The sequence below is a fragment of the Scytonema hofmannii PCC 7110 genome (assembly GCF_000346485.2).
Taxonomy (GTDB): Bacteria; Cyanobacteriota; Cyanobacteriia; order Cyanobacteriales; family Nostocaceae; genus Scytonema; species Scytonema hofmannii.
Window position 1 is genome coordinate 5,356,818 of the sequence record NZ_KQ976354.1, and the last position, 57,671, is coordinate 5,414,488.

51 protein-coding genes (1 of these 51 only partly in view) are annotated in these 57,671 nt (G+C 40.1%); 18 read left to right on the forward strand and 33 right to left on the reverse strand.

The genetic code is table 11. From position 1 onward, the window contains the following. Nucleotides 1-1,037 carry the 3' end of a lanthionine synthetase LanC family protein gene (locus tag WA1_RS22220; protein ID WP_017744487.1) on the forward strand. 1,714 nt of this gene lie to the left of the window's left edge, so only the last 1,037 of its 2,751 coding nucleotides appear in the window; its start codon lies off the left edge, out of view; it ends in the stop codon at nt 1,035-1,037. Between the two features lie 170 nt (nt 1,038-1,207). Continuing rightward, nucleotides 1,208-6,400, forward strand: a complete 5,193-nt coding sequence (locus WA1_RS22225) for an nSTAND1 domain-containing NTPase (protein WP_017744486.1) — start codon at nt 1,208-1,210, stop codon at nt 6,398-6,400. Between the two features lies 1 nt (nt 6,401). Here the strand turns inward: WA1_RS22225 and WA1_RS22230 are convergent, their stop codons facing one another. From WA1_RS22230 to WA1_RS22245, 4 genes are all read right to left on the reverse strand, one after another. Continuing rightward, a complete protein-coding gene (locus WA1_RS22230; RefSeq protein ID WP_017744485.1) occupies nt 6,402-6,743 on the reverse strand; it encodes a hypothetical protein in 342 nt (113 codons plus the stop codon). Between the two features lie 438 nt (nt 6,744-7,181). Then, complete coding sequence (locus WA1_RS22235) at nt 7,182-7,574, reverse strand: Uma2 family endonuclease (protein WP_419183593.1); 393 nt, start codon at nt 7,572-7,574, stop codon at nt 7,182-7,184. Between the two features lie 120 nt (nt 7,575-7,694). Beyond that, the gene (locus tag WA1_RS60110) at nt 7,695-9,158 is read right to left on the reverse strand and encodes a GUN4 domain-containing protein (RefSeq protein ID WP_017744483.1); all 1,464 of its coding nucleotides are present in this window, start codon (nt 9,156-9,158) and stop codon (nt 7,695-7,697) included. A 70-nt stretch (nt 9,159-9,228) separates the two neighbouring features. Then, complete coding sequence (locus WA1_RS22245; protein ID WP_017744482.1) at nt 9,229-9,426, reverse strand: hypothetical protein; 198 nt, start codon at nt 9,424-9,426, stop codon at nt 9,229-9,231. 189 nt (nt 9,427-9,615) lie between these two features. Here WA1_RS22245 and WA1_RS57165 point away from each other — a divergent pair, with 189 nt between their 5' ends. The 3 genes from WA1_RS57165 (at nt 9,616) to WA1_RS22255 (ending at nt 15,602) form a co-directional block, all read left to right on the forward strand. After that, a complete protein-coding gene (locus tag WA1_RS57165) occupies nt 9,616-9,756 on the forward strand; it encodes a hypothetical protein (protein WP_017744481.1) in 141 nt (46 codons plus the stop codon). A 396-nt stretch (nt 9,757-10,152) separates the two neighbouring features. Then, nucleotides 10,153-14,436: a tetratricopeptide repeat protein gene (locus WA1_RS22250; RefSeq protein WP_017744480.1), complete on the forward strand. Its 4,284-nt coding sequence runs from the start codon at nt 10,153-10,155 to the stop codon at nt 14,434-14,436. Nucleotides 14,437-14,501: 65 nt separating this feature from the next. Beyond that, complete coding sequence (locus WA1_RS22255; protein WP_017744479.1) at nt 14,502-15,602, forward strand: ATP-binding protein; 1,101 nt, start codon at nt 14,502-14,504, stop codon at nt 15,600-15,602. 213 nt (nt 15,603-15,815) lie between these two features. On the opposite strand, the gene WA1_RS22260 is transcribed toward WA1_RS22255, so the two are convergent. The 3 genes from WA1_RS22260 to WA1_RS22270 are packed head-to-tail and all read right to left on the reverse strand — an operon-like array spanning nt 15,816 to nt 17,562. Next, on the reverse strand, nt 15,816-16,541 hold the full coding sequence (locus tag WA1_RS22260; protein ID WP_017744478.1) for a 5'-methylthioadenosine/S-adenosylhomocysteine nucleosidase family protein: 726 nt from the start codon (nt 16,539-16,541) through the stop codon (nt 15,816-15,818). 20 nt (nt 16,542-16,561) lie between these two features. Further along, on the reverse strand, nt 16,562-16,882 hold the full coding sequence (locus tag WA1_RS22265) for a DUF433 domain-containing protein (RefSeq protein WP_017744477.1): 321 nt from the start codon (nt 16,880-16,882) through the stop codon (nt 16,562-16,564). A 35-nt stretch (nt 16,883-16,917) separates the two neighbouring features. Continuing rightward, nucleotides 16,918-17,562, reverse strand: a complete 645-nt coding sequence (locus WA1_RS22270) for a Uma2 family endonuclease (protein WP_017744476.1) — start codon at nt 17,560-17,562, stop codon at nt 16,918-16,920. Nucleotides 17,563-17,694: 132 nt separating this feature from the next. Between WA1_RS22270 and hpnA the strand changes: the two genes are divergently transcribed. The 3 genes from hpnA to WA1_RS22285 all read left to right on the forward strand — a co-directional run bounded on the left by hpnA (nt 17,695) and on the right by WA1_RS22285 (nt 21,145). Beyond that, nucleotides 17,695-18,690 (forward strand): hopanoid-associated sugar epimerase, encoded by a 996-nt coding sequence (gene hpnA / locus WA1_RS22275; RefSeq protein WP_017744475.1) that lies wholly within the window; start codon nt 17,695-17,697, stop codon nt 18,688-18,690. Between the two features lie 131 nt (nt 18,691-18,821). Beyond that, entirely contained in the window at nt 18,822-19,844 is a 1,023-nt protein-coding gene (hpnH, locus tag WA1_RS22280) for an adenosyl-hopene transferase HpnH (RefSeq protein ID WP_017744474.1), read from the forward strand. A 155-nt stretch (nt 19,845-19,999) separates the two neighbouring features. Next, the gene (locus WA1_RS22285) at nt 20,000-21,145 is read left to right on the forward strand and encodes a glycosyltransferase (RefSeq protein ID WP_017744473.1); all 1,146 of its coding nucleotides are present in this window, start codon (nt 20,000-20,002) and stop codon (nt 21,143-21,145) included. A 95-nt stretch (nt 21,146-21,240) separates the two neighbouring features. Here the strand turns inward: WA1_RS22285 and WA1_RS22290 are convergent, their stop codons facing one another. From WA1_RS22290 to hpnJ, 5 genes are all read right to left on the reverse strand, one after another. Then, the gene (locus tag WA1_RS22290) at nt 21,241-22,212 is read right to left on the reverse strand and encodes a glycosyltransferase family 2 protein (RefSeq protein WP_017744472.1); all 972 of its coding nucleotides are present in this window, start codon (nt 22,210-22,212) and stop codon (nt 21,241-21,243) included. A gap of 412 nt (nt 22,213-22,624) precedes the next feature. Then, nucleotides 22,625-24,247 (reverse strand): B12-binding domain-containing radical SAM protein, encoded by a 1,623-nt coding sequence (locus WA1_RS22295; protein WP_033335511.1) that lies wholly within the window; start codon nt 24,245-24,247, stop codon nt 22,625-22,627. Nucleotides 24,248-24,315: 68 nt separating this feature from the next. Then, complete coding sequence (locus WA1_RS22300; RefSeq protein ID WP_017744470.1) at nt 24,316-26,079, reverse strand: ArnT family glycosyltransferase; 1,764 nt, start codon at nt 26,077-26,079, stop codon at nt 24,316-24,318. Nucleotides 26,080-26,110: 31 nt separating this feature from the next. Beyond that, nucleotides 26,111-27,280: a bacteriohopanetetrol glucosamine biosynthesis glycosyltransferase HpnI gene (gene hpnI / locus WA1_RS22305; protein WP_017744469.1), complete on the reverse strand. Its 1,170-nt coding sequence runs from the start codon at nt 27,278-27,280 to the stop codon at nt 26,111-26,113. A gap of 377 nt (nt 27,281-27,657) precedes the next feature. After that, the gene (gene hpnJ, locus WA1_RS22310) at nt 27,658-29,091 is read right to left on the reverse strand and encodes a hopanoid biosynthesis associated radical SAM protein HpnJ (protein ID WP_017744468.1); all 1,434 of its coding nucleotides are present in this window, start codon (nt 29,089-29,091) and stop codon (nt 27,658-27,660) included. 304 nt (nt 29,092-29,395) lie between these two features. Here hpnJ and WA1_RS22315 point away from each other — a divergent pair, with 304 nt between their 5' ends. Then, a complete protein-coding gene (locus WA1_RS22315; protein WP_017744467.1) occupies nt 29,396-31,012 on the forward strand; it encodes a cyclic peptide export ABC transporter in 1,617 nt (538 codons plus the stop codon). A 530-nt stretch (nt 31,013-31,542) separates the two neighbouring features. On the opposite strand, the gene WA1_RS22325 is transcribed toward WA1_RS22315, so the two are convergent. From WA1_RS22325 to WA1_RS57170, 3 genes are all read right to left on the reverse strand, one after another. Beyond that, nucleotides 31,543-32,364 (reverse strand): squalene/phytoene synthase family protein, encoded by an 822-nt coding sequence (locus tag WA1_RS22325; protein WP_026134772.1) that lies wholly within the window; start codon nt 32,362-32,364, stop codon nt 31,543-31,545. Between the two features lie 92 nt (nt 32,365-32,456). After that, nucleotides 32,457-32,609 (reverse strand): hypothetical protein, encoded by a 153-nt coding sequence (locus tag WA1_RS22330; protein ID WP_158516678.1) that lies wholly within the window; start codon nt 32,607-32,609, stop codon nt 32,457-32,459. Nucleotides 32,610-32,635: 26 nt separating this feature from the next. Further along, on the reverse strand, nt 32,636-32,917 hold the full coding sequence (locus WA1_RS57170; RefSeq protein WP_158516679.1) for a hypothetical protein: 282 nt from the start codon (nt 32,915-32,917) through the stop codon (nt 32,636-32,638). A 218-nt stretch (nt 32,918-33,135) separates the two neighbouring features. Between WA1_RS57170 and WA1_RS22335 the strand changes: the two genes are divergently transcribed. The 5 genes from WA1_RS22335 to WA1_RS57175 all read left to right on the forward strand — a co-directional run bounded on the left by WA1_RS22335 (nt 33,136) and on the right by WA1_RS57175 (nt 37,453). Further along, nucleotides 33,136-33,396 (forward strand): TIGR02450 family Trp-rich protein, encoded by a 261-nt coding sequence (locus tag WA1_RS22335; protein WP_017744462.1) that lies wholly within the window; start codon nt 33,136-33,138, stop codon nt 33,394-33,396. 567 nt (nt 33,397-33,963) lie between these two features. Further along, on the forward strand, nt 33,964-34,830 hold the full coding sequence (gene bchL, locus WA1_RS22340; RefSeq protein ID WP_017744461.1) for a ferredoxin:protochlorophyllide reductase (ATP-dependent) iron-sulfur ATP-binding protein: 867 nt from the start codon (nt 33,964-33,966) through the stop codon (nt 34,828-34,830). Nucleotides 34,831-34,858: 28 nt separating this feature from the next. Further along, a complete protein-coding gene (locus WA1_RS22345) occupies nt 34,859-35,593 on the forward strand; it encodes a DUF5331 domain-containing protein (protein WP_017744460.1) in 735 nt (244 codons plus the stop codon). 96 nt (nt 35,594-35,689) lie between these two features. Further along, nucleotides 35,690-37,090 (forward strand): ferredoxin:protochlorophyllide reductase (ATP-dependent) subunit N, encoded by a 1,401-nt coding sequence (locus tag WA1_RS22350; RefSeq protein ID WP_017744459.1) that lies wholly within the window; start codon nt 35,690-35,692, stop codon nt 37,088-37,090. A 195-nt stretch (nt 37,091-37,285) separates the two neighbouring features. Next, the gene (locus WA1_RS57175; RefSeq protein ID WP_017744458.1) at nt 37,286-37,453 is read left to right on the forward strand and encodes a DUF5678 domain-containing protein; all 168 of its coding nucleotides are present in this window, start codon (nt 37,286-37,288) and stop codon (nt 37,451-37,453) included. Nucleotides 37,454-37,619: 166 nt separating this feature from the next. Here WA1_RS57175 and WA1_RS22355 read toward each other — a convergent pair whose 3' ends face one another. After that, complete coding sequence (locus WA1_RS22355; protein ID WP_017744457.1) at nt 37,620-38,912, reverse strand: amino acid permease; 1,293 nt, start codon at nt 38,910-38,912, stop codon at nt 37,620-37,622. Between the two features lie 264 nt (nt 38,913-39,176). Between WA1_RS22355 and WA1_RS22360 the strand changes: the two genes are divergently transcribed. Continuing rightward, a complete protein-coding gene (locus WA1_RS22360; protein ID WP_017744456.1) occupies nt 39,177-39,383 on the forward strand; it encodes a hypothetical protein in 207 nt (68 codons plus the stop codon). Between the two features lie 22 nt (nt 39,384-39,405). Beyond that, nucleotides 39,406-39,930 carry a hypothetical protein gene (locus WA1_RS22365; protein ID WP_017744455.1) on the forward strand — a complete coding sequence of 175 codons (525 nt, stop codon included), beginning with the start codon at nt 39,406-39,408 and terminating at the stop codon, nt 39,928-39,930. A gap of 164 nt (nt 39,931-40,094) precedes the next feature. Here WA1_RS22365 and WA1_RS58745 read toward each other — a convergent pair whose 3' ends face one another. The 17 genes from WA1_RS58745 to WA1_RS22445 all read right to left on the reverse strand — a co-directional run bounded on the left by WA1_RS58745 (nt 40,095) and on the right by WA1_RS22445 (nt 55,795). Next, nucleotides 40,095-40,406: a hypothetical protein gene (locus WA1_RS58745; RefSeq protein WP_017744454.1), complete on the reverse strand. Its 312-nt coding sequence runs from the start codon at nt 40,404-40,406 to the stop codon at nt 40,095-40,097. A gap of 179 nt (nt 40,407-40,585) precedes the next feature. Then, nucleotides 40,586-40,858: a hypothetical protein gene (locus tag WA1_RS22375; protein WP_017744453.1), complete on the reverse strand. Its 273-nt coding sequence runs from the start codon at nt 40,856-40,858 to the stop codon at nt 40,586-40,588. A gap of 176 nt (nt 40,859-41,034) precedes the next feature. Beyond that, nucleotides 41,035-41,265 (reverse strand): DUF4351 domain-containing protein, encoded by a 231-nt coding sequence (locus tag WA1_RS22380; protein WP_017744452.1) that lies wholly within the window; start codon nt 41,263-41,265, stop codon nt 41,035-41,037. A gap of 223 nt (nt 41,266-41,488) precedes the next feature. Then, complete coding sequence (locus WA1_RS22385) at nt 41,489-42,313, reverse strand: DUF4351 domain-containing protein (protein WP_017744451.1); 825 nt, start codon at nt 42,311-42,313, stop codon at nt 41,489-41,491. Between the two features lie 20 nt (nt 42,314-42,333). Next, nucleotides 42,334-42,564: a DUF6079 family protein gene (locus WA1_RS22390; protein WP_026134770.1), complete on the reverse strand. Its 231-nt coding sequence runs from the start codon at nt 42,562-42,564 to the stop codon at nt 42,334-42,336. Between the two features lie 4 nt (nt 42,565-42,568). Then, on the reverse strand, nt 42,569-43,264 hold the full coding sequence (locus tag WA1_RS22395) for a DUF6079 domain-containing protein (protein ID WP_026134769.1): 696 nt from the start codon (nt 43,262-43,264) through the stop codon (nt 42,569-42,571). Next, nucleotides 43,261-44,322 (reverse strand): glycosyltransferase family 2 protein, encoded by a 1,062-nt coding sequence (locus tag WA1_RS22400; protein ID WP_017744450.1) that lies wholly within the window; start codon nt 44,320-44,322, stop codon nt 43,261-43,263. Before WA1_RS22400 ends, WA1_RS22395 begins: the two co-directional genes overlap by 4 nt. 107 nt (nt 44,323-44,429) lie before the next feature. Further along, nucleotides 44,430-45,719: a colanic acid biosynthesis glycosyltransferase WcaL gene (locus WA1_RS22405; RefSeq protein ID WP_017744449.1), complete on the reverse strand. Its 1,290-nt coding sequence runs from the start codon at nt 45,717-45,719 to the stop codon at nt 44,430-44,432. Between the two features lie 30 nt (nt 45,720-45,749). Next, the gene (locus WA1_RS22410; RefSeq protein ID WP_017744448.1) at nt 45,750-46,856 is read right to left on the reverse strand and encodes a histidine phosphatase family protein; all 1,107 of its coding nucleotides are present in this window, start codon (nt 46,854-46,856) and stop codon (nt 45,750-45,752) included. Then, nucleotides 46,840-48,699: an ABC transporter ATP-binding protein gene (locus tag WA1_RS22415; RefSeq protein WP_017744447.1), complete on the reverse strand. Its 1,860-nt coding sequence runs from the start codon at nt 48,697-48,699 to the stop codon at nt 46,840-46,842. Before WA1_RS22415 ends, WA1_RS22410 begins: the two co-directional genes overlap by 17 nt. 172 nt (nt 48,700-48,871) lie before the next feature. Then, the gene (locus tag WA1_RS22420) at nt 48,872-50,071 is read right to left on the reverse strand and encodes a glycosyltransferase family protein (protein WP_017744446.1); all 1,200 of its coding nucleotides are present in this window, start codon (nt 50,069-50,071) and stop codon (nt 48,872-48,874) included. Nucleotides 50,072-50,149: 78 nt separating this feature from the next. Further along, complete coding sequence (locus WA1_RS22425) at nt 50,150-51,370, reverse strand: glycosyltransferase family protein (RefSeq protein ID WP_017744445.1); 1,221 nt, start codon at nt 51,368-51,370, stop codon at nt 50,150-50,152. A gap of 68 nt (nt 51,371-51,438) precedes the next feature. After that, nucleotides 51,439-51,615, reverse strand: a complete 177-nt coding sequence (locus WA1_RS57180; RefSeq protein ID WP_017744444.1) for a hypothetical protein — start codon at nt 51,613-51,615, stop codon at nt 51,439-51,441. A 280-nt stretch (nt 51,616-51,895) separates the two neighbouring features. Then, nucleotides 51,896-52,252 (reverse strand): response regulator transcription factor, encoded by a 357-nt coding sequence (locus WA1_RS22430; protein WP_017744443.1) that lies wholly within the window; start codon nt 52,250-52,252, stop codon nt 51,896-51,898. A 68-nt stretch (nt 52,253-52,320) separates the two neighbouring features. Beyond that, a complete protein-coding gene (locus WA1_RS22435; protein ID WP_017744442.1) occupies nt 52,321-52,986 on the reverse strand; it encodes a response regulator transcription factor in 666 nt (221 codons plus the stop codon). A gap of 200 nt (nt 52,987-53,186) precedes the next feature. After that, complete coding sequence (locus tag WA1_RS22440; RefSeq protein ID WP_033335498.1) at nt 53,187-54,746, reverse strand: sensor histidine kinase; 1,560 nt, start codon at nt 54,744-54,746, stop codon at nt 53,187-53,189. A 257-nt stretch (nt 54,747-55,003) separates the two neighbouring features. Then, nucleotides 55,004-55,795, reverse strand: a complete 792-nt coding sequence (locus tag WA1_RS22445; RefSeq protein ID WP_017744440.1) for a creatininase family protein — start codon at nt 55,793-55,795, stop codon at nt 55,004-55,006. Nucleotides 55,796-55,851: 56 nt separating this feature from the next. Here WA1_RS22445 and WA1_RS22450 point away from each other — a divergent pair, with 56 nt between their 5' ends. Beyond that, entirely contained in the window at nt 55,852-56,562 is a 711-nt protein-coding gene (locus WA1_RS22450) for an ROK family protein (RefSeq protein ID WP_017744439.1), read from the forward strand. Between the two features lies 1 nt (nt 56,563). Next, on the forward strand, nt 56,564-57,397 hold the full coding sequence (locus WA1_RS22455) for a CHAT domain-containing protein (protein WP_066612968.1): 834 nt from the start codon (nt 56,564-56,566) through the stop codon (nt 57,395-57,397). The last annotated feature ends 274 nt before the right edge of the window (nt 57,398-57,671 follow it).

Consider the following 57,671-nt stretch of genomic DNA (forward strand, 5'->3'; position numbering starts at 1 on the left):
TTGTTTATTTGTTAAGTCGATTAGCTCGATTTGGTTACGACACAGAAGCAGTGCGCGATCGCGTTCAAAAGGCGATACAGTGGTTGCTCTGGGATGACACCACACCCGATAAACAATTACCAGGATTGCATTTTGGTGAAGCGGGTGTTGCTGTCGCCATAGCCGAAGCTATCTCTAGCGGACTGATTCAACGCGATCGCCAAATTGATGCTTTTTTGATGCAAGCGCTTTCTGGCAAACTTGATTGGTCTGACATCACTCATGGCGCAGCAGGTCAGGGAGTTGCAGTACTCTATTGTGCAGATCGGTTGCAAGATGCAACACTCTTGGGTCTTGTCCATCGTTGTGCAAATTATCTCATCAATACCCAAAAAGATGATGGTTCCTGGGAAACACCTCCTGGTGTAGAGAATATGTCAGGTCAGATATTAACAGGATTTGCACATGGTGTTAGTGGGATTGTTTATTTTTTATCTGAATACGCATATCGTTTTGACAGCAGTGCTGCAGAAAAAGCATGGCAAACAGGAGCAGATTGGTTGTTCGAGCAAGCTCATTTAACTCAAGACCAGCAAGGTCTTGAATGGTACGTAAGTGATACTCAAAAAGATAAATGGAAGTGGTGGTGTCACGGTTCACCAGGTATTGCTTTGACCTTTTTAAGATTGTACGAACACACAAAAAACGATGCTTATGCTGAAATTGCAATTCACGCTCTTCAAGCCCATCCAATAGACATGAGACACCGAAATCTCAGCCAATGTCATGGTTTAAGTGGACTGGGTGAGATTTATTTAGAAGCAGCCAGAATTCTTGGCGATCGCCAGTGGCTTGAGAGAGCAGAAAACATAGCCAAGACTCTGATTGCTCTTCGACAAGAAACGGATCGAAGTTCCATCACCTGGTTAGTCGAAAATCTCTATCAGCCCACTGCGGATCTTATGATTGGTGCAGGTGGTATTATACACTTCTTGTTAAGACTTTCTTTACAAGCAGAAAAAATTGGTTTTCCTCTTTTACTCGACCCTATTAAATAATTGTGGACGATGAGAGAGATTAGAACATGATATAACAATTCTATTAGATTCTTTGACATCTTACCTTCGCGCTCTTTGCGTCTTTGTGGTTCAAAAAAATTTTTTAACCGCAAAGACACAAAGAGCACGAAGTTTATGAAATATAAATAATATCTAAATTTAGTAAAAAAATGTGTCCATTGGGTATTGCAACCAGTCGCTCAAATTCAGCCAAACATTCACCAACAGCAAAGCTATGGTTAATGTTGGTGGGAGTTAATCAATACCAAGATGAAAGACTTCCAAATTTGCGCTATTCAGCAGTAGATTGCCAATTTTTAGCAGAAGCTTTAACCAAAGCCACAATAGAATTTCCAGATCGAGAAGTAAAAATTTATCACGATTTTGCCGAGCAATTGCCTTCGCTAGATAATATTCTTGCCAATCTCCAGCAAATAACTGCTGTAGCTAAACCTCTTGATACCGTTTTGTTCTATTTTTCCGGACACGGAATGATAGAACAAAACTCTCATCAAGGATTTCTCTGTTTGGCGGATACTCGAAAAGATGATTTGCTCGGTACGGCTTTATCTTTAACAGAAATCTTAAAAAGACTGACTCAATGTGCAGCACAAAATCAAGTTGTGTGGCTGGATGCTTGTCATAGTGGTGGTATGACTCTGAGAGGAACAAATACAGCAGAAACTTTACCCAATCCGACATCACAATTTGTAAAAGTTTTGCAGGAAGTGGCTGCTAAAAGTCAGGGATTTTATGCCTTGCTTTCTTGCGATACTAACCAGCAGTCGTGGGAATTTCCAGAACTGGGTCATGGTGTATTTACTTATTTTTTAATCCGTGGATTGCAGGGAGAAGCAGCAGATTCTCAAGGGATTATTTCTGTGGATGGTTTGTATCGATATGTTTACCATCAAACTTTACAGTATATTGATAAAACGAATCAGCAATTGCGCTTGATTAATCAACAGAAACGTGGGAAAGGAGACACTCAACTGTTTCAAGAATATCCTTTGCAAACTCCAAAGCGAATTGTGGAAGGTGTTGGAGAACTGATTTTGGGGAAAACTTTAGAAACAGTTCTTTCAAAAACTCATTCCCGCTTGGGTGTGATTGTTGGGGGTTTATCGAGTCACAAGACAACGTTAGAAATTAGTAAGTTTTTGGGGAGTACTGGAGGTTTTGAACTAGAATATTTACCAGCAGCAAAGGTATCTGCAGATGTTGTGAGAGAAGCAATATCGAGTTGTTTGCACTCTTTAGAAGCAGAAACAATTTTGTTGTATTTGCGGGGACAAATTGAGGAAACTGAATCTTGGGAAGGTTTGGTCTTGGGAGAAGATATCCGCATTAAGCGTTCGTGGTTAAAGCAACAGTTACGTGAGTGTAAAGCTAAGCAAATTATTATACTGGATTGTCCCGCACAAACATCACAATTTGTCTCTTTACAAAATTGGGTAGAAGATTTGCTGGTTGACTCTCAACAAGGACAATGTTTGATTGCTTGTACTTCCAAAATTTCCGAACCAGAAAAATTTGCTCAAACTTTTCTCTCTACTTTGATGACAGCTTCTTTATCGGATGGATTGTCTGCTGCAGGCGCGATCGCAAAAGTGCAAATTTCTCTAGCAGGTAGCAGTATACCTCTTTATGTTTGGCTCTCTGGTACACAAGGTATTATAGAAATCTTACGATCAAAAACGGAAAGAGGAGAACAAACTACAGGATTAGATTTGGGAGTTTGCCCTTACATGGGTTTAAGTGCGTTTTATGAAGAAGATGCTCAGTATTTTTACGGCAGAGAGACCTTAATCCAGGAACTCCTTCACCAACTGACAAATTCCTCCTTTCTGACTGTAGTGGGTGCTTCTGGGAGTGGCAAATCTTCAGTTGTACAAGCGGGTTTAATTCCAACCCTGCGCTTGGGTAAACAAATACCCAATAGCGATCGCTGGTGGATTGGAACAGTTCGTCCGGGATCTCGTCCTCTTGAAACTTTAGCCTTATGTATGGGACAAGGTTTTTCATCTTCTTCATCCTCTTTACTTGAGGGGATACTGTATCAAGGAGTAGAAAGTTTTGTTTACTGGATGCGTAGCCGCTCGGAACCCATGGTGGTTTTGGCGATCGATCAATTTGAGGAATTATTTACTCTTGCGCCAACTTTAGACAGGGAAAAGTTTTTAGAACTTGTGTTGGGTGCGGTGAAATATGCTTCTGACCGATTTAAATTAATTGTGACTTTGCGAGCTGATTTTATCACTCCTTGTTTGGAGATACCGGAACTGGCAAAGGTTTTGCAAGAGTCGAGTGTATTGGTTCCATCCGGGCTGAGTTTGGATGACTATCGACGCGTCATTCTCAATCCAGCCCAACAAGTTGGGTTAAAAGTTGAACCAGAATTGGTAGAAGTTTTGCTGCGGGAGTTGGATAATTCATCAGGAGATTTACCTTTATTGGAATTTGTTTTAGAACAGTTATGGCAACATCGCGTTAAAGGTGAGTTGACTTTACAAGCATATCAAGAGAAGTTAGGGGGAATTCAAGGAGCATTACAGCGATCGTGTCAAGCTGTTTACGAAAGTTTAGATGCTAAAGCTCAAGAATGTGCTAAGTGGATTTTTTTATCTTTGACTCAGTTAGGAGAGGGTACAGAAGACACTCGGCGACGAATACATAAGTCAGAATTAATGGTGAAGAAATATTCTACGGAGTTGGTAGAAAGAACTCTCAAAGTTTTGACAGATGCTAAGCTTGTGGTCGTGAATTTGGAGGAGAATGCAGTTACAGGTGGTGCTAGGGGTGAGGTGGAAGAGTCTTCTTCTCCCTTATATTCCTCAAACACGGTGACAGTAGAGGTTGCTCATGAAATCTTGATTCGTCATTGGTCAACTTTACGGTGGTGGTTGGAGGAAAATCGGGAACGCTTGCGAAAACAAAGGCAAATTGAACAAGCTTCTCAATTATGGCTGCAAAGCGATCGCCAATCTGATTTCTTGTTACAGGGTGTGCGGTTAGCAGAAGCAGAAGATATTTACATTAAGTACACCAATGAACTCTCTGCTGATGTTCAAAGATTTATTGAAGCTTGTTTGGTACAAAGGAAACAGCAGCAACTACAAGAAAAAAGAAGACTGCGACAAGCACAAAGGGCTGTTGTTGCACTGAGCGTGTTGGGAGTCGCGGCTTGTACTCTTGGAGGTTTAGCTTATTTGCAGCGACGAGAAGCTCAGTTGAGAGAAATTCAAGCCTTGAATTCTTCATATAAAGCTAATCTTCTATCACATCAGCAATTGGAGGCGTTAATTGCTGTTGTTAAAGCAGGGAAACAGTTAAAGAATACGATTGGTGCGCCAGCCAATTTGAATTTTGAAACAGTTAGTGCGCTACAAAAAGCGATTTCTAACACTCAAGAACTGAACCGTTTTGAAGGACATAGTGCTGAAGTTTTCAGCGTAAGTTTCAGTTTTGATGGCAAATTTATTGCTTCTGCTAGTAACGACAAAACAGTAAATCTCTGGCGTCGTGATGGTTTGTTACTGAAAACTTTAAAAGGGCATAGTGATACTGTAAGAAGTGTTCGCTTTAGTCCTAACGGTCAAATCATTGCTTCAGCTAGTTTTGACAAAACTGTGAAGTTGTGGAGAGCGAGTGATGGAGCTTTACTGAAAACCCTCAAAGGTCATACAGCTGAAGCCATGAGCTTATCTTGGTCGCCTCAAGGTAATGTACTTGCCTCAGCTAGTGCTGATAAAACTGTTAAACTGTGGAGAATCAGTGATGGTCATTTGCTGAAAACTCTACAAGGGCATACGGCTTTAGTCAATAGTGTTAGTTTTAGTCCAGATGGTCAACTCTTAGCAACTGGCAGTGGAGATAAGACTGTTAAAATTTGGAGAACGAGCGATAATCGCTTGTTAAAAACTCTGCAAGGACATAGTGCTGATATTGTCAGTGTTGCTTTCAGTCCCGATAGCCAAACTCTAGCTTCGGCTAGTGCCGATCGCACTGTTAAACTTTGGCGCAAAGATGGTACTTTGATGAGAAATATTGCAGCACATAGTACCCAAGTTTTGAGTGTTAACTTTAGCCCTGACGGTCAAACTTTAGCCTCAACTGGTACTGATAGTACTATCAAACTTTGGAACCCCAGTGATGGGACTTTGCTTGAAACCTTACTGGGACATAGCATTGCTGTCCAGAGCGTCAGTTTTAGCCCTGACAGTCAGACATTAGTTTCAGCTGGTGCTGATAAAACTGTCAGGCTTTGGCGACGCAGTAATACTCTAGTAAAAACTCTTCTGGGACATCAGTCGAAGGTATATGCTGTCAATTTCAATCCTCAAGGAAATCTATTAGCAACTGCTAGTGAGGACACGACTATCAAATTGTGGCGAACTTCTGATGGGGCTTTACGCCAAACCTTACAGGGATATAGTGTTTCTAATTTAGGACATTTTGCTGGTGTTAATAGTGTGAGTTTTAGTTTTGATGGCAAAACTTTTGCCTCAGCCGGTCAGGAAGGCTGGGTTAAACTTTGGCGGAGTCGTGATGGCTATATGATTCAAACTCTGCAAGGACATGACAGGGAAGTTAATAGTGTGAGTTTCAGCCCTGATGGTCAATTTTTGGCAAGTGCTAGTGCGGATAAAACTATTAAAATATGGCGAATGCGCGATCGCTCTCTCCTGAAAACTTTTGCTACACACACTGGTGAAGTTTTGAGTGTCAGTTTTAGCCCTGATGGTCATCTTTTAGCATCAGCTGGTAGGGATAATGCGATCGAACTTCGGAGAGTCAGCGACAGTAAGTTACTCCGAATTCTGCGAGGACACACTAACTCAGTCAATGCTGTCGGTTTTAGCCTTGATGGTAAAGTTCTTGCTTCGGCTAGTTCGGATAAAACCATTAAACTTTGGAAAGTGAGCGATGGTAGTTTAATCAAAACGCTTAAAGGTCATACGGATTCAGTTTGGAGTCTTAGTTTTCGTCCCAATGGCAAAACACTCCATCTACAAGAAAGTAGGAGAGGATTGGGAGATAATTCAGAAGAAAATTTTGTTCTTGCTTCAGGTAGCAGCGACAAAACAGTGAAACTTTGGAGTTTTGATGGCAGAGAACTCAAAACTCTTAAGGGACACAGTGATGCTATCTTAAGTGTAAGTTTTAGTCCTAATGGTATGATGCTTGCCTCTGCCAGCTTTGATGGTACAGCAAAACTATGGTATCTCGAAAGCACGGAACTACAAACTACAAATTTAAGTCATTTGTTGGTTCGCAGTTGCCGTAGATTACAAGATTACCTTCAGAATAACAGTCACGTTAGCCCCGAAGAGCAGTCTTTGTGTTCAGATATTGCAAGTTAAATTAAAAACCTTGCTGTAATCTGATTGCATCTCCAATAGGTTTTTGAATGAACTCATCAGAATCTCGACGAGGGGGACGAGGAGGTTTACCCGGTTTTGGTTTCACACCATTCGGTCCCGGATTTTGATCGTCTCCTAGAAACGTGGCTCCTAATGTGTTGATGGTATTTACTTTACCAGGAACTCTCAATCCTGGTGCGGATACGGATTCTAAAGTGCTAGACTGCACTCCCTTTTGATTCTCAAATTTTACTGGGGTGGTGACTGTAGTATCTGCCAAGCCAGGAGTACTTAGTAATACTGTTGGTAATGTCAGAAATAAACTCAAAACTTGCTTTTTCATATTATTTTGTAACAGTTCCCAAAAGGATTATGTTTGACACTGTAGTTTTATGCAGGTTGTTCGGTATTTTTTATTTTTTATGTTATTGCTGTTATTACAGATTCACCTTGTAAGAATTTTGTTCCGGTTAGCAAGGCAAAAGTGTTAGGTTTTGTAATCTTTCTAATCCTGTGTCCCAAATAGCGCGATCGTACAGACATTATGATTTTCTTGTGGTATGGCCCTATTGAATTTGTGAAACTTCATAGCATTCAGATCCCCGACTTCTTAAAGAAGTCGGGGATCTAACGATTTCTATATTCCCTGAGTTTTGAGTAGGAGAGTGCCGTATCTGGTGTGTCTGCGGGTTTGTACAAATGGCAAGGTTTAGGAATAGCGATCGCAAGCACAATTGTTGTTCCAACTTGTCTAAAATAGATAGCTAAGAAAATTTTTTTACTAAATTTGTGTTTCCGATTCGGTAAAGATAGGAGGCCATAATTCAGAAATAGGCAATTCCCAACCAGGGAAAAGTTCTGGAATGGTTAATATCTCTTCACTACCTAATACCATTGGTTTACCTGTAGGGCGATAAACGGTTACAGTTGATTCATCGGGGTCAATAAGAAGTCCGACAATGGCTCCTAATTCTAGGAACTTTTTCACCTTTTTTTCTAAAGTGTTTATTCTGTCGCTTTGAGACTTAATTTCAACTACTAAATCTGGAACAAGCTGTCCAAAGTAACGAGGACTTTGGAGAAGGCGAGAGGCGCGAACAAAGGAGACATCGGGTGCTTTGAGGTTTGTATCTGGCATGATGAAACCGCCTGCAGAGTCAAACAAGCGTCCCAAAACAAAGTAGTTGTTGCTTCTTGCAATACCTGTAGTATTTTTGACAAATTGGATGCTCCTATACAGTTTGGTGATTTAAGATTTACTTTACAAATTCGTCGATCTGAGTCAATTTACAAGTTAAACTTCACAAGTCTTGACGCGAGAGAAGAGTGAGCGCGAGAGAAGAGTAGCCTCCTGACAAGAAACCAAAAAGTACAGCTGAGCTGGGAGATGCCCTCTCTGGGATGCTGTAGTGTTAAAAGTTACTTTTGAATAAAGAAGCCACTCTTCCATCTCTCTCCATTTTACGCGATCGCCAAACTTTCCGTAGTCTTGACCAACGCTTTCCCAAATGCGCTTTTGCACACTAAAGCCAAAGTGCCTATTACTATATTTCACCCAAAGTTGGTCAATAGTACGTAAATCGATGCAGGGAAAGTTTTCGATAGATTTGGCAGATAGCCAACCTTCTTGTTCTCTACTAGCTCCTTTAAGCATGACAGCGAGAGTTTCTTTATCTGCCTCAAACCACTGTTCTGCTTTCAGGAAATTTCTTAGTTTGGTGTAAGCTACACCGCAATCACTACTTAAGTCATCATCTCGATTTTCAATGATTTCTTCAAAATTTGTTTGCCTGTTGAACTGATTTCCTAAGGTAGGAGACAGTGTAGAGACTTCTCTCTCTTCTGTTGGTTCTGATTTCTGTGTACCGTTTTCCCATAAAACTGGAATGAATTGCATCTGAAGGTTTTCTAGTTCAATAGCAACTATACCTTCATCATAAGCTCTTTGAATAACTTGCTGATTATTTACATTGTCATAACCTAATCCATCATAAAATCCTTGAGCAAATACAATTGCTGCTTTATCTCGAATCGGCTGATTCATACCAATTACATAATAAATACATTGGCTAATTGCCTCTGCCGCAAGAGAAGAATAACAGGTATTAAGTAGTAAACATTTCACAGAATTAGCGTGCAGCTTAAATAGTGATACTAATCCTCTAGGCAATACACGTTTATAGTTTCCAACCTCATCCTCTAAAAGCAGACTGCCATCTTCTAAGCCGTGTCCACAAAAATGCACAATAGATGGTTTTTCTTCTGCGATCGCACGACGAATATCTCTTGGTTGTACAGCGGTTATAATCTTAATTTCAAATGAATCTCGTTTCACGCCCCGTTTTATAGCTTCTTCTATTTCCCGAGTTTCTTTATCTAAACGTAATCCGTTGGGAATTGCTGCTAAAACTAAAATTTTCTGTTGCTTTTGATTTAATTCTAGGGTGATATTATGCGAGAGAACAGGAGGCGCTTCCAACGAAAGTATTTCCGATGTCTGTAATTCAATAGCGATCATTTGCAAGGTTGAGTTTCCTGGATTTTCATTATATGCAGCAGTAACTAGTTTAAGAAGCCATCCTTGAGAATTAGCTGTTTGTATTAATTTGAAAGCAATTTCTTGTAAATCGCTGTCTCTAGTAATTTCGTTTAGATTTTTTTCTAGCTCGAAATATAACAATCGCTCTAGCGATGATTTGTTAGGAAAAGCGGTGATTAAAGCTTTTTGTAATTGTTTAAGTTGCTGACGAGTCGGCATTATATTTTTCAATAAAGGTTAAATGCTTTACACAATAGACAAGCAAACGACGAAAGTAACTACTGGCTTTTCACTTCAGCCTCCAAAGCTGCCAATCTTCAACCTCAAGAACTCTGCGTATCAACGGCACATCATCAGCACAACCCAGGTAATGTGCCAAAGCATCAATGATTACCTTGGGTTTCGTTGTACTAGCTTGCTTTACATGAGCGTTAAGCCGTTCATTCAGTTCTGTTAGGATTCGGACACTAAATTGAGGTGAAGCCATGCGGTGTACAGCTATGTATTCAATGGATGACAATTATATTGTGTACTCTCAAGCAGAAAATTTGCACCGTAGAAGAAGAAAAGCTGCTGAGCATACTGTAGTTTTGTAAGAAACTGGCATTGTTCCACAGCTTATAACCTGCCTTTGATAAACTAAAGCTAAAGCCAAAGATAAACCCTAATTTGAAGTATGGAAACCTCAGATCGCATTAACCGTGCTGAGAGACAACTTGAACAACTGACTCCTGTAGTTACTGAACTGACAATGAGCGTCAAAAGGAATACGGAAGCGATTACCCAGGGGGCGTGGCAGATACCATTCCTCAACTGAGGGAATCAATAAATTCATCTAACGCTCGCTGAGGGAATCTATAGATGTTGCACTGATTTTTGTTTCTTCTATCCATAACAGACACCGAGGCGTCCGTGAATAGCTTTCATCATAAACTCAAATCCTTGAAACCCTGACTATAGAAAGGTTTTATTGTGATTGTATTGTGACTTCTTTATGATTGTTCTATGCTTTAGTTGCGATGGCGCTACGCGCCTGCTTAACAAAATTTTACACTAGACATCTCCGAAATGATGTATAAGAGTAATGCCTTGCTCCCCTACCAAGACTTTCAAGTCATCCATAATTAATTTCTAGAGATGTCTAATGTGCCCATTTTGCACATATTTCGATAAACATCTATTATTTGAATACGAAACAGAATAGTTATTAAGTATGAGTTCCTACAATGACCTTTATCAAGCTTTATCTGAAGCTTTTCAGCACAGACAGTTAGTACATTTTATTGAACAAAGAAAAAAAATATTACAGTATCAACCTTGGAGTTTTTTAGATCTGTTATTTTTAGCACGTGCCTACGAACTTGCTGGAGAGATACCTCAAGCTGCTTCTTCTTATGCGGCTTTGTTGAAAATAGCAAGAAAGAATAATCCTAATTTGAATCGATTGTTAGGTGAGATTAAACATTTTATTTCTTCTCATGGACATGAATCATTACTGATTCCAGTCGCTGGAGAAAGTATTAGCCCAGGCAGTTTTGGTTTTTTACAAGATTTAGAAAATGGTTTAAAATCACGGCGGATATTTGAAAATTTATATGAATTAAATAGTGCTTTTTTGGAATCTATTCAATTAGAGCAGATAGATATATTTATTGAACATATGCATAAAAGTATCAAGGAGTCTTATAATGACTATTATAACTATTGGAGGCTATTAGTGCGGGCTTATAAAGAACAAGAAAAATTAGATGAAGTAGCAGATGCTTACACTCGAATACTACAATTAGATAAAGAAGCTGGTTCGCATTTAAAGCTAAGAGAAGCAGAACGAAAAACCATAGTCTTTGAAATACAAGATTTTATTGATAAAACAGGATATAACAAATTAGTTACGATAGCCAATGATATTTTAGAAAAGAATATTTTATGTCCTAGTATTCAGCAAGTTACTCTTCAAAAAGAAATAAAAATTAAATGGTTTAATCTAAAGAGAATTTATTTTATTTTCAATTTGTTGAAACGGCGAATTATTAATTTATTTAAATTTTTTTTAATATTTTCAGAAGAAAAAAATCAAGACAATTCAATTAATAAATTAAGTAAAACTAATTCATTAAATGTTGTAATACCAGTATCAAATCTAGTAAAGAATAGTATTAACAAAACAAATAGTAATGAAACAATTCGTCTAAAGAGAAGAGGACAAACTAATCTATTAAAAGCAAAAAAATTTTTTGATGGCGGAAATTTAGAAGCAGCATTAGAGCAGTATAAGCAAGCATACAATTACGGGGATCGTAGTAAAAGATTATTTGCTGAAATAGCTGCAACTTTACATCGTTTAGAAAGATTCGATGAAGCAATTGAGTGGTTGACAAAAGGAATTTCAGTTCTTCCCTCCCAAGAACAGCTGTCACTACTAGCTCAAAAGGCACAGTTTTTATCTTCACAACAAAGATGGAATGAAGCTGCTGAAATTTATGAAGAGGTGATGCGTCTTGAGCAGAGATCGGCTGCACGTAGAGAGTATGGGCTACAATTGTCACGTATCTACTATCTATACTTGAAAAAGTTTAAAAAAGCTCAAAAAATTATCAATCAACTTTTGAAAAAAGATCCACAGGATCAAGTAGCTCTTCGCCAGCTATCCCTGTTGGAACAAGCTATTTATTTTCCTTCTCAACAAGAGAATATTTCACCAGAAACTGATGCTTTATATGATGATGTTGAGGAAGTAATCTTACCAGAAGATTCTAAAGCCGATATAGTCAGTCCAATGCTACAGAGGGATATAGCATCAGCTGAGTTTAGAGATGAAGAAATTTTGCGTCGTGGTGGACATCCTGAAGAGAGGGACGCAAAACGTTTACTGGAACAGGCAAAAAAAATGCATGGGTCTGAGTTTGCTGAACGCTACCCTCTCTTTCTAGAAGCGTCCAAAGCTTACAATGAACTACCAGAAGGAACTTATAACGAGGGTGATTTTCATGAATCTCTTAACCGCTATGCAAGTTTAAAAGCTGGAACCATTGTTTTGCAGTTTCAACGTTTGGTAGTGTCGGGGCATATAGAACTACTCAAATTACGTCGCTTACGCGATAGTGTTAGCAGTTATTCACTGGAGTCACTGGCACTTCAGGTTACTGTAAGCCCACAATTTACTAATATTCCTCTCAAAAACTATCTACTTATTCAAGTCGCATTTACACTTGTTTTACATGAGCAAACAGTGCCTCCCAAACTTTTTGAGTATTCTTTAAGTGAAATAATGACGTTTTGCCTTGAACACGTAGATGAAAAATTATTGTATATTGCTTACGAAATGGTAATTTCTTCTGGTACTGCTGGGCAAAAAATTTGGCACAGGTGGAAAGAGCTAGATGCTGCCCGAATCTTTTGGCAATCATTAGCACAACCTGATAAGCGTGATAGAGCTTATAAAATTTTGTCTACTATGAGTCAAGAGACGTTTAATATTGAGCAGAAACCAAAAGAGGTTTTAGGAATAGCATTTATTAAGCGTCGCGAACAATTAGACAGAACTCAAGAGTTTTTCAATCGATTACAACAAATACTTCTAATTGTAAAAAATTTTGGTGAACTACAAGGTTTATGGGAAAGACGTCCTATTTATCAAGGAATACTGTTAGATACCGACCAAGAGATTTGTAATGGTGTGAGCGTTATATTAACAATGCTGCTACCATATCAGAATCGTTCGTCAGATGAGCGTACAGCTATAATTTATAATGCACGAATTAACATAGAGAATTTACTCCGTTTCATATATGAAAATCCTACTTATTGGGGAAGAGTGGGATTTGAACCGCTTTTAAATCGATGGAAGCTAGCCATTGAAAAGTTAGAGAAAAAGCGATTAAGTGATGAAATTCATCCTAAACTAGTAGCACGTTTAGAACCTCCTATTTTTTATCAAGAAAAAGAGTCTATTAAAGGAGGAATTATTGTACAAAATGAAGGCCGTGGAACAGCTGATGGTGCTACATTAACTATTGAAGTTATTCAACACAATAGTCAAGATATTTTGCTAACATTGGAAATTCCATTATCTCAAGAGATAGCTGTGGGAAAATCACAATATTATTCTCTTGATATTCCCATTGATAAACTTGTTATGAATTTTGATAGATCCTATCATTTAAATGTGCAAATAGCGCCTATTTTTAGGCAACAAGAGTTAGAGATTATCAACCAAGAATTCACGTTAGAAATAGCTTCTGGAAGTCGAATATCATACCAAGATATTCCTTGGAGTGAAACTAAACTTCCTAGTAAACAACTCTTTAAAGGAAGAGAAGAACTGATTAATCATTTAATCACACATTTAGAATCTCCAGAACGAGATAAAACTTATATTCTTTTTGGCTTAACAAGAACAGGAAAAAGCTCAGTACTGCACTACCTTAATAATAACCTTGATTTAAAATCTGTACAAATCGGCGATTGCAACTATCAATTTATTAGTTTTTATGTTGAATTGAACGAGCTTAGTGCACAAAACACCTCTAAAGATATGTGGAATAAATTTTTAAAAAATGTGATGATAAGTAAATTGAAAATGAAAGCCAATGTTGGGGAAATTAATCTAGATACTTTATCTCCATTTATAGAAGAGAGGGATATGAGCTATAATGATTGGGAAGTTTTAATATCTTCTTTAAAATTTCAGCATTTTTATCCAGTTTTCTTATTTGATGAATTTTCCTACTTTCGTTCGTTAGTGGATAAGGGGCTTACTGATGCAAGCTTTTTAGCTGCAATGAGAAGTTTTGCAATTGATGGACAAGCTAGCTTTATTTGTGCAGGAACTTATGATGTGAGCAAGTTTATTAAAGATTCAAATTACATCTTAACAGGACAATTTATTAATACAAAGGAAAGACAAATTAGTTCTATTGAACGTCAACCTGCTATAGATTTAATTCAAATTATGGGTAATAAGTTGCGATTTACTGAAGATGCTGTAGAACGTATTCTTCGATTAAGTTATCAAATTCCTTATTTCATTCAAATAATTTGTAAAAATTGTGCTTTATATGCAATGAATTTAGAAAGAAGTATTATGGGTATTCCTGAAGTTGAAACTGTTATTGAAAATCTGAGTGGTGAATCAAGAGAACTAGAGAGTAAAGGTATTAATGTGCTACCAAGAGGAATATTTATGAATAACATGGAACCAACTCTGGATCCTAAAGAATATCGTGGATTGATTAGTACCATATGCGATTTAACTAGAGGTGAAAGGGATCCTAATTATATAGCATACTCATCTATTCACCAACTCTGGTATAACCATGGTATACCAGAGTTTGAGCATCGTTTACCAGAAGTAATTGAAGAACTTTGTCGTCGAGAGGTGTTAATTGAGAAAGAGGATGAGGGGCAACCTACTTATCTGATCACTGTTGATTTATTTCGTCGTTGGTGGGCTATGGAATACAGATTTATTAATATTGAATTGGATAAATTGAAATAGAATAGCATTGAGTTTGTAATTAAATCGAGAAATCAAAGTAGTAAAATTGCAAAAAATAATTAAAAATGAAATCAGGTTTTAATCCAGATAGAGAAGTAATAAAGCCTCAACAATTATTTGGTCATAATCAGCCTGGAGCATTATTGGAACAACTATGTATTCAATTAGAAATGGGAACTAATGTATTACTCTTAGGAGAACGTCGTTCCGGTAAAACATCTCTTCTTCAATGCTGTTTATCAAAAATATCTAGTAGTAAAACGTCTGGACTTGTTCCTGTTTATATTAATTTTTATGAAAGTCCTTATATTAAAGGTTTTGCAAGTGCTTATCGATGGCTTTTAGCTTTTATTCATGCTGCTGTTTCTACAAAAGAAAAAGATAAAATTCCTAACGATCTGGCTTTAAACAAAGTAGTTTTAAATAAAAATCAACCTCCGGAAGCCTATTATCAGCAATTATTACAAGTAGAAGATTATGAAATTGATTATATTTTCCAAGACTATTTGAAAAAAATTAGCGAGTATCGTGTTGGTGTAGCTCTACTAATAGATGAGTATGAATATTTGATACGTCATACTTTTGAAGGACAAGGTTTTGTAACTTTACGAAAAGTATCTAGTTGGAATCCTCATTACGATTATGCATTTAAGCCCTTATGCTATGTGATTGCAGGTGCGATTTCTTGGGATAGATTGTGTGACATAATTGGCTCTCCAGAACTAAATAATACTAGTTCGACACTGACAGTAAATCCTCTAAATTTTGAAAGCTTCAAACAAATGTGGACACAATGTTTACTTGAAACCTCATACGATTTAAAAGATAATATTGATTTTAGTAAGTTCCATTTAGGAAAAATCTATGATTTAACCGGTGGTTGGCCATATTACGGCAAAGTAATTGGTCAGTATATATGTACTGGCATGAATAATGAAGAAGATTTTTATGAAGCTTTACTTAGACATTTTAAAGTAATTTGGTATCATCTTACAGAAGATGAGAAGAGCAGGCTACTTCTAGTCGATCAAATATTTCATAAAGATACAGATGGCATATCTCAATCACTTATTAAACGTGGTCTTTTGGAGGTTAGCCCAGAAGGTTTTTTAAACGCTCGTGGAAGACTTTGGAGACGTTATATACAGCAACAAGAGTTTCAATAATAGTCAAATGATGAGAAACTTCATTGTTTATAATGACTATTTGACATAACATCTCAAGAGTTGTTCTATATGTAGTCAAAAGCTTCTCCTCCTAAAAAGAGGAATAGTAATTGAAGAGGAAGAAGCCACATTATGACTACTAAGAGTAAAATCGAGCAGCTTAAAATAGAAATTGAGTAACTTGATAAAGAATAAAGTTGTGTATAATTTAGTCTAAATAGTAAACAGAGCAGTTATCACTTCTTGCAGTATCTGTAGTCCTCGTATGGAACTAAAAATTAGTCGCGTTGCGGCAGTTGGTTCTCGCAGTAATCCCATTGCTAAAGGAAGCGCTCGCAAAGAACCATCAGAATTCAACGCATTGGTGAGATTCGGTATATCATAGCGTACATCATCGCTAACAACTCGCACCATACCTACAGAAATACCCAATTGATTCAAATATTCTAGTGCAACAAATCCTTCCATATCTACAACATTGGCATTGTACGCTTGACCTAGATGCAGTTTCTCATTGGCAGAATAGATAAAGCGATCGCTTGTTAATCCAATCCCTGTAAAAGCTTTTTTAGTGGATAATTTATTTTGCAGTGTTGCTGTCAATTCAGGCTCGCAGAAGAGTTGAGAGATAGATCGAGGCAATTCTCGATCTTGTTTGAAACCCGAATAAATACAACTTTTGTACACCACAATGTCTCCAACATTATATTGGGTTGATAAACTTCCACATAAACCCATCAGCAAAACTTGCGAATTTGGATGAAGGCGTACAGATTTTTGCCAGATTTCCAAATAATTTTTTAATGGCAATGTACCCATAGGGATTGGAAAAACTGTTGGTTTCGGAACTGCAACACGATTTAATCCTTTGCAAACAGATTTGTATTCAGCCCCTTGAGGAACGAGAATCGTATCAATAGGAATTTTCAAATTTTGCACTTGTTTATTAGTAAATTGCTCTACTTTTGCATTTGAGCAGCGTTCAATTTCCGATATAAGGATGGATTTTTTTCTCTAAGCGATTGTTGCAATTTCTCAAATTCTTCTTCCGCCTCTTTCAAATAAATGTCAATTAACTCTTGATTAGCAAGATAAAAGGTAATAGCACCATAAATCTGTTCTAGGGTGAGCAACGGAAAGTTTTGCACAATACTTTCAGGAGGCTCACCGTTTAAAAACTCGTAAACTACTGAATCTAGAGAAATACGAGTCCCTTCAATCCAATAGCCTTTGTTTCGTTGTTCAACGTACTGCTTTGCTACAGTTGGCGATCCTGTCATAAAATTACTGAATACTCTTTATCTTAGATACTAAATTATAACCTGTTCGTCGTCATATTTTCCTTCACCCATTCGCGAAACGAGCGAATCAGGGCATTTTCTTTAGTTATTTTCTTCAGAGTCAAAAACCTTCCAAGGTCTTGGATTGCTAACAATGGGAAAGCAACACTACGTTCGCGTAGTTGGTATTGATTATTTTCCAAACAGTAAATTATTATTGATTGACCATCGTAGCGCCAAACTTCGGGTACGCCTATATTTAGATAGATATCTAGTCGGTCAATAGAACTACTGGTAATATCAACTTCAATAGTAAGGTCTGGAGGTGGGTCTTTTGTCAGATCGATTTGCTCTTTATCCCAAACTACTGGTTCGTTTTGGATATAGTAACATTGGTCGGGTTCAAGCCCTTTTTCTAAATCTTCGCGATTGCAGGTTCTAGATCCCAAACTTCGGATTTCAATTCCTAGTTCTTCTGTCAGCGCTTCAACTAAACGTCCGAGTAGTTTTTTGTAAATTTCATGCGGATCTAATGGCATTCTAATCTCTAGCAAACCGCGATCGTAGGTAAGACGGATAGCTGGCTGCTGTTCAAAGTCCTTGACCAAAGATTGGTACGTTTGCCAGCTAATATTCTTCAGTAATACCCTGTCAGGACTTTGAATGAGTGTTGCAGTCATAGGTATAGAGGTAGGAAACAAATGGTATCCTTGTATCTACTTTACTACATTTAGCTTTTCAATCGACAGATAATTTGACCAAAAAAGAGCAAAGATAAAGAACGAACAATAAGTTATAAGGATTTTTATCTGATGACAAAGCGAGCATTTGTAACTGGTGGAACGGGCTTTGTTGGAGCCAATTTAGTTAGGTTGCTACTTGAAGAGGGCTATAATGTCAGAGCGCTTGTGCGATCGAGCAGTGATTTAGACAATTTAAAAAACTTAGATGTAGAAATTGTTCGAGGCGATCTGAACGATTCGGAATTGCACGGCAAAATTCGAGGTTGCCAAGTTCTTTTCCATGTTGCAGCCCATTATTCGTTATGGCAATCTGACAAAGATTTATTATACCAAAATAATGTTCTGGGAACGCGCAATATCTTAGCGGCTGCTCGTCAAGCAGGTATTGAACGAACAGTCTACACCAGTTCTGTTGCTGCTATTGGTGTAGATAAATCGGGAACAATTGCCGATGAAACCCATCAAAGTCCTCTTGAGGAACTTATTGGTTACTACAAAAAGTCTAAGTATGTTGCCGAACAAGAAGCTCATCTTGCAGTGCGTTCCGGTCAAGACATTGTAATAGTTAATCCTAGTAGTCCCATTGGTCCGATGGATATCAAACCGACTCCTACGGGAGATATAATTTTGCGCTTTCTCCGACGACAGATGTCTGTCTACCTAAATACAGGATTAAATTTTATTGATGTGCGTGATGTTGCAAGGGGACACATATTAGCTTTGGAAAAAGGAAAAACAGGCGATCGCTATATTTTAGGTCACCAAAACCTTTCTTTCAAAACCCTCTTGGAACAGCTTGCCGAAATTACAGGTATACCCGCCCCTCAAATATCCATACCCCACTGGATACCACTGAGTGTTGCTTGGGTAGATGAAAAAATGCTTGCTCCTTTAGGCAAAACTCCTTCTGTTCCTTTAGATGGCGTTCGCATGGCACGTCAAACAATGTACTACGACGCCTCAAAAGCAGTCAGAGAACTTGGATTGCCTCAGTCGCCTATTATAACTGCTTTACAAGATGCCGTAAATTGGTTTGAGCTTCAGAAATACGTTGATGTAGCATAAAATTAGTAACTTTTTACTGGCTTTTTATCGGTTAATGCAAAACAATCGCCAAAGTTACAGATGAAATCAGTTGATTTGTTAAATGTCAACTGTTTTTAGCTTGAGTCCGTGTCATGGTGTAGAGGAGATTTATGGGAATTCATTTACAACAAGCAATGGAAGTCGGTAAGTACTTGGTGACTCAACGTCTGTTGGGACGCAAGCGCTTCCCTTTGGTGCTCATGTTGGAACCCTTATTCCGGTGTAATTTAGCTTGTTCTGGTTGTGGCAAAATACAGCATCCTAAAGAGATTCTCAAGCAACATTTATCTCCTGAAGAATGCTTTGCTGCAGTGGTCGAGTGCGGTGCGCCAGTTGTCTCAATTCCCGGAGGAGAACCCCTGCTTCATCCTCAAATCGATGAGATTGTCCGAGGATTGGTAGAACGCAAAAAGTTTATTTACCTTTGTACGAATGGCTTATTGTTAGAAAAAAGTCTTGATAAGTTTCAACCTTCCCCATACTTAACTTTCAGCATTCATCTAGATGGGATGAGGGAGTTACACGATAAATGTGTAGACCGCAAAGGAGTGTTTGATATTGCCGTTCAAGCAATTCGTGCGGCAAAAGCCAAAGGGTTCCGTGTCACGACAAATACCACAATTTTTGAAGGTACTGACCCAAAAGAAATGCAAGAGTTTTTTGGCTTTCTCAGTGACCTTGGTATTGATGGCATGATGATTTCTCCTGGCTATAGCTATGAATGGGCACCAGATCAAGACCATTTTCTCAGGCGCGAACAAACTCAAGCCCTTTTCCGGGAAATTTTAACACCTTATAAGACAGGTCAAAAAAACTGGAACTTTAATCACAATCCCCTATTTTTAGACTTTCTGATTGGTGAAAAAGACTATGAATGTACCCCTTGGGGTAGCCCCAGCTACAGCGTTCTTGGTTGGCAAAAGCCTTGCTACCTTCTCAATGAAGGTCACTATAGGACTTTTCAAGAACTGTTAGATAAAACTGATTGGAATCAATACGGTCACAAGAGTGGAAATCCCAAATGTGCGGATTGCATGGTTCATTGTGGTTATGAACCAACTGCTGCAATGGATGCCATGCAACCTAATAATATTGGACGTTCCGTTAAAGCACTCTTAGGGATGGGAAGCTAGCTTTAGTTAATGGTTAGTTGTTAGTTGTTAGTTGTTAGTTGTTAGTTGTTAGTTGGAATTACTACTAACTATTAACTACCAACCACTCACCATGTACGGGCGCAAGGTGTTGCGCCCCTACCAACCCACTCACCACCAACCACTTACTACTGAACATGATTACTCTTTTTGAAATCGTGTTTGTCATACTGATAGGTGGCTCAATTATTTTCTACCTAGCATGTGCTTTATGCACCTATCAGTTTTTTTCATCTGATGCATCTAGCCAGGAAAAAACTGCGATCGCCAAACATACACCAGTTTCTATCTTGGTATCCATCCGAGGTCTAGATGAAGGAGCATGGGAAAATTGGACTTCTTTATGCACTCAAAATTATCCAACCTATGAAGTTCTTTTTGGTGTTACTGATAACAACGATCCTGCTATTCCCATGTTGGAAAAGCTCGCTGCTACTTTTCCTAACCGAGTGAAGCTCTTTGTCGGTTTAGAGCCTCGTGGTGTCAATCTCAAGGATAGCAATTTAAGTTACCTATTAGAACAATCTCAGCATGAACTGATTATCTTTGCTGACGGTGACATTAGGGTCACTCAAGACTATATCCAAACTGTCACCACGCCTTTAATTACCGGGAAAGCCAGTGTTATCACCTGTGCCTACATAGGCTATAAACCTCAGTTTCTGGGAGCAGCTTTAGCTTCTCTTGGTCGCTGTGCTGACTTTATTCCCAGTCTATTAATTGCCCGTATTATTGATGGCAGTCTTCAGTTAGCTGTAGGAGTTACCATTGCGACTCATAAAGCGACTCTAGCTAGTTTTGGTGGGTTACAATTAAACCGCATTGGTTCAGATTACAACTTGGGTAAGAGAGCCGCATTAGCAGGCTATCAAGTTGAGCTATCCCACTATATTCTTGACTGGGACACTGGGAACGAAAGCATTAAGCAGTTATATGACCGAGAATTGCGTTGGGCGAGAACTATTCGTTTCAATCGCGGTTTCGTTTACTACTCTATGGCGTTTTGCTACGGTACTGTTTACTGCATTCCTCTGCTGCTACTATCTCACTTTTCTGGTTGGGCGATCGCTCTAGGCCTGACAACATTACTCATCCGCTATCTACAAGTGATGGTGTCTATATTTAGTATGAAATGCCCCAAACTCCTGCGTTGGCTTTGGGTTATACTTTTACGAGACGTACTTAGTTTTATCATTTGGGTGATAGGTGGATTTGGACAACGCGTTTACTGGCGCGGACGAGAACTCCGAATTGAAGGTGATGGTTTAATTGTTAGTGGTTAGTGGTTAGTGGTTAGTTGTTAGTAGGGGCGCAATACTTTGCGCCCGTCGCAGTGGTTAGTGGTTTAGTAATGAATCGTATCCCTTGCAGTATTGAACTAGCTATTAGTAAATTTCAACAAATACTGTGGTTTCAAGTGAGTCAAAAGATAACCCACAAAAATAAGAAACACTGCAGTCAGAGCAATTGGAACTGCAAAGGGTAAGTAAATTAAGTGATGTGGGTTGTGTGATAACATTTTTCCTATTCTGTCAAAAAAGACTTGTAACTTTCCTTTGAATCCAGAGATAGGTTCTTGGTAGTTTTCTTCAGATTTAACCCGTGCTAACAAATATTTTTGCCAGTAATAATCGTGACCAATGAGTAGAAAACGCCAGCAAAAATGATATAACCCGTTTGGTGGTGCGTGGCTTGCTCTAGCTTGTGGCTGTCTCCAAATAAAATAACCATTAGAGCGTATATTTTGAGCATGAATGACGCAGTTACCTCGATAAAGTGGAAGATCGATAGGAATGGGATATTTTAGGAGAAAATCCCGTCGAAAAGCTACATTATTCAGGAAATACTGGGTGGTTTTTGTTAAGTTTTTTTGCCCGGAGTACTGAGGAAAGATGTAGGTTAAAGCCATTGCAGTTCCGTATGGTCCCCAACCGCGTACTGTCGTTTCTCCTGCTACAACTTGGATGTTATTGTCCTGAGTGAACGGGGTAAGGAGGTTTCTTAACCAGTTTTTCTCATAAACACAGTCTGAATCGCAGTAGACAACTACATCTCCTGTAGCTATTGCTACACCTAACATTTTTGCCTTGTAATAACTGGTCTCCGATGGAGCTTGATGAACTGTAATCCAAGGACAATTTTCTTGCAGTTGCTTCAGCTTTGCAGGCGGAACATCACCGCTATCTATCAGCAACACTTGATGAATATGAGTAAAAGAGATGTCTTGGTTCGTAAGAGAAGTTAAAGAATTATAAAAACCGTTGAGATCGGTATTCGCCAAATTTTCCGTTTCTAATACTATGGAAAAACTTGGTAACTGTGTTACAGACAATGCTTCTGCTTGTCCCATTTGCTGACCTTAACAAAAGCGACTATATGATTTTTAATCTAGCAAAAGCTATTTATTTGTTTTAGAACTTTAGATACTCAAAAGAAAAGATTGTTATATTTATTTTCGTTGGTATATATAATAAAAAGACCCCTCCCTAACCCTCCTCTTGGCAACTACGGTGTACACACAAGTCTGAAATAGCTGACAAATCGAGATTTTAGCTTCGTTTTTACCCCACCCTAACCCGGACCTTGGAAAGGGGAGGGAACAGAAATTCAATAATTCAATTTCTCCCCGATGGATTGGGGAAGGAACAGAAATTCAATTTCCCCCCAATCCATACGGGGGGATTAAGGGGGGTAAATCCCACTTGTGTGTACACCCTAGCCTTTCTAAGGGTGGGGTAAATTTGAGAATTATAAGTAATTAATTACACTTCAATTGAAACTTGCTGACGTACTTTCTGTGAATAGAAGGAAGCAGATTCGTCTCCTCGATCGCACTCTTGTGCAAACTTAATGAGATGATGCCCTACAAGTCCAACATGAATTAAACTTTCTATATTGCCAGCTTTTAAGGCTGGTTTTGCCATTTTCCAGAATGTTTTACGATAATTACCAAAAACACCTACCCTTAGTATGATATTTAATAAAATAGTCAAACCTTTTTTAATATTCTTCCAAGAAGTACGGGCTGGGCTATTGGGAACTTTGATGCGATTGGGATAGGTATGCTGCATATTGTAGGCAAATCGCTGATACAAAAATTCAGGTTCGTAGGCAACTGTAATGCAGCGTCGCCACATATTAATAACCTGTTCGTAAGGCATTAAAAACTGAATATTTGATTCCCGATTATCCTCAAACACGAGTCGCCCTTCTTGTTCTAATCTTCGCCACAATGGAGTTTTGGGTAATGCGTAGAGCAGGTTGATTGTCAGCATGGGAATCTGGGACAATCGAATAAATTCCAGAATTTTATTTGGTGTATCAGGTGTATCGGTATCAAATCCTATAATGATTCCCGATACGACTTCTATGCCATAACTGCTCAAAACTCGAACTGCTTCCAGGATTGGCATACTGAGGTTGTGCGTTTTAGAAATCGCTTGGAGAGCATCAGTTTCTGGTGTTTCAATACCGCAGAAAACTGTACAAAAATAAGCTTCACGCATCATTTCTAACAATTTGGGGCTTTGTGCCAAATTGAGTGTCGCTTCACAGGCGAATTGAATGGGATACCCATTGCGCTTTTGCCAGTCAATCAGGTGAGGAAGCAACTTCATGAGAGCACGGCGATCGCCCACAAAGTTATCATCGACAAAGTAAACTGCGCCTGGATTACCGGATTCCAGCATGGCATCTAGTTCAGCAAGAACTTGCTCTGGTTCCTTAAGGCGGGGGTTGCGTCCGTAAAGTTCGGGGATATCACAAAATTCACAACGGTAAGGACAACCACTGGAAAACTGAACATTGGCAAGAAAATATTGTTTGAGATTAACCAAATGATAGGCTGGAATGGGAAACTCGTTCAAAGGTAAGCGTTCTTTGGTTTCAAAACGAATTTGCTTTTCGGGACGTGTGGTGTGTGTGTCTAAATATTCAATCATTTGGTCAGTCGCATCTCCCATTTCTCCCAAATGTAAAATATCAAAGTTGGGGTAATATTCCGGGCAACCGGAGACAGAAGGACCTCCCACAACTGTTATTTTGCCTTCTGTGTGGGCAATTTCATTGATTTGATTAATCTGCTCCCGTTGGATGTGCATTCCACTCACAACGATCGCATCAGCCCATCGGTAATCTGACTTTTTTGCCGATCGCACGTTTTCATCAATAAACCGAACCTCCCATTGTTTGGGTAAGTAAGCAGCCACAACTAAAATACCTTGTGGTGGCATGAAAGCTCTAACACGACTTATCAAGGGATAAGCGTGATGGAAAGTTCCAAATGACCGACTGTACTTGGGGAAGATGCAGAGGATGCGCTTTTGATGGCGCGGAATGTAGGAGGTTGTTGAAGTATTGCTAGCAAAGGTTTTTTCTAAAAGCATTATCGTGATTACAATAACGAGTTGAATTGTTTACTTTTCCACATCCTGTGAAAAGTCAGAAGTATGTGTTACAACAGTGGCTTGTTGGTAAAAACACTTTTACCACCTTTTTCTACAACAAAAAATGTTGGCATAGCCAAATTTTTGAGTAATGTCTCTTTTTTATGATTTTCCGTAAACAAAAATATCCGGTTGGAACTGCTCCACAAGCGCCGGATATCTTCATCATTCAAAAATACGGATTGGGTATCTGGGTAGCGGGAACCAAATTCCATTGTTAGAGTACGACCATTGAGGAGATAAATGGGTTGGTCAATATAGAAACGGAGAGATGAGCCTGTTTCATAATTCCCATTAAGTACAATTTTCGCATTGGGTTCCCATCGCTGCTTGATTTCCTCAGCCAGAACCCGCGAAGAGAGGACAGGCTCGAACTTGATGTGGGCGCGGTTAGCGCAAATAAAAAGTAACCCCATAGTCAACACCATGACTATTACTGTGTATGTGTGGTTTTGCTTGCGACGAAACCAAAATGCTAGTAAAAAACCTAAGCTAACTACTAGCGCCGACAGAATAGCGGGACTGCGTAATTCTGCCAAAGCATATGGCGTAAAGTCAAATAAATGTCCTAGTGCAATTGTATATCTTTTGTCATCAGAAGAGACTATATTGAGGAAGGACGAAAGATCTCCTGTTGCTTGCACGTTGCGAGTGTTCCAGACCAGCACTCCCATTATGATAGCAAAGACTATCCCAAGAATGGCTAAGATGCCATTTATCCATAGTAAGTATTTTTTCGCTTTTACTCCTTCTTCAGCTTCAGTAAAGGCGGTACTTAACAACAGGGCAAGTGCTGGGTAAGCTGGAAATGTGTAATACTCTTGACCGCTAGAGAAACTGAAAAAAATCAGAATAATTCCTGTCCACAGCCATAAATAGAGATTCAGTTGTATCTTCTTATTTGCCTGAGCTTTCAAACGAGGTCGCTGCGTTATGAGTAGCGGAAATCCCAAGCTCCAAGGAAATAACCAAACCATATGCAGCAGCCAGTAATTCAAGAGCGGTAGTTTGCCATAGTCTTTTGGATAGCGTTGCCCAAGAAATCTTAAGAAATGTTCGTTAACGAAGTAATACCAGAAAAAATGTTCGTTGCGAACCCCAACAAGAAGATGCCAAGGTACTGCGATCGCTAAAAACAAGGCACTTCCTGAAAGTAACCGCAGTTCTTTCCAAACAAAAAGGTTACCAGTCAGTAAAAGGAATAGAAATACAGGACTCACTGTAAAGACAATACCGATTAGCCCCTTCGTCAATACCGCTAACGCTGTAGCAACGTAAAATCCGTAATACAATCTTTTGGATATCCCAGTACCAAAGAATGCCCGTAAGAAACACAAGTGTGCGGTTGTTACTAACAGAGTTAAAAGTGCCTCTGGGATCATGATGCGAGTGAACAGAAACATCCCACAGCAGAAAAGCAGAGACGCGGCTGCGTAAAGACCTACTTTTTGCGAATAAGCCCATTGTCCAAAGGCATAGGTGACCCAACCCAATAGTACGATCGCTATAACAGTGGGAAAACGCACAGCAAAGGCATTGAAGCCAAAAACTTGATAAGCACTTGCGACTAACCAGTAAAGTAGGGGAGCCTTTTGCAGATAACGGACTCCATTAACGTACATGGTTATCCAATCGTTCCGCAACAACATCTCTCTAGATGCTTGAGCATGCACGGCATCGGCATTATCAATCACAGAAGGCTGAAAAGAAATACTGGTGTAGATAATTGCACTAAAAACAAGCAACAGAATAATAGGCGTGTATTTACGCATAAAACTCAGACAGACATTGTATGCAAATAATTTAAGTTAATAGTGCTTCGGTAGAATCGGTTGTAAGTGGTATTAATTTCCCGCTTCTTGTCAGCCTTAATTTTCGACCCCGCCACTTGAAGGTACTGCCAACAAAGCTGTAGCACCACAATCCAAAGCTCATAAGATCGCGTAAAGGAACCAACAACAAAAACTTTCTAGCTACTGGATCTTTTAGGCTTTTGACCCCAACAACCCATGCCATGATGAATCTGGTCATCAATACGATCCCCACCATTACCCAACTGAAAATTGACTCATATGTTGCTATTAAGAATAATAAACTGATGGCTGTTCCGTGGGTAAAGATCAGCCCTAAATAGCCCCAAGGACGAGAGACACGCGTACAGCAATTCCAACGGGTCTGACGATGGATTAAGTCAATAAAGTTTTCTGTGGCGATCGTATGGTCTATAACATAGTCCGAAAGCACAATCTTGTAGCCTGCTTGAGCGCTGAGGTAGCCAAGTTGGAAATCGTCTGCTAGATAATCAGCAATTGTTTGAAACCCTCCAATTGCCTCAAGAGCAGTTTTCCGGATTGCAATAGTAGGACCTAAAGCAAACTTCATTCCTTCTATATATCTTGCAACTAGAACACCAGCAAGGTATTCAGTAGATATCCCGATGGCTTCAAAGATTGCCACCCATCCTCGAACCTGCGGACGGTACAAACACGTAACGACCCCAACAGTAGGGTCGTTCATGGGTTGGATAACTCGCATCAAATAATCTGGTTGTACGCGGACATCACTATCTGCAAGAAGTAGGAGCGAATACTTGGCTTTTGCTTGTGCGTTAGCGAGGTTGCTCACCTTAAGATTGGTACCGATGGTGCGATTGCTAATGACTAGACTTATATCAATTTCTGGGAAGTCATTGATGATTGTTTTGACGACTTCTACACAGGGATCGCGTTCATCGCGCACGCCGAAAATAATTTGGTATTCCGGGTAGTCTTGTTTGCAAAATGAGGCAAAGTTTTCGTAGGTATCAATGTCAAGACCGCAAATTGGTTTCAAGATAGTAACGGGTGGGTGAAAGTCGGAATCGATTTGCGTCGGATGGGAAAAGAACTTAATTGCTGCATAAATGGCATAGCAGTTATACCAAATCGCCGACAGACACAACATCCCAAGCAGAAATTGGTACAGATATAACATTTAATTTCCTTTAATCGCTATTAAAAAAACGTGAATTCGACAAACCTCACCCTCCCAACCTCCCTCTCCTTTTAGGAGAGGGAGGGGCAACCTTATAATCAGGGTTTGAAGCCCCTCTCCTACGAGGAGAGGGGTTTGGGGTGAGGTTTGTTTTGACTTCGTCGAACTCACGTTAAAAAATATCCAGCTTTTTCTTGTAGGATGGGATTGACCAAATTGGAGCGAAGCGACTGGATGCCCGCCCCACAAGATGATAATTTAACCAATTGGAAAAAAGAATGAGACAGATTGTTGGGTGAAATTAAGTCCAAGCAAGACTTTCTCAATCCAAAATCTAAAATCTAAAATCCAAAATGGTATTATTTCTTGGAAATCCCTTAAGCTCTCTGATTAACAACATATTGCTTGCGCTTAGCACGTAAGCTGAGATACTCTCGTGCTTCCTTATAAAGGCGACGGCGTTCTTCAGAATTGAAAAGAGCCTTCTTGACAATGCGGGCAACAATGCGGGGACGGAAGTAGTACTTGCCATAGAAGTCTTCTACTGCTGCCATCATTTCAGCGCGTGACAAGTTTGGATACTCAAAGTGAGGCAGTTGGTGTCCAGTCTCGTCCGTCATTTCAGCATCTAAGCGCAAGTACCCATTCGATTGGACAAAGTTGTATAGTTCAGTCCCTGGATAAGCATGGGCTACGGAAACTTGTATCGTCTCGCAGTCGAGTTCTTGAGCAAACTTCAGAGTTTCTTCAATGGTTTCTTGCGTTTCGCCAGGTAGCCCGATAATAAAATCACCATGAACGGTAATACCTGCTTTTTTGCAGTTTTTCTGGAATTCTCGTGCTTGCTCGACTGTTGCTCCCTTTTTGATGTTTTTGAGAATTTGAGAATTGCCTGACTCAAATCCCACAATAAACAGCCGACAACCAGCAGCACGCATTGCTTGAAGTGTTTCTAGATCGACGTGAACGCGGGAAGTGCAAGACCAGGTAAAGTTAAGAGGCTTAAACTTTTCACATAAGGCTAGCACCCGCTGTTTGCCAATGGTAAACGTATCATCGTCAAAAAAGATTTCTTTTGTATCGGGGAAGAGTTTGAGCGCGTGTTCAACTTCTTTGGCAACATCATCCACCGATCGCTGTCGCCATGCGTGACCATCAAAAGTTTGCGGCCACAAACAAAATGTACACTTAGCGGGGCAACCGCGTGTAGTGTAAAAAGAAATGTATGGGTGTAGTAGGAATGGTACATTGTAGCGATGTATGTCCAAATCTCGCTTGTAAATTGGCGTTACCCATGGTAATGCATCTAGGTCTTCAATAGGTAACCTATGCTCTGTATGTACTATCTTGCCGTCTTTTCTGAAGCTTACACCCTTGATTTCTTCCAGAGATTTTCCTGAAGCAAATTCGGTCACTGTGTAATCGAATTCTTTGTGGGTCACAAAGTCAATTGCCTCACTTGCCATTAAGCTTTGTTCTGGCTGTGTGGTCACGTGTGGACCGACAAAGGCTATTTTTAACGAAGGTTTTGCAGCCTTCATCATTTCTGCCAAACGCACATCGCTATGAAATCCTGGTGTGCTGGTGAAAAGAACAACAAAATCATATTCGGTGGCAATTCGTATTGTCTCTTCTGGCGATACGCCATGAGGTGGCGCATCTAGTAACCGACTTTCGGGGATCATTGCTGCAGGATAGGCAAGCCAGACTGGGTACCAGTACGATTCAATTTCGCGTGTTGCAGGCCACCGAGAACCTGCTCCTCCGTCAAATCCTTCAAAGGACGGTGGGTTAAGTAGCAAAGTCTTCATCATAGTTTCTAGCCACCCTTATGGTTCGTTATTTAGCACACTTGTGAAGATGTTCTCAAGTATATAGTTACAACGGACTTGGAGGATCTCTTTTTTCTGGTGTTGGTAGTCGGTCTATCCAGTCTTCAATCAACTGTGTCATTGTTTTTTCTTTGGACTCAGCATATAGCTTTAGTTTGTGGTATCGACGCTCCGACAACCTAAACCGCAATGACTTTTCTTTCATTTTTGTGTACACATTGTTCTACAAATATGGTAGTATAACAAAAACCCAAGAATTTGTGTTCGTTCGCTATCTACCTTCATGCGTCTGATTTCCTTTCTTTTGCGTTCTTCATGGGGAATGGTGACTCTTGCGATTGTCACCGGATTCCTAAGTGGCGGTAGTAACGCTAGCCTCATTGCTCTGATTAGCAGTGCAGCAAGTAATAACGCCAATTCACGCCTTGCGATCGTTATTTGGGGTTTTGTAGGGCTGGCGCTGATAGCTCTGATAACCAGCGTTATTTCCCAGATGTTGCTGATTCGTATATCTCAAAATGCAATTTTTCAATTACGAATGCGTTTGAGTAACCAGATACTCACTTCAGAATTGAACCATTTGGAACAACTTGGAAATTCTCGCATTTTGGCAACTTTGACAGAGGATGTCCAGACAGTTGCTAATGCTGTTCACGTGATACCACATCTTTGCATCGATCTTGCCATTGTTATAGGTTGTTTGACATACATCACATGGCTTTCTTGGTTAGTCTTCCTTATGGTTTTAGGCGTATCAGTCGTAGCAATTGGGAGTTGTCAGTGGCTATTAAATCAAGGAAAAAAATATCTTTCTCTTGCTCGTGAAGACCAAGATGTAATGTTTAAGCATTTCCGCACCATTACAGAAGGAGTGAAGGAACTTAAGCTCAACTACAATCGTCGTCAAGGGTTTCTTTCTAAAAATTTACAATCTACAGCAACTATTTTTAGTCATCACAATATTCAAGGTCTATCCTTTTATGGAATAACGACAAGTTGGGGAAGACTTATATTCTTTTTCGCAATTGGTTTCGTCCTTTTTTCACTTCCTAATATACTCACTATTAATCCTCAAACACTTGCTGGCTTTATCTTAACTTTCACCTATTTAATGTTACCAATGAACAACATTGTGGAAAATATCCCTATCATTACTAGAGCCAGCATTGCCTTAGATAAGATAGAATCACTAGGCTTGTCTTTAGAAAGTAACGCTGAGGTTTCCACAGTTCCACCTAAAACCAAGACTTCCTGGAGCAACTTAAAACTTTCACGGGTGACTCATAGTTATAACATCAATCAAGAAGATCGCTCTTTTATTATCGGTCCAATTGACTTGACCTTTTATCCACAACAACTCGTGTTTATCGTTGGCGGAAATGGTAGCGGAAAATCGACTCTTGCTAAAGTAATTATAGGGCTGTACACACCAGAAGCTGGAGAAATTATATTTGATGGAGAGCTTATTAGCGAACAAAATCGAGAATGGTACCGCCAGCATTTTTCTATGGTGTTTTCTGACTTTTATTTGTTCGATGAGATTTTAGAATTAGAAAATGCTGACTTAAAAAGTCAAGCACAAGAGTACTTAAAAGTACTTCAATTAGAGCATAAGGTGACAATAGAAAATGGTAAACTTTCTACCATAAATCTTTCCCAAGGACAGCGCAAAAGGCTAGCTTTACTCAGCGCATACTTGGAGGATCGGCCAATTTATTTGTTTGATGAATGGGCGGCAGATCAAGATCCAGTTTTTAAGGAAATTTTCTACACCGAACTGCTGCCAAAGCTGAGAGATAGCGGCAAAACAGTACTTGCCATTACCCATGACGATCGCTATTTCCATGTAGCCGATCGCATCATAAAATTGGATTACGGTCAAGTGGAGTTTGACAAGTAACGAGTTGGTTAATGGTTAGTGGTTAGTAGTTAGTGGTAAAATCTACCCAACTAACAACTAACAACTAACAACTAACAACTAACAATCTTTAACTTTAGAAAATTGAGCATTTTGGTTTTTCTGATGCCGAGGCATTTTTTGACTTAGGCGTAAACGATGTAAAAACTACAAATCTTGTTGGATTTGTGAGTTTTACTTTAGATTTTCAGCTATTTTTCCGCTCAAAATACGGTTTTTGTATAAAAGAATTCTATAGAAATAGCATTAAGGTTACTGGCTCCGAAGTCAAAGGAAGTTCGTCAAGAGATGAAAATATTGAACTATTTCTTAAAAAGGATGCTGTGAGTGTGAGTAAGTGGAGGAGCAATTTTGTGACCAAACGTAAAGCAGTCCAGACCCCAAAATTTATTCAAGTATGGAAATTAACTGGTCACTGGTCACTGGTCACTGGTCACTGTTAATGTGGTGTGTGAGGATGAAGGTTCCTGTTGGGAAGAATTATCAGAAATATGGCAAAAAGAGCGAGTTCTTTAGGTGCTCATTTTAGTTAATCGATCAATGAGTGCAATAACATCACTGCGACTCAGTTTTTGTTTGCCATTGACAAGGGCTTCAAGAGTGCCATAAGCCAAAGTTAGCGGAATCTGGCAAAAGTCCAAGGCTGGACCCACAGGAAGTGAATTGATATAAGCATCTGCCATGGCTAAATTGCGACGGGCGTACTGATGCATTCTTTCCTCAGACCAACCAACTGGATAAAAATCGACCCCACGCGATAAATCTTCCCTGTGGTTGCGGAGGATATTAACTGCTTGTAAGCCCCGACCAAACCCAATTGCGTGGGTACGGTTTGTCTGTGTTCCATCATACCAAGCCCACAAATCGGAAAGCATTAAGCCAACTGCACCAGCAACTCCAAACGTATAGCGATCTAAATCCAATTCATTATCAATCTTCCAATTACGTTCTGCCCAGTATGCCATTCTATCTGCCATGGCAGCAGTGGCATCCCAAATTCGAGGTGCAATTGTTGCAGGCGCAAGTATTGCCCATTCTCGAATCCGAAGGGAGACCTCTGGTAGTATATCCTCATGGGTGCTCAATCCATTGTGGAAAGCATCAACTGGAAAACCATCAACCCCTGCTTGTAATGTCAAGCTAATTGCTCGCAATAGTTTTGCTTTGGTAGGGTTATCTAGTTCTGCATTGTCTTCAATTTCATCAATGGCTCGCAAACACAAGTAAGCTGATGCTACAGCTTCTTGCAAACCAAGTGGTAAACGAACTATTGGGATATAAAATGTTCGACTCGTTTCTCTAAGGATATTTAAGGCGTCTCCATACAAGTCCATACGATGCAACTCCATTGAGTATTGTTAACTTGCTTAATATTGTTGGTTAAAAAGTAACTACTCAAATCAAAAAGTTGGGATTGCGGAAATCGCTATGCTCGTTTACCTGACAACTCTCGTTCTTCATGAGTCACTGGTAATAGAGCAAACCCAATCCAGCAGTCACCAACTTCTGACTCCAAGGACAAATACCGAGCAGTTATTCTCTTCCTAAGAAGATTAAAATCATTCGCCAAAAATGGCATCGGTTTCCACCTGTTAGACTTGTTAGCTATCGCTCCGAATAGAATTTTTGGCATTCACCTCTAATATGAACGCTCACCGTGCTAAATGTTACCCAAGCTGTACGGCTCATCTTTTGCAAGCTACTCTCCTCTGTGTGCAACGGCAAACGGTTATACACCTGCATTGATTTCAAATAACGACGATAATGGAGGGTTTGAAAGTTCCCAACCAACTCCTGCTTGCTACCAAAACACCAAAAGTCGTTAATCCCTCTACTTACAAAATCGTGTTTGAGGGTCTTTTCTTGTCTGTAGATCGAGCAGGGCATAGTTGGAAAAATATTAAGTTACATTAACACATATATCACTTTCCCAACCCAGAAAAGCTATTAGGGCATTGGGCATTGGGCATTGGGCATTGGGCATTGGGCATTTCCCCTTGTCTCCTTCTTCCCTAGCCCCTAGCCCCTAACCTTTGATCGCTATGTTTACAATAGCTTTACACGGTAAGATAATAATTGTAAACTTATAAAACAATTTATAACTAATGGCTAAGAAGCAGAAATTTCCTTACCTAGTTGCTTCCAAGTGGACGGCTCGGACAAAAATAGATGGCTGGCGACACTTCCAAGTCGTCAATCGCAAAAACCAAGGTAAGTGGGTTTATGCTGAGATGGTCGCTTCTTGCGATCCCAAAGTCCGTTTCTGGATCAATGCCAAGTTATTACAAGACACCTCACAATGGCAATCTGGCTGGCAATCTCTACAAGAGATGCATTCCATGGAAGATGCTGTGCTAAAATTTTAGCCCAATTTTTAAATTGTAATTATTATTTACACTATTGAAAGCGATCGCCAATACATTCCAGTCAGATCCCCGACTTCTTCAAGAAGTCGGGGATCTTGCTTGCATTCTTTTGAAAATAGGGAATGCGTAAGAGGGATGTTCATGATTGGTGATGAAACTTTTGCATCGCGATCGCCTCCTGTTTGACTACTATATCGGTACTCTAGATGTGCATTCCCAGGCAGCAGCTTAGGAACAAGAGGATATATAGAGTTCGACTTTTTGAAGAAGTCGTGTATGTGGATTTTTTTGTCTATTGTAACTTATTTTATAAAATAATTATAATCAATAAAGTTTTATAAAAAATTTTAGGAATTAAACGTTATTTAAGAATGATATAAGTATAAAATCACATAATTAAACGAAAATGCTGTCTCTAGAAGCGTTTTTGAATTTAACACCCCCTTTCTTTTCCAAGTCATTTGCACAATAATGACATTCACATACCTCACAAATCGCCAAGTGGGCTAGGTGAAGGCAAGTGTTTAAGCCAAAAGTTTGATAAAAAACTATCAGAGGCAAACAACAGTGAAACTAGCAGTTTATGGAAAAGGTGGTATCGGTAAATCCACCACAAGCTGTAACATATCAGTCGCCCTAGCCAAGCGCGGCAAAAAAGTGCTGCAAATTGGTTGCGACCCGAAACACGACAGCACCTTCACCCTCACCGGGTTTTTAATTCCAACAATTATTGATACTCTTCAAGAGAAAGACTATCATTACGAAGATGTTTGGCCTGAAGATGTTATTTACAAGGGTTACGGTGGAGTAGATTGTGTTGAAGCCGGCGGACCACCAGCAGGTGCGGGATGTGGCGGTTACGTCGTAGGCGAAACCGTAAAATTACTGAAGGAACTCAACGCTTTTGATGAGTACGATGTTATATTGTTTGACGTTCTCGGTGACGTTGTCTGTGGAGGTTTTGCAGCTCCCTTAAATTATGCGGACTACTGCCTAATTATTACCGACAACGGCTTCGATGCTTTGTTTGCTGCCAATCGCATTGCTGCTTCAGTGAGAGAAAAAGCGCGGACTCACCCACTGCGGCTGGCTGGATTAATTGGCAATCGCACCTCCAAGCGCGATTTGATAGACAAATACATCGAAGCAGTACCCATGCCAGTTTTAGAAGTGTTGCCTTTGATTGAAGATATTAGAGTTTCTCGTGTTAAAGGCAAGACTTTGTTTGAGATGGCAGAAATTGACCCATCTCTCAACTACGTCTGTGATTACTATCTCAATATTGCAGATCAAATTTTGGCGTCTCCCGAAGGTGTTGTACCCAATGACTCTCCAGATCGGGAATTATTTACTTTGTTGTCTGATTTTTATCTAAATCCGGGTAAACCACAGGTTCCTAAACCAGAAGAAGAATTAGACTTGATGATTGTATAAATCATTAAAGTTCCAGGATGGGGACAATATGCCTTTCTTTCATAGTTTTACGGAATCTCTCAAGCAAAAGTGGTTACAATTTTTCCAAATTAACCGGGATTGGATTACTCTCCATATGGAGGTCGAGTCGGTTTACACCCCTGATGGTGGTAAGCGACCCCCTTCTTACCTCATCCTGGGAGTAGCTAATGCGTTAGAACCAAAATTAGCGCAGTTAATGCTGCCCTTTTCTAGACTGAATCCTGACGCTGACACTTTAATTGAGGTGCTGGATTTAAATTTCGACCCAGATATTGCTCTCGGTAACCGTGTTATTCCCAGAGTTGAGACAGAAACGAATGGCGAAGAGTCAGATTCTGATGAGGAGACATCGAGCCATTCGCACTTAAACGGCTTTGCGGTAGCAGCAGTTGATATAGATACCGATGAGGAAACTCTCATGGTTGTAAGTACAACTATAGAGGATGTCACTCCAGCAGATGAGGCGCAGGGATTTTTAAACGGTGTAGATTCTGTTGATGATTTTGGCGATATATCCTTTGATGAGTTGAAGGATGAGGACAGCACAACTTCTAAGCAGTCAACAGACTCTACCACTAATGGGAACGGTGAGTTTGCTGAAGTCTTAACAGATGTCTGGGGCGATGAATCCGCAGCCAAAATGGACAAAGAAGACGCGGATAACGATTTGTTTTTAGGGGAAGACCTATCATCTAGTGATTTGGATGATTCAGAAATTGCTCGTCTCTTCCCCAAGAATTAATCACCAAGGGAGTCATTTGTTATTTGTTATTTGTAAATACGAAGGACAAAGAACAAATGACTCCTATCTTAACAATTTAGGGGAGAAAACACCAAAATGACAGTTGCTCAACCAGACGCTTTAACTTTTGAGTGCGAAACCGGAAATTATCATACTTTTTGCCCTATTAGCTGCGTAGCTTGGCTTTACCAAAAAATTGAAGATAGCTTCTTTTTAGTTATTGGTACAAAAACTTGTGGCTACTTCCTGCAAAATGCAATGGGAGTGATGATTTTTGCAGAACCTCGTTATGCCATGGCAGAGTTGGAAGAAGGCGATATTTCTGCCCAGCTTAATGATTATGACGAGTTAAAGCGGTTGTGTTTGCAAATTAAGCGCGATCGCAATCCCAGCGTGATAGTTTGGATCGGTACTTGCACCACAGAAATCATCAAAATGGATTTGGAAGGCTTGGCACCCAAGCTAGAATCTGAAATTGGTATTCCCATTGTTGTTGCACGTGCTAACGGTTTAGACTACGCCTTCACCCAAGGAGAAGACACCGTATTAGCTGCAATGGCTGCACGTTGTCCGGATAAAGTCTCCACAGTAGAAGCTGAGAAAAACGAGCGCAATGCCATTCAAAAGCTGCTGAATTTTGGTAAGAAAAAAGAAGACGTTGCTACTGAAGAATCCGAGTATGCGGATCATCCTCCGTTAGTCCTCTTTGGTTCCCTCCCCGATCCCGTTGTCACTCAGTTAACTCTAGAACTGAAGAAGCAAGGTATTAAAGTTTCTGGCTGGCTACCTGCTAAACGCTTTACTGAACTTCCCGTTCTTGAAGAAGGGTATTATGTTGCTGGTGTCAACCCCTTCCTCAGCCGCACTGCAACAACCTTAATGCGTCGCCGTAAGTGCAAGCTGATTGGCGCACCTTTCCCTATTGGTCCCGATGGTAGCCGCGCTTGGATTGAAAAAATCTGCTCGGTGTTTGGGATTACTCCCAAAGGATTGGATGAACGGGAAGCTCAAATTTGGGAAAGTTTGGAAGATTATATAAAACTTATTCGTGGCAAGTCCGTGTTCTTTATGGGCGATAACTTGCTAGAAGTTTCCCTAGCAAGATTCTTGGTGCGTTGCGGTATGACTGTTCCTGAAATCGGTATTCCTTACATGGATAAGCGCTACCAAGCGGCTGAGTTGACATTTTTAGAAAAAACTTGTCATGAAATGGGCGTACCCTTGCCTAGGATTGTGGAAAAGCCAGACAACTACAACCAAATTCAGCGCATTTACGATTTGAAGCCAGATTTGGTCATTACTGGTATGGCTCATGCTAACCCATTAGAGGCAAGGGGAATCAACACCAAGTGGTCTGTAGAGTTCACCTTTGCTCAGATTCACGGCTTTACCAATGCGCGTGACATTCTGGAGTTGGTCACGCGTCCACTGCGCCGGAATAACAATCTCAAAGATTTGGGTTGGGATAAGTTGGTTAAGGAAGAAGCTAAAATTTAACCTCACTGTCTGAAAAGAGGGAATAGGGAATAGGGAGTGGGGAGTAGGGAAGAGGAATTTTCACGATCGGTGGTGAATTTTTTTTCATCGCGATCTGAAAAGAAATTTGTAGTATTTGTATAGGAGCGCTGCGCTCGCGAAGCGCAAGCTGTACCCAGCTTATCGCTCCTATTGTTTTTATATATGGCAAAACTTATGAATACTACACCCTCTAAAGATGAAAACCAGGAAATGCTGAAGTGGCTGAACCGCAGTCGCGAACAATTAAAAGAGTATGCCCATCAGTACATTGCCTATAATAGCAACGGTATAATTGCTCACGGTAGCGACTTACATCAACCATCATTATGTAGGTTGGGTTGAGGAACGAAACCCAACATTGAATCGAATGGTTAGGATTTCTTGCTCAATCCAACCCACATTGTCTTAATTTTTTCAATTGGAGGTATAATACATAAAAAGTTATGTAACCGCAGATGAACGCAGACGAACGCGGATAAATGTGTACCTCACTCAAGTTGGTTGCTACTCATGTACCCATTATCACAACTAAAGCAACGCCAATCATTACAATCAGCGTTATCTTACCACCAGGAACAAGGGGTTGAACATTACTGTGTAAGTCTTCCTCCTGTTCTTGACGTTGCTTCCAACTCATCAATGCAGGGAGAATTCCTCCTAAAACTGAAATACTAAAGGTTCCGGCATAATCTAAAGCTGCGAGAAAGATATTGGGATTCAGTGCTGATAAACTCATAGGAGGCACAAGAATCAGGGAGTAAAGTGGCAAACGTTTAGAAGATCCTTGCGGTGTTGATGGGAAAATATCTTTGAAAAAGTCTAACAAGCCGTAAACAAACCCAATAAATGATGTCACGAGCGCAAACTCAGAAAAAATGGAAACTAAGATTCCCAGCGAGTATCCAGCACTCCCCGATTGTAGAATGTGCAGTGGGTCAAAAGTTTTACCACTCGCTGTAACTTGAATTGCATCTACATTGATACTTCCCAAAATCACTGCATTCCAAGCCAAGAACATTATAAGGGGAATAGCAGAACCAACAACGATAGACTGACGAATTTTTCGAGCATCTCCTTCAAGCTGGGTGACAATTGTAGGAATCACGTTATGGTAGAACAGCGCTACAAACATGACGGAGACAGCGGGGGGTAGTGCTTTCCAGTCCTGAAAGAAAAATGATGATATATTAATATGCGTTACTCCAAGAAACAGCAATCCCACAAATGAAGTCAGAACGATCGCAACAAAAGCGCTGTTTAATTTCTCAATAAACTTTTCTCTGCCAAGATACAAAATGCCACCAAAAAGAAGAGTAAAAGTTGTTGTTCCTATCCAAGTTGGTAAAACGTGATGTAGCCCCAAAAGTTTTTCTGTAGCCGATACTAAAATATCTCCCCCTTGAGAAACATAAGCAACAAGTAAGGCATAGTGTAAGAACAAATATGCTCCACCTGCAATTCTTGCTGCTAATGAACCTAGCGTCCTCTCCACCATTACCAACAGCCCTAAACTCGGACGCCCTACACGACGCATCGCATTCAAAGCCACTTCTGCAATTAAAAGCCCTGAAACCAAAGCATAAAGCCAAACACCGATGAGTAGAACTGTAGATGGTACGACTCCAGATGGCAATGTCACTGCAGGTAGGGCTAGAATACCAGCCCCAATCGTGGTTCCAGCAATCAGCGCTGTACTTCCCAAAACGCTACCTTGTTGATGGGTCAGTTTATTTTCGTAGAGTTCTAAGTTGGAAAACAACCGAGTGACATCTAGGCTGTTGGGATTCAGTACCGTTTTCATGGGGTTTTGCTGAGATACACGCTTTTCAACAATATGTTAACTTGTGTAACCTCTTTTAGCAAAATATCTCCTGTGGCTAAGTTTTATGTGCTGTGCAATTCAGCTTTAGCCTTTTTAGAAACGATTTCGGATTGCTATGTATAGCGTTTCCCAGTCTGCTAAGGTACAAATTCATCTGCGTCCGTCTGCTACAGGCTGCGGTTAATTATTTTTTCTGTACCTCACGGAAGTGGGAATTGCTATAATAGAATCCTTATTTACATAATGAGAGATGAGTTGAGTAAGAAAAAAGATATTCAGCAAGTAAATGCTGTTGCTAGAGAATTCAATATGACGGAAGAAGAGAGAAGAGAATTCGGAGATTTTTTGGAAGAAGAGAAAGCATCTGGTCGTGGTGGTACAAAAAATGAATGTGGAGATTTTACCTATGAAGAATTGAGACGAAAAGCTCGTGAATTTTTAGGAAGATAAAAACTGAGTTAAAGATAGAATTATGACAACAAATTTAATTAAGAATATAACTAGACCAAGCGATTTAGAACCCCTTACCCAGATAGTAAGTGGATTAATTGGAGAAACATGCTGGAAAGCAAGCTTAAGTTATGGAGATGAATTGACTCTTCATATTGGAGAAAGAATTCCTTATTCACAAAAATCGATGATAGGAAAGGAAAAAGGAGCATGGATACTGGGTACGCAAGCAACTCAATGGCAAGTTGATTCTCCAAGTGAAGCGATTGTTACATCTGAAGATGACTCTGAAATCATCAAACAGCGACTTGATACCATCGAAAACAATGCGATCGCGGCTGTAGAAATTAACTACCAAAACCTTGGTCTTAGTATAACTTTTAACAATAAATATAAATTAATTGTGCTTCCAAATAATGAAGATGATGAAGAGGATATTGACTTACCATATTGGGAAATTTTTACTCCTTATCAGATGGTTCTTAAAGTTGGATCTGGCTCAAAATGGTCTTATACTAGTTCTAACAGCATATCTTTAGCTTTATGAAGATTTTTAGAAGTTAAGTTCTGGAAGTTACAGGATTTGCGATAAGCCGGGTACGGCTTGCGCCAAGGGCTATAAGCTGGGTACAGCTTGCGCTTCGCTATCGCAGTTGCTAGTATGATTTTAAAGTTAGTAATTAAGAATTAATGTTGAAGTAGTACGGTAAATTAACGCCTGAGCATGACCATATTTTCATCAAGTCCTTGGCGAAATAATTCTAACCTTTTATGACCTTCTAAATCTCTCATGTTGAGCGGACTAACAGTAAATGGAAACAATGCAGGTGTTTGACTAATTCTACCTAGGGCTTGTATCTCTGAATGACTGGCGATTAAAGCTGCTTCTATCAACCATGCGGCTAACGCTTTGTTGTCTATGAATTGAACTTTTGCAGGTTGATAAATACCTTTTTCTGTTGTGTCTTCCAGGACACCCCAATCAACACAGCATCGTAGAACTCGTCTTATGGTTTTACCCAATCCTACTTCGTCAGCTAGGAGGTAGCGAATGCTGCTGTTGGAAACTGCTTTGGATAATGCTTTGATTTGATGGGGTAAGGGGATGAGTGAGGATTCAATTGGGGCTAGGAGTACGTCTTGAGTGAGTGCATCAGCAATACGGGCTGCTGTGGCTATGTATGCAATGCTTGCAGGAGTGGTTACAATACGGTTCGGTTAACAGTAATGGCGACCAGAGAAACCCGGTATCTTTGAGATACCGGGTTTCTGAGGTGCGTGCTTATCCGAACCGTATTGGGAGTGGTTAAACCTGCTGCTGAAAGTGGTTTTAGTTGTTCGGCGCGGACGCGCACAACTGTATCTTGGGTGGGTAGCCAGATACGGTGGAATGTATTTCCCCACAGGTTCTGGGTTTCGATTATTTTACAGATTTGGCGATGTTCTTCGCTCCAGAACCAAGTACTCACTTTCATTGTGTTATTTGCTGTGCTAGTCCCATTTTACTGAGATTTGAGCAAGAGTAATACCATTTCACGAATTGAAGTTCAAGATTAAGTAGTAACTGCTTTCCTTCCATTATTTTAGTTCTTTTATTATGACAATATATATTGGATGTTTCGTTCTTGATATTAAGTAGAATAAACTATTTCTATTCTTTTTGTTGTTGATTCAACCAAGTCACTAAATCACCTACTTCCGAGAAATCAACGAAAGCTTCTACTAAATCCTCTAATTGCCGAGTGGATAATTCCTGTACTTGTTCCATCAATGATGAATCAAGTTGGCTAAAACGCCTATTAAGTAGACGCATAATTATTAAAATTGCTTCTTGTTTTCTTGCCTTTTCAAGGATATCTTGATAAATCACTGATTCTTGCATAGTCTTCTCTCCTACAAACTGCTTAATTAACTGCTCTAAAAACTTGAATTCAGCTAAAAAATCCAGAGATGTAGGTTGAATTGAGCGATCGCAAAATACAACAAAGTCTCAAAAATTTGAGTTTTTATTCCTCAACCCAACCTACGCGATTTGGAATTTTTACCTTATCTGAGCGATATTGGCAACAATTTGCAAAGGATAGAAAAAGTAGAACAAACGAGTGCTACTCTCTTTGTTGTTGATTCAACCAAGTCACTAAATCCCCCACTTCCGAGAAATCAACGAAAGCTTCTGCTAGATCCTCTAATTGCTTAATGGATAATCCCTGTACTTGTTCCACCAATGATGAATCCAGTTGACTAAAACGCCGATTAAGCTGACGCATGATTAATAAAATTGCTTCTTGTTTTCTTTCCTTGGCTGCAATATCTTGATAAATCACTGATTCTCGCATCATATCCTCCGATAAAAATTGACGAATTACATCCTTAGTAAACCGCAAGCCAGCTAAGACCTCCAGACAACCTGCAACATTTTGTCGTTCCTCTCTATCTGAAATTCTATCTACGTTTTCTGCAACTCGCGCCAACAACCCTTGAGGTGAATCTGTCCGCGTTAAAGGTGCTAGGGGTAGCAATCCTGGGTTAGTGAGAAATAATGCTGAATCTTGTTCCCATAGGCGAATGACTCGATAACGGTGAACTGTTGTCTCATCTCGATATTCCTCTGTAAAAACGAGTTCATTATCTTCTTCCTGTAAAAAGACGATGACTTGTATCACTGGACACCGATATTGTCGCTTTAATCGCACTGAGTAATCGAGCATTCTGAACGGAAGCGGTGGATTGGATGACGTTAAAGTTTGAAATTCAATGTGCAAAATTTGGTTTGCTGTTTGCAGGAAAGTCACAGAATCGGCACGAATTGGTTCTAAACTCAATTCAGTTTTCAGTACGCCGATCTCCCTCGGCTCAATTGCTAGCAGCCAACGGACAAATTCTGCTGGGTATTGTTCGGCTAAATATTTACAAACGTTATCGTAACTCATTTGTTGTTTGGTACTTTTTGTTACTCTACAACAATCCGAACCTTACCTGGATCTTTACCCTTTGCTAGATCGCTGAGATAATCATCAAACCGTTTTTTCATCTCTTGGACGGTACAAGGCGAACCCCCATTTAGTAACACCTTCTGCAAATCTTGTGTCTTAACAACTACCTTGACTAACCCAGAAAGAACTTCTTGAATATCATGAATAAACTCATTTGTCAATGGATTTGGCAGAACTTGCGATCGCAAAAACTCAACCTTGAGTGACCAACTGCGCCATACCTGGTGCTAGTCCCAACAGTTCAAACAGTGCTTTGAGTGCTGGTAAATTCCAATCTTTTGGTTGCTCAATGTGCTTGAAATTAACCAGTTCTTCAACAGAAGTTGTCACCAAACTATCCAAACTATTGGCATCAAATTTTTTCCCAGGAATAGCCAAGGCACTATCCCCGTTGTAAACTAAAGCTGCTGCCAGCACAACTACCCATTCCGGTTCTAATCTATACTGACTGGGAGCCATGTACTCAACTCCCGAAATATCTTGAATGACTTCCGCACGATTGAGAACTTGACCGGAACCTTTTTGCTTCAGTAAGGACAAAATGTAGTTCGCATATTTAGAGCGATGGACATCTAACTTGTCTCCATCCAATAATTCCAAACCATCAAGTACTGCGATCGCTTGTTTTGTCTTCGTTGTTCCCTTAAGAAAACGCAATGCATCTTGTGCAGCCCGGATTTTGTTTTCCCTTGTAATTAACAAGGAAAAAGTTGGATATTCTGGTGCTCGATCTCCAAAATGAGCAGCTAAACAGCTAGAACTTACCACATTCACTACAAAATAAGGACGGGCAAGATGCCCATCCCACAAAAGATTGATAGATTTGTGAGGTAAGACGTTTTGCCCGTCCTTTAAGACAACGCAAGATATGAAATCACCAAATCTCAAACCTTAGATAATTCTGGAGTTAAAACTTTCTGACTTTGTATTGGAGTGAGCTGTAACTTTCTTTGAGGTAAGAGTTGAGCATAGCGGTTTGTCAAATAGCGGTTAAGCCTCGTATCCAAGAAACTGAGAACTTTTTTCAAAGGCTTGTTCTCAAACCCAAAGCTCAAGCGACGAGTTAAAGGTTTGATAATCGTCCCTCTGCGCCTCCATCCCAACTGTTTGTACTTGGTTTTGAAGTACCCGTCGTCTTCAACTAAATTCCACTTTTCCTGAATGCGTTGAAAGCTTTCCAATGTCCACGCATCACTCCAACGCAGCATATAAAAATGTATATCTGTCCACTCTAGTGGAGGACCGGGTACATAAGTGACAATACTATCAGGCTCAAAATAAACTTTTCCTCCTGCTTGAGCTACGGTTAGACAGAAATCAAGATGCTCTTTGGTGCAGAGCATTGCTTCGTCTAAAAAACCAATACGCTCAAATATCTCTGTGCGAACTAGTACGCAGTGAAACTCTGCTAACTCTGTTTGAGTTCGCTGAAGTTGGGGATGTACATCTCTTACCATCTGCTTTTGCTTGTACATCTTTTCACGCAGATGTCGTCTCCCTTTGATGTCGGTAATAATGCGACACTCTCCACCTGCAAAGTGAACCATTTCGTGTACTGGTTCTTTTTCGCACATTAAAGGACCAACGACTGTAGCCCCTGTTTCTTCAGCACAATTCACTAGGGCTTGCAGCCAACCCGGCGACACTATAATGTCGTTATCAGCAAATACTAAGTATTTGGTGTTGACTTGGCTCAAACCAATGTTTCGAGCATGATTGGGTGAAAGGTAGTAATCTGTCCGAATAATTTGGAATTGCTTTTCTTGTGCTTGGGTTTCAAGATAAGACCGAACTTTAGCGGGTGAATTCCCATCAACATAAATTAACTTGAAGGGAATGTCTGTATGTTGGTAAATACTTTCTAGCGATTCTTGAGTACAGCTAAAACGTTCGCGGGGGACAACGACGATGGTGACTAGGGGTTGTTCTGTGGTTGATGGTTTCATAAATTACGATTTTAGATTTTGGATTTTGGATTTTGGATTGAAAAAGCTTTACCTAAGCTTAGTTGCAACTAACTATCTGTTAGATTTTTGGTATCAGGGTAGATTTTTTAAACATGGGTTAGAGTGAAGGGTTGCTTTAATAAAGATTGCTTGATTGATTCTGCATGGAGTAGTTGTTGATAGATTTCAACTAATTCATTGTTCAGTTTGTTCATGTCATATTTTTCTTGGACTCGCGCCCGACCAGCACGACCCATTTGTTCCCAAATTTCTGGATGTGAAATAAGATGGCTTAATTTCTCGGCTATGGCGTTGGTGTCTCTCTCTGGAACGAGAAATCCGGAAATTCCATCTTGTACTAATTCGGGAATTCCACCGTGAAAAGTACTAATCACGGGTAATCCCATTGCCATTGCTTCTTTTAAAGTGTTAACGGGTGCATCCTGGTTTCCATCTGCTGCAGTGATGCTGGGAGCTATAAAAATATGGGAGTTGTCGAGAATCTCAATAATTTCTTGCTGCTGTTTCCAACCTAAGAGTTTGACAATGTGGCTGATATTGAGTTCTGCAATTAACTTCTGAAAATCTTCTTTTAAAGGTCCATCACCGATAATATTGTACTCTATGTTTTGGTGATGGCAAGCTAGTTTGGCAATGGCACGAATAGCATACTCTATCCCTTTTTTTTCTACTAGGCGACCTGTTGTTGCTATTCGTACTCTTTTATCGCTTGGTAAATAGCGTGGGGTGAAGGCAAATTTACTACAATCAATTCCCGAACCGTGGACAACTATTTTTTGGGGCTTGCAACCTAGGACGATCGCACGATTGCGGAAAAATTCACAGTTGGCGAGGAAAAAGTCTCCTTCTTGGAAGAGTTGTTCGTAAACGAGATCGCCTTGTTCTTGAACATAGCTACTAATATCTATTCCACGAAATGTTGTTACCAATTTGCCTTGAAGTAGACCCGTTTCCCGAAACACCAAACCCATAGGTCCTAAGGTGCCAAACTGACAGTGAATTATATCGTAGGTTCTGTCTTTTAATAGCGGTATTGCTCTATAAAACCACTTTAATGATGTCACTTGCTGACCGTATTTAAATAAGTTCAGCAATTGCAAGCAGGACAAAGAACCTTTATCCAAATTTGCTAACAATAATCCAATGGCTTTGAGAACACGCCATAAATAATTATCTGGTCTAGTAGGGGGGTAATAAGTGCGTTCTAACAGGTGATATTCTTCTATAACAGGATGTACTTTAGAAAGATTTGCAGGAGGACCGTTGAGAGCATGGATGTGAACTTCGTGTCCGCGATCTATGAGACCGGTGATTTGGTTTAAAATGAAGGCTTCTGATAAAACAGGAAACCGCCAAACTAAAAATGCAATTTTCATTTGATGAATCCAAACTGGAACGAATTAGAGTTAGAAGGGAGCAGGAATATAACTTTTGTTGTCCAGCAACTTGAAAAGTAAATCTTTGTCAGTGACCGAAACATTCATGGCTTGAAGTATGGGAACGCCCTGAGGTTCGGGATAATAGAGAATACTAATGGTCTCTGGATAGAGTTGCAATCGCCAAAGTTGCTCTGGATTGAGGCTCAGTGCTTGATTGATAAAGTCTTTGATGATGCGATCGCCACCTAAAACAAGCCCAGTTGATAACTGCTCGGAATTTGCTCTAACGGATACTATTGCTTGATATTCGTGAATATCTGCATTCAGTCTAAAATCGATACCTATCTTTTCCAACATCTGAACGCTCTGCTGAATCTGCTTTTCAGAAGTTGATTGTGATGACAAAAGTATTAGGCGCAAACCTTGATTGCTTTCTTGGAGATTGGGTAAACTTTCCTCTAAGTTGGAGGTACTATTAACTCCCATCAATTGACCTGACTCTAAAGAACCATCAGGAAATTCCAATATACTGATACCACAATTAGACTGCTCAATGCAATGATAGTGTTCGGGAGTTACACCAATTGCAGTATGAATTAAGGCGCGGTTAGTACCTCCGTGAGCAACAACCAACAAAGTCTGACCCCTGTGGCGGGGTAACACCTCCTGCCAAAATTGTCGCACTCGTTTGTACAGATCTAAAGCCGGGTAAAAATACGAAGGAGGGGAATGGGGAAGTTCCATACAGAATTCATGAGGGTGTTGTTTCCAAGTGCGGTATTCATTCGCAAATTTTTCGCGCACGTATTGGAATGCCAAGCCTTGCCAAATTGGTAGATCGGTTTCTTTCAACAGGGTAGTTATATGGATTGTATTTGGGTCAACAGTGGGAGACATAGCCTCCAATATTTCCCCAGCTGTTTGCTGCGCTCGTTTTAAAGGACTGCAATAAATGGCATCAAACGCTAACCCCTTCAAGTAAGCCCCAGTCTTGCTAGCAGCACTGCACCCTTTCTCTGTCAGAATTGATTCATCACTACAGCCTTGATAAAGACCAAGAGCATTGTAAGTACTTTGTCCGTGACGAACGAGAACTACGCGAGTTCCTTGGTGTTGCTCAGGCTTCAAGGGCATAAGTCCCTCCTTTACGGAAACTGCCATTGTTGGTAATATTTTGCAATCTATACAAACTTGCATATCGATCGCCCAACTTCATGAGTTCGCTATGAGTGCCGTACTCTAAAAGACTTCCACTCTCAACATAGAGAATCAAATCTGCGTGTTTTACTGCTCTAAGATTGTGAGAGATCAAAAACGTTGTCCGTTCTTGAGTCAATCTCTCCAATGCCTTACTGACCGCACGTTCGCTAGCATTATCCAACCCTGTTGTTGGTTCATCAAGGATAACTATTGGCGCTTGACGGATAGCAGCACGTGCGATCGCAATCCGTTGCCTCTGCCCTCCTGATAGAGTCGCCCCCCGTTCACCCAATATTGTGTCATAACCTTGGGGCAAATTTATAATAAAATCGTGAGCATTAGCCAGACGAGCAGCTTTTTCTATCTCTTGATGAGTTGCTTCTAATTTTCCGTAAGCAATATTTTCCCGCACGCTGACAGCAAACAAAATACTTTCTTGCATCACAGTACTCACTTGCTGTCGAAGAGAGTCCAAAGTGTACTCGCGTATATCCTGTCCGTCAATTAAAATTCGACCTTCCACAGGATCGTAAAGGCGAAGAATCAAGCTAAGGAGAGTTGATTTACCGCTTCCTGATGGACCAACAACCGCTACTTGTTGACCTGATTGCACGACAAAGTTAATATTTTTCAGGATAATTCTATTTGGCGTGTAAGCAAAAGTCACATTCTCAAACCGCACTGTTCCAAAAAAAGGATGAGCTTTTGTTGCACCGGGCAAATCTCTCACACTTGGTTCATAGTCCAACAGTTCCACAACTCGCTCGCCAGAAGCAGTCGCTTTAGCAATTTGTCCCACTTGGTTGGAGAGTTTTCGCATTGGTTCAAACGCATTTTTGAGGTAAGTCATAAAGACTAGCAACTCACCAGGAGTCAGTGACTTTTGTAAAACTGCGTGCGAACCTTTCCATAAAACCACAGCAATGATAATTGCCATTAATACCTGTACTGTCCGTTCGAGTGCTGCTGACAATCTTAAAGATTCAGTCACTTCATCTAAACTTTTTCTGTTTTGCTTTGAAAAGATGCCTTCTAGCAAGCTGTGAAGCGAAAGTACCTGCACCACCTTGATAGCACCAATTGTTTCACCCGTTGTTGAAGCCAAAATACCTTCAGAATTGCGATGCTTGCCGGCAAATTTGCGGATGCGGCTAACGATCTGACCTGTCAATACAAGAAACAAGGGAAAAATAGTGAATGCCACAAGTGCTAGTTCCCAATTCAGCCAGAACATCACTGTCAACATACCAATAAGTGTGACAATATTCGTCACTAAAGGTAAGACAGCTTTGACAATAACAATCCGCATCTTTTCAATATCAGTTGTTACGCGAGTTATTAAGTCACCGCTTTTGAATTTTTGGTGAAAAGACAGAGAAAGACGTTGCAAATGACTAAAAAGATCGCCGCGTACTTCTGACAAGATCTGAACAATAGCTAAAGACATACCATAAGTACTCAAGTAAGCTGCTATGCTAGACAATCCGGAGATAAAAACTACGGACAAGGCTAACAATGAAAGCAGTACTAATGGTGGAAGACCAGTGTCGATGAGAATACCTGAAGAGTTGTTATGGGTAGATACAAGAATGTGGTCAAAAATGTACTTTAAAGGCCAAGGTTCTAATAAGCGGAATCCAGTTTCAAGTAGTAATGCAAAGAAAGAAGCCCCAATCAGCATTTTCCGCTTCTGAGCATACGGCGATAACTTATACCATACTCGCCGAATTCCTGGTAAAACGACTTTCAATTCTTTTTCATTAGAGTGACGATCCATTCACTGTTTCTCCGTGTTTTTGTAATAAATATGCGGTAGAACATCCCTCTAAAGCATAGCTACAGTAATACCAAAAACCCGGTAACTTTATCGTTGAGCATAGGAGATATCAAGCTTTGCAAGGGAGAGGAACCGGGTTTTTTGCTCCTTTTTTAACTGCTGTATTGATGCGTTATGCAGCATAAGTTACATTCACTCTGCTCTCGATATATTCTTTAAGAAAAGTGCTACTTTTCTGAGCACCTTCTAGGTCAAAAATAAGAGAAGTATTCTTAACTGGTTCTTTATCAAGACAAGCAATAATTCTTTGAGCAAGATAAGCAGGTTCTAAATTGTTGGGATGAATAACTTCTACAATTCCCAGTTGCTCTAGCTTTCTAGTTCTGACCAACTGCTCCATATCTTGGTCGTAATGTCCTATAGGAACTACAATAGCACGAACACCAGTTCTGAGAATATTCATGGTCGTGTTGTATCCAGTCAAGCTGATAGAAAGGTCAGCCCTTTCCATATAGTTCAGTAATTGAGGCGTATATCTTTGGAGGTTAACATTGCCTCTATTCAATGCTGCTTCTTCTAGCTTGACAAATTCTTCATCAGGCATAAAAGGTCCGGTAAATATCTGAATCTGATGGGGAATTTGATTTTCTAAAATTTTGCTAGCATCTATTACTGACTCTAACAATTCATATCCCAATCTTCCGCCACCGACACTCACTAGGATAAGCGGCGATTTTTTATCTATCTTTGCGAAAGAACTATCAAATGGGGTGACATTTTCCAATGAAGATTGTGATACAAATCCAGTGTATTCAATTTGACATTTGAGGTCTTGATATCTAGGAAAACTAGCTTCAAATGTGAGGAAATGGGGGTCAGAGTGAAACAAAATCAAATCAAAATACTGGTTTATCAGTTGACAGATAATGTCTGCTTCATCAGAAAGAGTTTCCCTACCGATAACATCTCTAAGACTACAGACAATCTTTGTATTAGGTAACTTGGTGTCTACGTATTCTAACAGAGGAAGCAACTCAAAGAATAGCTTGTGCCTGCCAAAAGGGAAAAACTCTGTAATTAAACAATCAGGCTGAATGCGATCGCATACATCTATCAATTGATTTTTTCTAATGTCTTTAACCTCTTCAACACTTTGAGCACCATCCGTTACTTGAAATTTTCCGTCCTCCAACCAAAGAGCCGGAAGATTTATCACTTCCACACCAGCAGGAATTTTAAACCCTTCCACATGAGGCCCACCATTGATAAAATAGACTTTAAAGTCCTTGATTAAGCTCCGCACTATTTCCATACTGCGAACAAGATGTCCCATGCCTGTTAGATACTGACAGTAAAACAGAATTTTTTTCATGAATATCTCCTTTCAGTGACCAGTGACCAGCGATCGGTGACCAGTGACCAGTGACCAGTGACCGATGGCTACGAACAACTAACAACTAACAACTAACAATTTCTCTAAATTTACTTCCTTCACCCTTGGACGTAGAAGCATAGAAATATAGTGAGTAATGCGAGGCAAAGCATTCATATCTAAGTCAAAAGCAGGAGTTAAATGCTGCTGATTTAGCTGATTCAAAACTTCTGTCATCAAAACTTGTGGGTTGAGATTGTCCGGATGAAGAGTTTTAACTAAACCCAAGTCAGCCAATCGTTCTGCACGTATTATCTGTTCCCGAGATGGCTTAATCCGGGGTACAATGACAGCAGATTTTTTTAGAGACAGGATTTCACAAATAGTATTGTAGCCACTCATTGATACGATCGCATCTGCTGCACCAATGTAGCTTATCAAATCATCTGTAAATTCCTTAATTTGAACTTGTGGATACTTTTTTGCCATCTGGTATAGCTCTCTTTTTTCCTCTTCTGGCATCTCCGGACCACAAATCACTAAACTTTTCACGTTGTGTTGTGCTGGCATCAAATCTAACCCAGAAAGATAAGTCTTAACCAAGTAATAGCCATCTTCTCCTCCACCAGGAGTTACTAAAACCAGTTTTTCTTGAGGTAGCACTTGTAAGTTTTGTCTTATCCAAGTCCGGCTTGTCAGTCCGGGTTGACGGCGAATGTAACCACAATAACGTACTTTATGAGCTACCCCGAGCGGAAATTGATATTCTTCAACAGCGTTAAAAACTTTTGGTGTTCCTACCACTAGGACAAGATCGTAAAACTCCTCAATTGCATCATAATAGCTGTTCTTTTGCCAATCTGCGGTAGTCGTTTCCGGGCTATCTAAAATATCTCGCAGCAGCAAGACAAGTTTTGTTTTCGAGAGTGTAGTTTGTAAATATTCTAAAGTTGCTGTCAACTCATTTTTTAGCCCGTAAGGCTTTTTATCTATTAAAAATAAATCTGGTTGGTAATTTGCAACGACTGATAATATTAAATCTGACCGTAACTTTACTGTTTCATCGACATCACAACCCAAATACTTAACTGTTACATTGCCTGTTTTCCCACGATTCAAGCAGGGAAGTTTGATATAGTCAAGCCCTTTTGGTAGCCGAAATCCATGAAGCATGGGTGAACCGGATATCAGCAGAATTGAGAGGTTTTCTATCTCGCTCAGTAGGTATTCGCAAATCGCAACCATTCTGCGAATATTGCCTAAACCGAAAGCATCATGGGAGTAAACTAGCAATTTCATGGTTTGATGTCCTTAAGATATCTTGTTGTGCTTGTTAGTTGTTGATTTTTCAAAAAAACTTTTAACCACTAACTAATAACTAGTGACTCCTTAAAAACTTTTGATAGTAAGAGTTTTAACAATGTGGGTGTGTACATTACCTCTGGAACAGCACCTGAGCAAGCAATACCAACGCGATCGCTCTGTGCAAAACAAGCTCCTGTAAGGAAATTAACGTACTCACTACCAATAACGCAAATATACATAGTGTCACTCCTCAAATTAGTATAAAATGACAACAAAATTCGTTATCCATTTATAAGAGTGACAATGTAGCGTAAGTTGTTTATGAAATTTTTATGAGAGTTCTTTCATACAAAGGGCTGCCTAATAACGGACACACTGCTAAGTATTCATAACACTACATATAGAAATCTTATTTGATTTTTGAAATATACGTAGGTAGGTAGGGCTTTGCCGCACACAAGCTTTATGTGGTGGGCAATGCCCACTACTGAGTTTTTTCTCCTATATTTTATGATTTTCTTAACTCAGTTGAGTACGTATTCTTGCCAACAAATCTTGAAAGCTAAAGGGCTTAGTGATGTAGTCATTTGCACCAGCTTTCAAAACCGCTGTTTTATTTCCCTCATCAACCATGGCTGTTAGAATGATAATTGGTAACTCTTTACCCTTATTTCGCAGTTCTTGCAATACCGTCCAACCATCTTTAACTGGCAGATTCAAATCCAGAAGCATTAAGTCAAAACTACTACTTTGAGCTAGAGATATTGCCTGCTCTCCATCTTCTGCAATGACAGTATTAAAACCATTTTTTTTTAGCCCTTTTTCTACAAAAGCGGCAAGGCGGGCTTCATCTTCTACAATCAAAATTTGATTCATAACTATGCGATCGCAAATGATAAAGAATCCAAATAAAAAACAAGTACCAATTATGACTGATCTATTGGTTAGCGCAGACGGTAACCCATCCCTCTAACTGTCTCAATCAATTCACTACCCAGTTTTTTACGTAAATAGCCAACATAAACATCAACAATATTAGATCCAGGGTCATAGTCGTAACCCCAAACCCGATCTAAAAGTTGTTCTCTACTTAAGACTTGTCCGGGGTGACGGAAAAAAGTCTCTGCTAGTATAAACTCACGGGTTGCCAGTTCGATAATGCGATCGCCCACTTGTGCTTTGCGCGTTTTCAAATCTAAAATTACATCCCCAACTTGAAGAACCGTCTCCTCCGAATTTTGAAGCATTTGACGGTTTCGCAACCTCAATCGCACCCGTGCCAAAAGTTCTTCAAAACGGAAGGGCTTAGTCATGTAGTCATCCGCACCGCCTTCCAAGCCTGCTATTTTGTCACCAATATCATCACGAGCCGTAAGTATAATGATGGGCAATTGTTCGCCCTGTCCCCTAATTTGTTCTAAAATCTCTAAACCATCTTGTCCGGGAAGCCCCAAATCGAGAATCAGCAAATCATAATTATTGCCCAAAACCATTTGCAAAGTTTCTTTAGAATCCGTTGCAATAGAAGGTACAAAACCATTTGCCCTTAGTCCTTTTTCAATAAAGGAGGCAATGCGAGGTTCATCTTCAGCAATAAGAATTTGGGCCATAAACATTGATAAATTATGAATGCTGAACGCTAAATGTTGGATGTTGGACGTTGACTGTTGGCTGTTTACCCCATTAAGAATTATGCAGAACCCAGGTAACTTTTACGAAAAATAGTCCTTTCAGCCATGAATCTTTGCCCGGAAACACGATTTCTTTCATGTGAGTGCGTAAGTTTTGCCCCTGTTAAATGCTGATTTTTTCATAATTCATAAGTTTCTTTTATAGGTAAAACAATTGTAAAAGTCGATCCTTTCCCTGGCTGACTTTGAAGTCTCACTTCACCACAATGAGCTTCGGCAATTGCCTTAACAATGGACAACCCCAAACCTGCTCCTTCAGAACGACGACGACTGTTTGCTGCACGGGCAAAGCGTTCAAAGATGCGTTGCTGGTCGGTTAAAGCAATTCCTTCCCCTGTATCTCGAACCCAAAAATGAATTTGGTTTCTTCTGATAGCTGAGCCGATAGCTATGATATCAGCTTCTTTTGTAAATTGCACGGCATTTTGTGCCAGATTCATAACTGCCTGAGTTATGCGCTGACGGTCTGCGATAATTTGACCAGGAGCGGTTAGATCTAAAATCCAAGTGCGATTTCCCAGAGCTTTTGCCTTAGCAAACAACTCTTCAGTGAGGGATTTTACATCTACCCTTGCAAGCTGTAAAAAATCTGGTCGTTCTGCTCTTGCGAGTAAAATTAGGTCTTCTACAAATCGGCTCATGCGATCCAACTCGTCTAGTACCAGTGTTCGAGTTTCGTGTATATCTTGTGGGTCATTTTCCATTAATTCTAAATGGCCCTGGATGATGGTAATAGGTGTTCGCAATTCATGTCCCGCATCATTGATGAAATTTTGCTGAGTTATGAATGATGCTTGCAGTCTGCCCATCATTTCGTTAAAAGTGGTCGCTAGCTCTGCTATTTCACCCCCTCCCTGAACTGAAATCCGTTTTTGCAAGTCAGATTCACCAATAGAGCGTGTAGTTGCTATCAATAAGCGTAGAGGAGCCAATACTCGTCCAGAGGCGATCCAAGCTAGTACTAGAGCGATCGCCATAACAAAACTACTGACTTGAATGATCACTGTGACAGCTTCTAACACTTCTTGACGTTCACCAGCTGTTGTATGAGCTACCACAAATACCCCAAGAATTTTGCCATTGATTTTGACGGGTTCTGCCATGTAAATAATACTGTCAATGGAGCTATCTGAAACTTGGTATTCGCCTTGTTCTGGTTTAGTCAATTTTGCCCAACGCTGCATTAACTGAGAATTTCTAGCAAGTATTGGTTGTGGTCGTCCTCTTGGGCTAGATTTATAAAATTTTCCGTCCACAAATGCGATTAGGTAAGACTCATCCTCCGTCAGTTGACGAAACAAAAAGGTACTGAAGAAATCTTTGAGTTCCTGTGGGGAGGATGGACTTTTGAGGGACTCCTGACCCAAGTTGTTTACCTGAGAGTCCTCTTCCTCATCATCTTCATTCTCTGCTTCTATTTGTTCATCTGTGGGGTTTCTGTTAATTGTTGTCTCAAATATTTCAATTTTTTCCCTGAGCTCGCCCCGAACTCGTTTGTCTACATGGGCATACAAAAGTAGACGGAAGGTAGGAATAGAAACCACCAAGATAAAAGTTATAATTAATACATACCAGAGAAGGATTTGAGTTCTTGCCTCTCCAAACAACTTTTTCCAACCTTTATGCATATCAAGTTTCGTGGCTGTGCGATCGCTGTGGTTAATTACATTAGAGATCATTTTTCGCCACACTATCATGCTCGTTCTAACTTATACCTGACTTCGTTAACAATTATACCTGATTCGTTAAAAAGATGAAGGATAAAATTTACGATGTTTCATCCTTCATACTTTATCCTTCATCCTTACCTACACGGGAGGAATCCTTGCCACAATTCCTTTCTTCAGAGGTTTTGGTCTTTCTGCCCAAGGTAACAAACCTCACTGGTCACTGGTCACTGGTCACTGGTCACTGGTCACTGGTCACTGGTCACTGGTCACTGTTTAAACGCAAAGATATCTTGAATGACTTGTACCCAACCATCAGATACAGATTCAAGAATGCGATCGCCCTTATCTTTTGTTGCGACTGTGGGGTCACCAATCGTCCCACTTTTACTCAAATCCCTTGTTGTCCAAGCAAAGGATAACTTACCTTCAATGCTTAACAAACTGCCTTCCGGCTGTTCTGGAGGATATTCTACAACCGCAGCATCCATTTTAACTTGTTCGGGTAAAATTGCCAGCATAATACTCGTTTCAGCATCTCCTGCATGAATTCCTAATTTTCTCTCTTTAGGAGTGAGTAAGTCTCCAGTCATATGGGGAACTCGCCAGGTGAACAGTGGAAACACGAAAAAATCGCTGTATTTAACGTGTAAATCCCGTGCTACAATATCCATTACCTGGGGTTGACCTCCGTGAGAGTTCATCAACACCAATTTTCTAAACCCAGCACGGTAGACACTTTCTCCCACTTCTGTTAAAGTTTTCAGTAAAGTTTCAGCACTTAGGGTAATTGTACCGGGGAAATGCCAATGCTCGTTTGATTTCCCGTAGTAAAGATTTGGCAGGGCATATGCGGGGATGTTGGTGTCGAGTTTTTCCAAAGCTTTTCCTAAAACCGCTACACCAATTGCCGCATCAACAATAAGTGGTAAATGGGGACCGTGTTGTTCTATTGCTCCTACTGGTTGGATTAAGACAACATTTTCCTTGTTTGGCATCGCTTGAACATCCGTCCAAGTCAAGTATGGAAAAAAGCGTGATGGAGGAATGAATCCGTGCATATTTCTTACTACAATCTCTGAGAAAATTAATACATAAAAGGTGGCGAGAAAAAACAATGGTTCTAAAAGATGGAGCTATCCGTACCTTATCGGTTGATATTGGTGGTAGCGGCGTTAAGGTAATGGTTCTGGATATTAAAGGCAATCCCTTAACGGAAAGGGCGCGAACAGAAACACCCCAACCTGCTACACCAGAGACTGTGATTAATGTGATCGCAGGGTTAGCGGCGACTCAAGGAGAATATCATCGCGTTTCGGTAGGTTTTCCCGGTGTTGTGCGCGGTGGTATCATAGGAACAGCAGTGAATTTAACTCCTGAGTGGGTTGGGTTTGATTTGGCAACAGCATTGTCAAAACGTTTACATCAACCCGTGCGTGTCATAAATGATGCGGATATGCAAGGGCTGGGGGCAATTTCTGGGAAAGGTGTGGAATTGGTGGTTACACTGGGTACGGGTTTTGGTTCTGCTTTGTTTGTGAATGGCAAACTGGTGCCGAATTTGGAAATGGGACACCATCCGTTTCGCAAAGCGGAAACTTACGAAGAACAATTGAGACGCGCTACTTTGGAAAAGATTGGTAAGGAAAAATGGAACAGGCGTTTACAAAGAGCGATCGCATCTTTGGAACATCTCTTCAACTACGATTACCTGTATATTGGTGGAGGGGAAGCAAATAAGGTCAGTATTGAGTTGCCACTAAATGTGAAGATAATTCCAAATGTGACTGGGTTATTGGGCGGTATTGCTTTGTGGAAGGATGAGTGATATGGTAACAGAGTATCAAAAGCGTCGATGGTCACAAGAAAAAAATTCTCTCGAAAAACTGCACGAACTTCAAAGTGAGAAAATCGAAAGAATACGAAAGGCTTTGATTGTAGAAACAGATCCATCACGTAAGTTTCAGTACGAACAGCAAATTCAAGAAGAGGAACGGGAACTTCAAGAGTTGAGCGATCGCATAGACGAAATTGAGCAGCAACTGCAACCAGTTTTACCTACCCCAGTCAAGTCGGAAACGCAAAGAAAAAATCAAAAAATATTGATTTTAGCAGCTATTCCGCAACCTGATAATTTACCGTTAGATAAAGAGATTCGGGAAATTAGAGCAGCGATTGAACGAGCGGTAAAACGAGATTTATTTGAAGTGGAGACCAGAACTGCTGTGCGTCCTCAGGATATTCGCAGGGCGATCGCGGAAATACGCCCTCAAATTGTTCATTTTTGCGGTCATGGGACAGAGGATGGGAGTTTGGTGCTAGAGGATGATGGCGGGAACCACAAACTCGTACCAGCAGAAGGGTTGGCTGCATTGTTTAAATTACACGCAGAATATGTAAACTGTGTACTACTCAATGCTTGTTATTCAGAAAAAGCAGCAGGGGCGATTAGTCAGTATATTAACTATACTATTGGCATGAATCAGCCCATTGAAGATCGAGCAGCAATTGTGTTTGCTCAGGGGTTTTATGATGGTTTGGGGTATGAGAGTTTAAAGAGTCAAAGTCTTTTTCAAAGGGCTTTTGATGAGGGTATGGTTGCGGTTCAAATGGACAACGTTGTAGACGGACAAATACCAGTTTTCTTTACAGGAGTGTCCTAAGTCTAGAACCACACCGTACTCTTGTGAATCTTATGGCCTTACCCTCTCCTAGTACTCTGGAGATAAAATAATTGAGGCGAATAGAATTCGCGGCTATATAAACAAAGTCCGCCTTCGCGGACTAACCGGAAAACAAAGTTTCAAATTTTCTTTTGGTCTTTTGTGATTCTTGAGACTCTTGTGATTCTTGAAAAGATTGTAGCTCTTGTGGTATGAGCGTCCCCGCCCGTACTGACCAAAAATGCTTCCTGTGGAAATGCCAGTTAAAATTACA

What these genes read in the sequence shown, in the direction of transcription:
- WA1_RS22265 (WP_017744477.1), bottom strand. Translation starts at nt 16,882, where the DNA reads ATGACAGGATCGCCAACTGTAGCAAAGCAGTACGTTGAACAACGAAAC.
- WA1_RS22300 (WP_017744470.1), bottom strand. Translation starts at nt 26,079, where the DNA reads ATGCGTAAATACACGCCTATTATTCTGTTGCTTGTTTTTAGTGCAATT.
- WA1_RS22315 (WP_017744467.1), top strand. Translation starts at nt 29,396, where the DNA reads ATGCGTCTGATTTCCTTTCTTTTGCGTTCTTCATGGGGAATGGTGACT.
- WA1_RS22445 (WP_017744440.1), bottom strand. Translation starts at nt 55,795, where the DNA reads ATGCACGGATTCATTCCTCCATCACGCTTTTTTCCATACTTGACTTGG.
- WA1_RS22415 (WP_017744447.1), bottom strand. Translation starts at nt 48,699, where the DNA reads ATGGATCGTCACTCTAATGAAAAAGAATTGAAAGTCGTTTTACCAGGA.
- WA1_RS22380 (WP_017744452.1), bottom strand. Translation starts at nt 41,265, where the DNA reads ATGCAAGAATCAGTGATTTATCAAGATATCCTTGAAAAGGCAAGAAAA.
- WA1_RS57180 (WP_017744444.1), bottom strand. Translation starts at nt 51,615, where the DNA reads ATGTATATTTGCGTTATTGGTAGTGAGTACGTTAATTTCCTTACAGGA.
- WA1_RS22290 (WP_017744472.1), bottom strand. Translation starts at nt 22,212, where the DNA reads ATGGGACAAGCAGAAGCATTGTCTGTAACACAGTTACCAAGTTTTTCC.
- WA1_RS22350 (WP_017744459.1), top strand. Translation starts at nt 35,690, where the DNA reads ATGACAGTTGCTCAACCAGACGCTTTAACTTTTGAGTGCGAAACCGGA.
- WA1_RS22425 (WP_017744445.1), bottom strand. Translation starts at nt 51,370, where the DNA reads ATGAAATTGCTAGTTTACTCCCATGATGCTTTCGGTTTAGGCAATATT.
- WA1_RS22400 (WP_017744450.1), bottom strand. Translation starts at nt 44,322, where the DNA reads ATGAAACCATCAACCACAGAACAACCCCTAGTCACCATCGTCGTTGTC.
- WA1_RS22335 (WP_017744462.1), top strand. Translation starts at nt 33,136, where the DNA reads ATGGCTAAGAAGCAGAAATTTCCTTACCTAGTTGCTTCCAAGTGGACG.
- WA1_RS22365 (WP_017744455.1), top strand. Translation starts at nt 39,406, where the DNA reads ATGACAACAAATTTAATTAAGAATATAACTAGACCAAGCGATTTAGAA.
- WA1_RS22230 (WP_017744485.1), bottom strand. Translation starts at nt 6,743, where the DNA reads ATGAAAAAGCAAGTTTTGAGTTTATTTCTGACATTACCAACAGTATTA.
- WA1_RS22270 (WP_017744476.1), bottom strand. Translation starts at nt 17,562, where the DNA reads ATGACTGCAACACTCATTCAAAGTCCTGACAGGGTATTACTGAAGAAT.
- WA1_RS22225 (WP_017744486.1), top strand. Translation starts at nt 1,208, where the DNA reads ATGTGTCCATTGGGTATTGCAACCAGTCGCTCAAATTCAGCCAAACAT.
- WA1_RS57170 (WP_158516679.1), bottom strand. Translation starts at nt 32,917, where the DNA reads ATGCCCTGCTCGATCTACAGACAAGAAAAGACCCTCAAACACGATTTT.
- WA1_RS22355 (WP_017744457.1), bottom strand. Translation starts at nt 38,912, where the DNA reads ATGAAAACGGTACTGAATCCCAACAGCCTAGATGTCACTCGGTTGTTT.
- WA1_RS22385 (WP_017744451.1), bottom strand. Translation starts at nt 42,313, where the DNA reads ATGAGTTACGATAACGTTTGTAAATATTTAGCCGAACAATACCCAGCA.
- WA1_RS22435 (WP_017744442.1), bottom strand. Translation starts at nt 52,986, where the DNA reads ATGGCCCAAATTCTTATTGCTGAAGATGAACCTCGCATTGCCTCCTTT.
- WA1_RS22325 (WP_026134772.1), bottom strand. Translation starts at nt 32,364, where the DNA reads ATGGACTTGTATGGAGACGCCTTAAATATCCTTAGAGAAACGAGTCGA.
- hpnJ (WP_017744468.1), bottom strand. Translation starts at nt 29,091, where the DNA reads ATGAAGACTTTGCTACTTAACCCACCGTCCTTTGAAGGATTTGACGGA.
- WA1_RS22405 (WP_017744449.1), bottom strand. Translation starts at nt 45,719, where the DNA reads ATGAAAATTGCATTTTTAGTTTGGCGGTTTCCTGTTTTATCAGAAGCC.
- WA1_RS22430 (WP_017744443.1), bottom strand. Translation starts at nt 52,252, where the DNA reads ATGAATCAAATTTTGATTGTAGAAGATGAAGCCCGCCTTGCCGCTTTT.
- hpnA (WP_017744475.1), top strand. Translation starts at nt 17,695, where the DNA reads ATGACAAAGCGAGCATTTGTAACTGGTGGAACGGGCTTTGTTGGAGCC.
- WA1_RS22360 (WP_017744456.1), top strand. Translation starts at nt 39,177, where the DNA reads ATGAGAGATGAGTTGAGTAAGAAAAAAGATATTCAGCAAGTAAATGCT.
- WA1_RS22250 (WP_017744480.1), top strand. Translation starts at nt 10,153, where the DNA reads ATGAGTTCCTACAATGACCTTTATCAAGCTTTATCTGAAGCTTTTCAG.
- WA1_RS22330 (WP_158516678.1), bottom strand. Translation starts at nt 32,609, where the DNA reads ATGCCATTTTTGGCGAATGATTTTAATCTTCTTAGGAAGAGAATAACT.
- WA1_RS22450 (WP_017744439.1), top strand. Translation starts at nt 55,852, where the DNA reads ATGGTTCTAAAAGATGGAGCTATCCGTACCTTATCGGTTGATATTGGT.
- WA1_RS22375 (WP_017744453.1), bottom strand. Translation starts at nt 40,858, where the DNA reads ATGAAAGTGAGTACTTGGTTCTGGAGCGAAGAACATCGCCAAATCTGT.
- WA1_RS22255 (WP_017744479.1), top strand. Translation starts at nt 14,502, where the DNA reads ATGAAATCAGGTTTTAATCCAGATAGAGAAGTAATAAAGCCTCAACAA.
- WA1_RS22345 (WP_017744460.1), top strand. Translation starts at nt 34,859, where the DNA reads ATGCCTTTCTTTCATAGTTTTACGGAATCTCTCAAGCAAAAGTGGTTA.
- WA1_RS22410 (WP_017744448.1), bottom strand. Translation starts at nt 46,856, where the DNA reads ATGCCCTTGAAGCCTGAGCAACACCAAGGAACTCGCGTAGTTCTCGTT.
- WA1_RS22245 (WP_017744482.1), bottom strand. Translation starts at nt 9,426, where the DNA reads ATGGCTTCACCTCAATTTAGTGTCCGAATCCTAACAGAACTGAATGAA.
- WA1_RS22440 (WP_033335498.1), bottom strand. Translation starts at nt 54,746, where the DNA reads ATGATCTCTAATGTAATTAACCACAGCGATCGCACAGCCACGAAACTT.
- WA1_RS22420 (WP_017744446.1), bottom strand. Translation starts at nt 50,071, where the DNA reads ATGAAAAAAATTCTGTTTTACTGTCAGTATCTAACAGGCATGGGACAT.
- WA1_RS22455 (WP_066612968.1), top strand. Translation starts at nt 56,564, where the DNA reads ATGGTAACAGAGTATCAAAAGCGTCGATGGTCACAAGAAAAAAATTCT.
- hpnH (WP_017744474.1), top strand. Translation starts at nt 18,822, where the DNA reads ATGGGAATTCATTTACAACAAGCAATGGAAGTCGGTAAGTACTTGGTG.
- hpnI (WP_017744469.1), bottom strand. Translation starts at nt 27,280, where the DNA reads ATGTTATATCTGTACCAATTTCTGCTTGGGATGTTGTGTCTGTCGGCG.
- WA1_RS57175 (WP_017744458.1), top strand. Translation starts at nt 37,286, where the DNA reads ATGAATACTACACCCTCTAAAGATGAAAACCAGGAAATGCTGAAGTGG.
- WA1_RS22285 (WP_017744473.1), top strand. Translation starts at nt 20,000, where the DNA reads ATGATTACTCTTTTTGAAATCGTGTTTGTCATACTGATAGGTGGCTCA.
- WA1_RS60110 (WP_017744483.1), bottom strand. Translation starts at nt 9,158, where the DNA reads ATGCCGACTCGTCAGCAACTTAAACAATTACAAAAAGCTTTAATCACC.
- WA1_RS57165 (WP_017744481.1), top strand. Translation starts at nt 9,616, where the DNA reads ATGGAAACCTCAGATCGCATTAACCGTGCTGAGAGACAACTTGAACAA.
- WA1_RS22295 (WP_033335511.1), bottom strand. Translation starts at nt 24,247, where the DNA reads ATGCTTTTAGAAAAAACCTTTGCTAGCAATACTTCAACAACCTCCTAC.